Origin of the sequence: Kitasatospora sp. NPDC058406 (assembly GCF_042722765.1) — a bacterium.
GTDB lineage: Bacteria > Actinomycetota > Actinomycetes > Streptomycetales > Streptomycetaceae > Kitasatospora.
In genome coordinates, this window is the sequence record NZ_JBHXKE010000030.1 from 1 (window position 1) to 52,990 (window position 52,990).

34 protein-coding genes and 6 pseudogenes are annotated in these 52,990 nt (G+C 72.5%); 22 read left to right on the forward strand and 18 right to left on the reverse strand.

All coding sequences use genetic code 11. The features are described 5' to 3' along the window. Nucleotides 1–100, forward strand: a pseudogene (locus ACFWOG_RS08795) (IS481 family transposase); the annotation flags it as partial. Between the two features lie 106 nt (nucleotides 101–206). Continuing rightward, the gene (locus tag ACFWOG_RS08800) at nucleotides 207–614 is read left to right on the forward strand and encodes a helix-turn-helix transcriptional regulator (RefSeq protein ID WP_380356170.1); all 408 of its coding nucleotides are present in this window, start codon (nucleotides 207–209) and stop codon (nucleotides 612–614) included. Nucleotides 615–735: 121 nt separating this feature from the next. Here the strand turns inward: ACFWOG_RS08800 and ACFWOG_RS08805 are convergent, their stop codons facing one another. Then, the gene (locus ACFWOG_RS08805; protein ID WP_380356173.1) at nucleotides 736–1,182 is read right to left on the reverse strand and encodes an STAS domain-containing protein; all 447 of its coding nucleotides are present in this window, start codon (nucleotides 1,180–1,182) and stop codon (nucleotides 736–738) included. Nucleotides 1,183–1,432: 250 nt separating this feature from the next. Here ACFWOG_RS08805 and ACFWOG_RS08810 point away from each other — a divergent pair, with 250 nt between their 5' ends. From ACFWOG_RS08810 to ACFWOG_RS08855, 10 genes are all read left to right on the forward strand, one after another. Further along, nucleotides 1,433–2,944, forward strand: coding sequence for an FAD-dependent oxidoreductase (locus tag ACFWOG_RS08810; RefSeq protein ID WP_380356176.1), 1,512 nt, complete (start codon nucleotides 1,433–1,435; stop codon nucleotides 2,942–2,944). A 262-nt stretch (nucleotides 2,945–3,206) separates the two neighbouring features. After that, entirely contained in the window at nucleotides 3,207–3,572 is a 366-nt protein-coding gene (locus tag ACFWOG_RS08815) for a hypothetical protein (RefSeq protein ID WP_380356178.1), read from the forward strand. 439 nt (nucleotides 3,573–4,011) lie between these two features. After that, on the forward strand, nucleotides 4,012–4,251 hold the full coding sequence (locus tag ACFWOG_RS08820) for a hypothetical protein (protein WP_380356181.1): 240 nt from the start codon (nucleotides 4,012–4,014) through the stop codon (nucleotides 4,249–4,251). Then, nucleotides 4,248–5,783, forward strand: a complete 1,536-nt coding sequence (gene crtI / locus ACFWOG_RS08825) for a phytoene desaturase family protein (protein WP_380356182.1) — start codon at nucleotides 4,248–4,250, stop codon at nucleotides 5,781–5,783. Before ACFWOG_RS08820 ends, crtI begins: the two co-directional genes overlap by 4 nt. Then, nucleotides 5,780–6,739, forward strand: a complete 960-nt coding sequence (locus ACFWOG_RS08830) for a phytoene/squalene synthase family protein (RefSeq protein WP_380356185.1) — start codon at nucleotides 5,780–5,782, stop codon at nucleotides 6,737–6,739. Before crtI ends, ACFWOG_RS08830 begins: the two co-directional genes overlap by 4 nt. Before the next feature lie 101 nt (nucleotides 6,740–6,840). Continuing rightward, a complete protein-coding gene (locus ACFWOG_RS08835) occupies nucleotides 6,841–7,860 on the forward strand; it encodes a DUF5914 domain-containing protein (RefSeq protein ID WP_329948329.1) in 1,020 nt (339 codons plus the stop codon). After that, nucleotides 7,857–9,074, forward strand: coding sequence for a lycopene cyclase family protein (locus tag ACFWOG_RS08840; RefSeq protein WP_380356188.1), 1,218 nt, complete (start codon nucleotides 7,857–7,859; stop codon nucleotides 9,072–9,074). Before ACFWOG_RS08835 ends, ACFWOG_RS08840 begins: the two co-directional genes overlap by 4 nt. Next, nucleotides 9,071–9,790, forward strand: a complete 720-nt coding sequence (locus tag ACFWOG_RS08845) for a class I SAM-dependent methyltransferase (protein ID WP_380356191.1) — start codon at nucleotides 9,071–9,073, stop codon at nucleotides 9,788–9,790. Before ACFWOG_RS08840 ends, ACFWOG_RS08845 begins: the two co-directional genes overlap by 4 nt. Continuing rightward, nucleotides 9,787–11,337 (forward strand): FAD-dependent oxidoreductase, encoded by a 1,551-nt coding sequence (locus tag ACFWOG_RS08850; protein WP_380356194.1) that lies wholly within the window; start codon nucleotides 9,787–9,789, stop codon nucleotides 11,335–11,337. The genes ACFWOG_RS08845 and ACFWOG_RS08850 overlap by 4 nt, the downstream gene beginning before the upstream one ends. A gap of 711 nt (nucleotides 11,338–12,048) precedes the next feature. Next, complete coding sequence (locus ACFWOG_RS08855) at nucleotides 12,049–12,396, forward strand: beta/gamma crystallin domain-containing protein (RefSeq protein ID WP_380356196.1); 348 nt, start codon at nucleotides 12,049–12,051, stop codon at nucleotides 12,394–12,396. A 306-nt stretch (nucleotides 12,397–12,702) separates the two neighbouring features. Here the strand turns inward: ACFWOG_RS08855 and ACFWOG_RS08860 are convergent, their stop codons facing one another. Beyond that, the gene (locus tag ACFWOG_RS08860; RefSeq protein ID WP_380356199.1) at nucleotides 12,703–12,831 is read right to left on the reverse strand and encodes a hypothetical protein; all 129 of its coding nucleotides are present in this window, start codon (nucleotides 12,829–12,831) and stop codon (nucleotides 12,703–12,705) included. Nucleotides 12,832–12,970: 139 nt separating this feature from the next. Further along, on the reverse strand, nucleotides 12,971–13,462 hold the full coding sequence (locus tag ACFWOG_RS08865) for a DUF6326 family protein (RefSeq protein ID WP_380356202.1): 492 nt from the start codon (nucleotides 13,460–13,462) through the stop codon (nucleotides 12,971–12,973). A gap of 162 nt (nucleotides 13,463–13,624) precedes the next feature. Here ACFWOG_RS08865 and ACFWOG_RS08870 point away from each other — a divergent pair, with 162 nt between their 5' ends. Further along, nucleotides 13,625–14,764 carry a sensor histidine kinase gene (locus tag ACFWOG_RS08870; RefSeq protein ID WP_380356205.1) on the forward strand — a complete coding sequence of 380 codons (1,140 nt, stop codon included), beginning with the start codon at nucleotides 13,625–13,627 and terminating at the stop codon, nucleotides 14,762–14,764. After that, nucleotides 14,761–15,417, forward strand: a complete 657-nt coding sequence (locus tag ACFWOG_RS08875; protein ID WP_380356208.1) for a response regulator — start codon at nucleotides 14,761–14,763, stop codon at nucleotides 15,415–15,417. Before ACFWOG_RS08870 ends, ACFWOG_RS08875 begins: the two co-directional genes overlap by 4 nt. A gap of 18 nt (nucleotides 15,418–15,435) precedes the next feature. Here the strand turns inward: ACFWOG_RS08875 and ACFWOG_RS08880 are convergent. Then, nucleotides 15,436–16,188, reverse strand: a pseudogene (locus tag ACFWOG_RS08880) (transposase); the annotation flags it as partial. 710 nt (nucleotides 16,189–16,898) lie between these two features. On the opposite strand from ACFWOG_RS08880, the gene ACFWOG_RS08885 reads away from it, so the two are divergent. From ACFWOG_RS08885 to ACFWOG_RS08900, 4 genes and pseudogenes are all read left to right on the forward strand, one after another. Beyond that, complete coding sequence (locus tag ACFWOG_RS08885; protein ID WP_380356211.1) at nucleotides 16,899–17,930, forward strand: helix-turn-helix domain-containing protein; 1,032 nt, start codon at nucleotides 16,899–16,901, stop codon at nucleotides 17,928–17,930. A 79-nt stretch (nucleotides 17,931–18,009) separates the two neighbouring features. Beyond that, nucleotides 18,010–18,162: pseudogene (locus ACFWOG_RS08890) on the forward strand (NAD(P)-dependent dehydrogenase); the annotation flags it as partial. A 231-nt stretch (nucleotides 18,163–18,393) separates the two neighbouring features. Beyond that, nucleotides 18,394–19,449: a TerC family protein gene (locus ACFWOG_RS08895; RefSeq protein WP_380356213.1), complete on the forward strand. Its 1,056-nt coding sequence runs from the start codon at nucleotides 18,394–18,396 to the stop codon at nucleotides 19,447–19,449. A gap of 576 nt (nucleotides 19,450–20,025) precedes the next feature. Further along, a complete protein-coding gene (locus ACFWOG_RS08900; protein ID WP_380356216.1) occupies nucleotides 20,026–20,229 on the forward strand; it encodes a hypothetical protein in 204 nt (67 codons plus the stop codon). Nucleotides 20,230–20,359: 130 nt separating this feature from the next. On the opposite strand, the gene ACFWOG_RS08905 is transcribed toward ACFWOG_RS08900, so the two are convergent. From ACFWOG_RS08905 to ACFWOG_RS08950, 10 genes and pseudogenes are all read right to left on the reverse strand, one after another. After that, nucleotides 20,360–20,821 carry a hypothetical protein gene (locus ACFWOG_RS08905; RefSeq protein WP_329883894.1) on the reverse strand — a complete coding sequence of 154 codons (462 nt, stop codon included), beginning with the start codon at nucleotides 20,819–20,821 and terminating at the stop codon, nucleotides 20,360–20,362. Nucleotides 20,822–21,429: 608 nt separating this feature from the next. Then, complete coding sequence (locus ACFWOG_RS08910) at nucleotides 21,430–21,945, reverse strand: transposase (RefSeq protein ID WP_380356219.1); 516 nt, start codon at nucleotides 21,943–21,945, stop codon at nucleotides 21,430–21,432. Between the two features lie 64 nt (nucleotides 21,946–22,009). Continuing rightward, a pseudogene (locus ACFWOG_RS08915) lies at nucleotides 22,010–22,246 on the reverse strand (DUF6192 family protein); the annotation flags it as partial. Between the two features lie 368 nt (nucleotides 22,247–22,614). Continuing rightward, complete coding sequence (locus ACFWOG_RS08920; protein WP_380356222.1) at nucleotides 22,615–24,327, reverse strand: hypothetical protein; 1,713 nt, start codon at nucleotides 24,325–24,327, stop codon at nucleotides 22,615–22,617. Between the two features lie 27 nt (nucleotides 24,328–24,354). Next, complete coding sequence (locus tag ACFWOG_RS08925; protein ID WP_329883897.1) at nucleotides 24,355–24,843, reverse strand: hypothetical protein; 489 nt, start codon at nucleotides 24,841–24,843, stop codon at nucleotides 24,355–24,357. Further along, a complete protein-coding gene (locus tag ACFWOG_RS08930) occupies nucleotides 24,840–28,967 on the reverse strand; it encodes a discoidin domain-containing protein (RefSeq protein WP_380356225.1) in 4,128 nt (1,375 codons plus the stop codon). The genes ACFWOG_RS08925 and ACFWOG_RS08930 overlap by 4 nt, the downstream gene beginning before the upstream one ends. Next, complete coding sequence (locus ACFWOG_RS08935) at nucleotides 28,964–31,234, reverse strand: hypothetical protein (RefSeq protein ID WP_380356228.1); 2,271 nt, start codon at nucleotides 31,232–31,234, stop codon at nucleotides 28,964–28,966. Before ACFWOG_RS08935 ends, ACFWOG_RS08930 begins: the two co-directional genes overlap by 4 nt. A 7-nt stretch (nucleotides 31,235–31,241) precedes the next feature. Then, on the reverse strand, nucleotides 31,242–35,570 hold the full coding sequence (locus tag ACFWOG_RS08940; protein WP_380356231.1) for a DUF6603 domain-containing protein: 4,329 nt from the start codon (nucleotides 35,568–35,570) through the stop codon (nucleotides 31,242–31,244). A gap of 22 nt (nucleotides 35,571–35,592) precedes the next feature. Beyond that, entirely contained in the window at nucleotides 35,593–36,843 is a 1,251-nt protein-coding gene (locus tag ACFWOG_RS08945) for an MBL fold metallo-hydrolase (RefSeq protein ID WP_329883902.1), read from the reverse strand. A gap of 553 nt (nucleotides 36,844–37,396) precedes the next feature. After that, nucleotides 37,397–37,528, reverse strand: a pseudogene (locus ACFWOG_RS08950) (nucleotide sugar dehydrogenase); the annotation flags it as partial. A 31-nt stretch (nucleotides 37,529–37,559) separates the two neighbouring features. Between ACFWOG_RS08950 and ACFWOG_RS08955 the strand changes: the two are divergent. Further along, the gene (locus tag ACFWOG_RS08955) at nucleotides 37,560–38,333 is read left to right on the forward strand and encodes a glycosyltransferase family 2 protein (RefSeq protein ID WP_329883901.1); all 774 of its coding nucleotides are present in this window, start codon (nucleotides 37,560–37,562) and stop codon (nucleotides 38,331–38,333) included. A gap of 59 nt (nucleotides 38,334–38,392) precedes the next feature. Here ACFWOG_RS08955 and ACFWOG_RS08960 read toward each other — a convergent pair. Continuing rightward, nucleotides 38,393–38,745: pseudogene (locus ACFWOG_RS08960) on the reverse strand (transposase); the annotation flags it as partial. Between the two features lie 11 nt (nucleotides 38,746–38,756). Between ACFWOG_RS08960 and ACFWOG_RS08965 the strand changes: the two are divergent. Next, nucleotides 38,757–39,233, forward strand: coding sequence for a hypothetical protein (locus tag ACFWOG_RS08965; RefSeq protein ID WP_380356235.1), 477 nt, complete (start codon nucleotides 38,757–38,759; stop codon nucleotides 39,231–39,233). A gap of 466 nt (nucleotides 39,234–39,699) precedes the next feature. Beyond that, on the forward strand, nucleotides 39,700–40,749 hold the full coding sequence (locus tag ACFWOG_RS08970) for a lytic polysaccharide monooxygenase (protein WP_380356237.1): 1,050 nt from the start codon (nucleotides 39,700–39,702) through the stop codon (nucleotides 40,747–40,749). A 121-nt stretch (nucleotides 40,750–40,870) separates the two neighbouring features. On the opposite strand, the gene ACFWOG_RS08975 is transcribed toward ACFWOG_RS08970, so the two are convergent. The 3 genes from ACFWOG_RS08975 to ACFWOG_RS08985 all read right to left on the reverse strand — a co-directional run bounded on the left by ACFWOG_RS08975 (nucleotide 40,871) and on the right by ACFWOG_RS08985 (nucleotide 43,255). After that, a complete protein-coding gene (locus tag ACFWOG_RS08975; RefSeq protein ID WP_329877993.1) occupies nucleotides 40,871–41,020 on the reverse strand; it encodes a hypothetical protein in 150 nt (49 codons plus the stop codon). Nucleotides 41,021–41,180: 160 nt separating this feature from the next. Then, nucleotides 41,181–42,275, reverse strand: a complete 1,095-nt coding sequence (locus tag ACFWOG_RS08980) for an arylcarboxylate reductase (protein ID WP_380356250.1) — start codon at nucleotides 42,273–42,275, stop codon at nucleotides 41,181–41,183. Between the two features lie 20 nt (nucleotides 42,276–42,295). Next, nucleotides 42,296–43,255 (reverse strand): ACP S-malonyltransferase, encoded by a 960-nt coding sequence (locus ACFWOG_RS08985; protein WP_329877995.1) that lies wholly within the window; start codon nucleotides 43,253–43,255, stop codon nucleotides 42,296–42,298. Nucleotides 43,256–43,857: 602 nt separating this feature from the next. On the opposite strand from ACFWOG_RS08985, the gene ACFWOG_RS08990 reads away from it, so the two are divergent. Beyond that, nucleotides 43,858–52,990, forward strand: a 9,133-nt coding sequence (locus ACFWOG_RS08990; RefSeq protein ID WP_380356241.1) for a type I polyketide synthase, incomplete at its 3' end; no start/stop codon positions are given.

A 52,990-nucleotide genomic window follows, 5' to 3' on the forward strand; every position in this document is an offset into this window, starting at 1 on the left:
CGACTGGCTCCACACCTACAATCACCACCGCGGACACACCGCACTCGCAGGCAAGCCACCCGCCAGCCGCGTTCCCAACCTCATGGGTCAGAACAGCTAGGGCGAAGACACTTCCAGCGTGACCCGCATCACCGTTCACGTCAACAGATACGTGAACGAGGATTCGTGTGTGGTGACAGGTGAATCGATGCTCCTACGATGAAGGTATGGCCTTCGAGGAACCCACCAGGACCGGCTGGACGTTCGTGACGAACCACGCCCGCGTGCTGGCCGCGATAGCCCGCAACCCGGGAGTCCGGCTGCGGGACGTCGCACTGGAATCCCGCCTCACCGAGCGAGCCGTCCAGGGGATCGTGACCGATCTCGAACAGGCCGGATACCTCACCCGCACCCGCGTCGGACGCCGCAACCACTACCGCATCACCACGGGCACCTGGCTGCGCCACCCCGCGGAGGCCGGGCTCAGCGTGGAAGCGCTCCTCGGGCTTCTGGCCCCCTCCTACGACGGCGCCCCCGACGGCCGAGGCCCCGCGGCCGGCGGCACCGGGCCCGAACGCGGCCAGGGGCGAACCCGGCCCGCACCGCGACACCCCGACCGACGCACCCAACCCTGACCGCGCCAGCAGAGCGGTCTCCGGGTCAACGAGCCCCACAGCTCCCAGGCTCGCGACGGCTCCCCTGGCGGGCCTCGACGCCATCGGCGGACCCTCGACACAGGGACGCTGACGGCGGTGGCTACCGGCCCGCAGGGCCCGGCGCCGCCTCGGTGGGCACATCCGGGTCGACCGCGAAGACCCGGTCCGCGCCGGTCATCTCCAGGAGCCGGGCGACCTGGCGGGGCGGCCGGACCAGGCGCACCTCAGCGCCGGCGCCGGCGGCCAGGAGCCGGGCGCGCAGCAGGGCGTTGAGGCCGGAGGAGTCCATGAAGGTGACGGCGGCGAGGTCGACGATCAGGAGCGGCGGGGCAGGGCAGGACGCCAGGGCGCGGTGGAGCGCGGCGTCCAGGAGGGGGACCGTGCCGAGGTCCAGGTCGCCTGCGCATTCCAGGACGGGACCCTCGAACGCGGGGCAGACGGTGGCGGTGAACGTCGGCTCGTACTCGGGTGTGGTGATCGGGCGGCTCCTCCGGGATTCCCCGTGTGGTGGACATGCCCACCGTACGGTGTCGCGGTGCGCAGCCACTCCCCCTCCCACCCGTCAGCCTCCCCGTCCGGTCCGAGCCCGCGGTGCCAGGGGCCGTTCCACCGCTCACCGTGCCGGGCCGATCCACCTCAGACGCACTGAGAAAACGGGTCTCGGCCGCCGTGGGTGACCGCGCCGCACGCCCCGTTCCTCGCGGAGGACACGAAAGGCTGCGGTGCGGGTTGTGCGGGAGCTGCCTGGGCAGTCGCTGGGTATGAATCGACTTCCTGATGCGTACGGTTCCTACTGGATGCAGTCGGTCGACATGCCCGCCTACCCGTCCCTCACCGCGCCGACGGAGGCCGATGTCGTCGTGGTCGGTGCGGGCATCGCCGGTCTCAGCACCGCATGGGAACTCTCCCGTGCCGGCCTGAACGTCGTGGTGCTGGAGGCAGGACGGATCGCGGCAGGCGTCACCGGCCACACGACGGGCAAGGTCACGGCCCTGCACGCGAGCGTGTACAGCCGGCTGCGCTCCCGGCACGGGGAGGGCGCCGCCCGCCTCTACGCCGCCTCGCAGCGCGCCGCGCTGGAGCGGATCGTGGAGGTGGCCGAAGAACTCGCCGTCGACTGCGAAATCGAACGGCGTCCCGCCTTCACCTACGGCGAGGACCCCGCCTCGGTCGAGGCACTGCACGCCGAGGTGACGGCCGCCCGGGACGCGGGCCTGGACGCGGTCTTCGTCACGGACACCGGCCTGCCCTTCCCGGTGGCGGGCGCCGTCAGGGTCGAGGAGCAGGCGCAGTTCCACCCTCTGAAGTACCTGCGCGCACTCGCCGACGATCTCACCGCCCACGGCGGCCGGATCTACGAGAACACGCGCGTCACCGCACTCGACGGGGGCGGGCCCCGCCGGCTCACGACCGCCTCGGGGGCAACCGCCACGGCCCGGCACGTGGTCGTGGCCACCCACCACCCCGTCTTCGACCACGCCCTGCTGTCCGCACGCCTCACCCAGCACCGCGACCTCGTCATCGCCGGTCCCGTCCCCGCAGACCAGGACCCGCAGGGCATGTACATCACCAGCGAGAGCGGCAAACGGTCCGTCCGCACCGCTCCCGGCCCGGACGGAACGCGGCTGCTGATCGTCACCGGCGAGGCGTTCACCCCCGGCGACGGCGAGGACACCGAGGCCAGGTACGCGCGGCTCCGGTCCTGGACCGAGGAACGGTTCCCCGGCTTCAGGACCACCCACCGTTGGGCCGCACAGGACAACAGCTCCACCGACACCCTCCCCCTGATCGGACGCCTGCGCCCAGGAGCCGAGCACGTCTACACCGCCACCGGCTTCGCGGGATGGGGCATGACCGGCGGCGTCGTGGCCGGACAGCTCCTGGCCGGCCTCATCACCGCAACCCCGCACCCGGCATGGGCGCAGCTCTACGACCCCCACCGCCCGGGAGCGACCCTCCGCACCGCCCCCGAGATCCTCAAGGCCCAGTGGGACGCCGGCAAGCACTTCGTGAAGGACCGCCTGGAGACCCTCGGGGACGGCACGAACGGGCCGGTGGCCGCGCTGCGCCCCGGCGAGGGCACCGTGGTGCGCGCCGACGGCAGGCCCTGCGCCGTCCACCGCGACGACCAGGGCGCACTGCACGCGGTCTCCGCCGTCTGCACCCACCTCGGCTGCCTCGTCGCCTTCAACAACGCGGAGCGGACCTGGGAGTGCCCCTGCCACGGCTCCCGCTTCGCCGTCGACGGCGAGGTGCTCCAGGGGCCCGCCCTCCATCCGCTGGAACAACGGGACACGACCCGGCTCTGATCCACGACGACCGTCAGGGGCACGCCCCGGCGGGAGCCGTCGTGTCTTCGCCGCCGGGGCGCCGCACAGACCGCCGCAGGCGGGTCCCCGTCGTCCGGTTGCCGTGCCGCGGGTCGGGCACCCGCTCGGCATGGACAGCAGCGAGCGGGACCGCGGCCGCGGCACGGAACACGGGGGATTCGGAACGGGGCGGCCCGGGCGGCACGGAGCCGCCGGGCCCGGCACGGAGCAGGACCCTCCGCCCGAAATAGGCACAGCGACGGTGGAGGCGCTGGGGGTTCTGTCGAAGGCCCTGGAAGGCACGGAGCGGGCCCGGGGCCACCTCTACGGATTCCACCAGACGACCGGGGAGGCCGACCGGATGCTCGCCGAAGCGGTCCGGATGCTGCGCGAGGCCGGGCACGGCGGGCACGCGGACCTGGTGGAGCGTGAACTCGTCGGCCGGGACGTCCTGCCGGACATGTGGACGTACCAGGTCGTCGAGGCGTACGACCGCACCTACTACGAGGCGTTCGTCGGCGTCGAGGCGCAGGTCCGCGGCGACCTCGCCGCCGGCCGCCGCCACCTCGCCGAGGCGAGGATGCGCCGGGCCCGCCGCACCGTGCGGCACGAGAACGGGGAACGGTAGAAACGCCCCGCTGTCGCCACGGCCACGTGCGACACGTGCTCCCTCACCCCTTCCCGGGCCTTCCCGGGCCTTCCCGGGCCTTCCCGGGCCGACCTCAAGGACGGCCCCACCCGCACGCTCACCTCGCCACCCGGCCCGGATCTCCCCCGTCCGCCACACCGTCCGGTCCGGATGACGGGCTGCCCGACGCGCCGCGAGGCGGACGATCCAGACGCCCGGTCGCGGCCGCTGCCGCATGCCGCGTCGGTGAGGATCGTGCGGCCCGGCGGGCCGGCCGGATACACGGGTCGGTCCACCCGCCCGGCGGGGGCCGGACGGGTGGACCGGTGCGCGCGGTGCGTGTGGCGCCGGGGTGTGGCCGCCGAGCTCCGGAGACTGGCAGTCGAAGGCCGGGCTCTGACGTCCGGCCCCTCTCACGACGACGACGGAGAGCGACCGGGTGCGAGAGACGTACGGAGTCGCCCAGGCGATCCTGGCCGGGGGCCTGGCCCCGGCCGCGGCGGACGACCTGGCGCTGGGGATCTGCTGCCAGGACCCGGCGGCCGGCCGGCGGCTGCGCGGCCCGTGGCGGGAGATGCGTACGGAGACGGCGGCGGGCCGGCAACCGGAACCGCGTCGACAGGCGCAGGGTCCGGATTCCGCGGCGGATGCGCCGGCCGTGGTGGAGGAAGGGGCGTGACGGGCACCGTGACGGGCCGCACCGACCATGTCGTCGTCGTGGGCGCGGGACTGTCGGGACTGTCCGCGGCGCTGCACCTGCTCGGCGCCGGGCGGCGGGTGACCGTCGTCGAACGCGACGGCGGGCCGGGCGGGAGGGCCGGGCGGCTCGACGCGGGCGGCTACCGCATCGACACCGGCCCCACCGTGCTGACCATGCCCGCGATCCTGGACGAGGCGTTGTCGGCGGCGGGCGGCTCGTTGGCGGAACAGGTCGAGCTGGTGCCGCTCAGCCCCGCCTACCGGGCGGCGTTCGCGGACGGCTCCACCCTCGACGTCCACAGCGAACCGGAGTTGATGGAGGAGCAGGTACGGAGGTTCGCCGGCGAGCGGGAGGTCCTGGGGTACCGCCGGCTGCGCCGGTGGATGGAGGACCTCTACCGGGTGCAGATGCGCAGCTTCATCGACGCCAACTTCGACTCCCCGCTGGACCTGCTCGGCGCGGACCTGGCGCGCCTGGCGGCACTGGGCGGCTTCGGCCGACTCGGGCCGAAGGTCGCGTCGTTCCTGCACGACGAGCGGCTGCAGCGGGTGTTCTCCTTCCAGTCGCTGTACGCGGGGGTGGGACCGGGCCGCGCTCTCGCGGCGTACGCCGTCATCGCGTACATGGACACGGTGGCCGGGGTCCACTTCCCGCGCGGCGGCATGCACACCGTCGCGCGGGCCATGGCGGACACCGCGGCGGCGGCCGGCGCGCGACTGCGCTACGGGGCCGGGGTCGGCCTGCTGGAACGCGGCCCGTCGGGGCGGGTGACGGCGGTCAGGACCGACGCGGGCGAGCGGATCGGCTGCGACGCGCTGGTGCTCACGCTCGACCTGCCCGCCGCCTACCGCCTGCTGGGCCGCGCCCCGCGGCGGGTGGCCCGCCTGCGGTGGGCACCCTCGGCGTTCGTGCTGCACGCGGGGACCGACCGGCGGTGGGAGCAGTCGGCGCACCACACCCTGTCGTTCGGCCGGGCCTGGCGCTCGACGTTCACGGAACTGACCCGGACGGGACGGCTGATGAGCGACCCCTCGCTGCTGATCACCAACCCGACGGTGACGGATCCGTCGCTGGCTCCGCCCGGGCGCCACCTGCACTACGTGCTGGCGCCCTGCCCGAACCTGGAGCAGGGCCCGATGGACTGGCACCGGATCGCACCGCGCTACCGGGACCAGGTGGTCGCGGAGCTGGAGAGGCGTGGCATGGACGGCTTCGGGGACGCCATCGAGTACGAACGACTGGTGACGCCTGCGGACTGGCAGCGGTCGGGCCTCGCCGCCGGGACGCCCTTCTCAGCCGCGCACACCCTCCGTCAGACCGGGCCGTTCCGGCCGCGCAACCTCGTCGCGGGGGAGGAGAACGTGGTGCTGGCCGGCTGCGGGACCACACCGGGCGTGGGGGTACCGACGGTGCTGCTGTCCGGGAAGCTGGCCGCCGCCCGGGTCACGGGTGTTCCGCGCGGGCGCGCCGGCCTGTCCGCGCGCGCCGCGGCGACGGGCGGCGGCCGGTGAGCGCCCGGGAACTGGACAGGGCGGGGGTGTCGGACCGGGACCTGCGGCTGGCCTACGAGGAGTGCCGACGGTTGAACGCCCGTCACGGCAGGACCTACTTCCTGGCGACCCGGCTGCTGTCACCCGCGCAGCGGCCCGCCGTGCACGCCCTGTACGGGTTCGCCCGCTGGGCCGACGACATCGTCGACGATCCGGGAGTCCCCGGGGGCCTCACGGCGCGCGCCGCCGCGCTCGACGAACTGGAGCGCCGATTCGGCACGGCGTGGCAGGACGGCCGAGGGGGGCACCCCGTGGTCGACGCCGTGGTCGACACGGCCCGCCGCTACGGCATCGGGCGGCGGCACTTCACGGACTTCCTCGCCTCCATGCGGATGGACCTCCACGTCGAGGAGTACCCGACCTTCCAGGAACTGATGACGTACGTCCACGGATCGGCGGCCGTGATCGGTCTGCAGTGCCTGCCGGTCCTCCGCACGGTCGGCCCCCAGGAGCGGGCGGCGCCGCACGCCGCCGGGCTGGGGACGGCCTTCCAGATCACCAACTTCATCCGCGACGTCGGCGAGGACCTCGACCGCGGCCGGATCTACCTGCCCGCCGACCAACTGGCGTCGCACGGGGTCGACCGCGACCTGCTGATGTGGTGCCGACGGACCGGGCGCGGCAGCACACGGGTGGCCGCCGCCCTGCGCGAGCGCATCGCGCACACCCGGGGCCTCTACCGGTACGCCTCCCTGGGCGTGCCGATACTGGCCCCCGCCTCCCGCCCGTGTGTGGCGGCGGCCCTGGTGCTCTACCGCCGGATCCTCGACGAGGTCGAACGCCACGGGGTCGAGGTGGTCCTCCACCGGCGGGTCTGCGTGTCGCGCGGCCGCCGCGCGGCCGTGGCGGCCCGCGGTGCGGCCGGGGCCGCGGTCGCACGGTTCGGCGCAGCGGCCGCACGGCGCGGGGACCGCTGATGGGCGGGGACCGCGGGAACGGCCCCCTGGTACGCGGCCGCGGCCCGAGCCCCGGCACGGCGCCGAACACCGCACCACTCCCCCGGAGGAAAGACGACCCCGTGACCGAGCACCGCCCGCCCCCGACCGGCCTCCTCCCCGTGCGCAGGCGCCGACGCGAACGCTGGCTCGACCAGAGTCCCACCTGGGAGCAGGCCCGCCCTGCGGTCATCCAGGCGGCCGTCGTCCGCGCGAGCGCCCGCCCCACCGGCAACTGGTACGTCCTCGGGGCGAGCAGCACCCTTCGGCCGGGCCGGTCGGCGGCCCGGTACGTGGCCGGCCGCGAACTCGTCGTATGGCGCGCAACCGGCGGTGACGTCCACGCCGGGCCCGGCGCCTGCCCCCACCTCGGAGCACCCCTGTGCGGCGGCCCCGTGGACGGCGCCGACCTCGTCTGCCACTGGCACGGGATGCGGCTCGGACCGGCCGGCACACCGGCCTGGCGCACCCACCCCTGCCACGACGACGGCGCGCTCCTGTGGGTGCGCCTGGACGGCATCGGCGGGGAGGACCCCACACCCCTTCCGCCACGCACCCGCCGCCCCGACCCGCGGACGGCGCTCACCGCCGTCACCTGCGTCGCCGGCAGGTGCGAACCCCGCGACATCCTCGCCAACCGACTCGACCCCTGGCACGGCGCCTGGTTCCACCCCTACGCGTTCGGCGCCCTGCGGGTCAGCGAGAGCCCGCCCGCCGACCTGCCCCGCGACACCCCCGCCGACACGGACCGCTTCCTCGTCGAGGTGGAATTCCGTCTGGGCCGGCGCCTCGCCGTCCCCGTCACCGCCGCATTCACCGCCCCGGGACCGCGCACCGTCGTCATGGAGATCATCAGCGGCGAAGGAACCGGCAGCGTCGTGGAGACGCACGCCACTCCCCTGCGCGGCCCGGACCGACCGGCCCGCAGCATCGTCACCGAAGCCGTCGTGGCCGCCTCCGGCCGACGCGGATTCGCCCTCGCCCGCGCCCTCGCCCCCCTCGTCCGCCCGGCCGTCCGCCGCACCGCGGCCCGTCTGTGGCGCGACGACATCGCCTACGCCGAACGACGCCACCTGCTGCGCACCCGGACGGACCCCCGGTGAGCGGGCCGGACAACGTCGACATCGTCGTCATCGGTGCCGGAGCGGCCGGCCTCACCTTCGCCCACCGGCTCGCCACCGCAGGCCCGGCCGCACCCACCGTCGCACTCGTCGAACCCGCCGACGGGGACCGCCGTCGCCCGGCCCCGCGCACCTGGTGCTTCTGGGAACCGGCGGGCGGTCCCTACGACGACCTGCTGACCGCCAGTTGGGACAGCGCAGCCCTCTGCTCCACCGACGGCACGCTCACCCGGCACGCCCTGGGACGCCAGCGCTACAAGATGCTCGACTCCGAGACCTTCCGCCGAGCCGTCCACCGACGCCTGGACCGCTGCCCCAACTTCCGGCACGTCGCCGGGGTCGCCGGGGAGGTCTTCGACACGCCCGCCCACGTTCTCGTCCCCGTCGACACCGGCGCCGCCACCCGCACCCTGCGCGCCCGCTGGGTCCTCGACTCACGGCCCAGGCCACCGCGGCCGAATGCGCGGACCGCCCTGCTCCAGCACTTCCGGGGCTGGTTCGTCACCACCGACCGGCCCGCCTTCGACCCGCGTGTCCCCCTGCTGATGGACTTCCGCGTCCCCCAGCCGGCCGCGGGGCTCGCCTTCGGCTACATCCTGCCGCTGGACGAGTGCCGCGCCCTGGTCGAGTACACGGTCTTCAGCCGGCTCACCTGGCCCGAGCCCGCCTACGACCCGGCCCTGCGCGGCTACCTGCGCGACCGGATCGGCACCACCGGCTACCGGATCGACGCCGTCGAACACGGCGTCGTCCCGATGACGGACGCCACCTACCCCCGCCGCGAGAGCCCCCGCCACATCAGGATCGGCACCAGCGGCGGTGCCACCCGGCCCTCGACCGGATACAGCTTCGCCGCCAGCCGGCGCCAGGCGGACGCCGCGGCCCGGTACCTGCTCGACGGAAAGCCACCCGTACCACCGCGCCCCCACCCGCGCCGCCACCTGGCCCTGGACGCCGTGCTCCTCCGCGCCCTCGACCAGGGCCGCATCGGTCCCGACTTCTTCACCACGCTCTTCCGCGCCAACCCCGCCGAGACCGTGCTGCGCTTCCTCGACGGCGCCTCGACCGCCCGCCAGGAACTCGCCATCGGCCTGCACAGCCCGCTCGCACCGATGCTGCGCTCCTGCCTGGACATCGCGCTCCACCGCGCCCGCCGACGGCCCGCCGCCCCCGCCCACGCCCCGGAGCACCGATGACCGTCCTGCACGGCCCCGCGCTGAACGACGCCTTCAACCGCGCCTGCGGCGACTACGACCGCCTCACCGCCCTCAGCCCCGGCTACCACCGCCAACTCGCCTCGGCCGCAGCACTCCTGGGAGCGGGCAGCGCAACCCCCCGACGCATCCTGGACCTCGGCTGCGGCACCGGCGCCTCCACCCTGGCCGTCACCACAGCAGACCCAGGCGCCGTCGTCACCGCCGCGGACGCGTCCGCCGGCATGCTGGAGCACGCCCGCGCGAAACCCTGGCCCCCGCGGGTCGAGTTCGTCGAGGCCCGGGCCGAGGACCTCGGGCGGCCACCGGTGCAGGGCCCCTACGACGCCGTCCTCGCCGCCTACCTCCTGCGCAACACCGCCGACCCCGACCACGTGCTGGACCGCATCCGCCAGGTCCTGCGCCCCGGCGGCCCCCTCGTCGTCCACGACTACACCCTGCGCGGACGCACCGTCGACCGCGTCCTCTGGAACGCCCTGTGCTGGGGCATCGTCATCCCCCTCGGCACGGTGGGCGCGGGCGGACCGAGGCTCTACCGCCACCTGCGCCGCAGCGTGCTCGGGTTCGACACCGCGCACGCACTGGCTGCCCGGATCGAGCGCGCGGGATTCACCGACGTCCGGGTCCACCCGGCCACCGGGTGGCAGGCCGGCGTCGTCCACACCCTGACCGCCGTCCGGCCGCCGGAGCACCCGTGACCCGCAGACCCCTGCCGCCCGGCGCCCGCGACACCCGCGCCGTCCTGTGGCCCGCCCACCACGGCGCGGCCCGCGCGGGATCCCCGCCGCCGCGCGCCGCCGTCGTCGGAGGCGGCATCGCGGGCCTGACAGCCGCCGTCGCACTCGCCGAGCGCGGCATCGCCGTCAACCTCTACGAACGCGGCCCGCACCTCGGCGGCAGACTCGCAGGCTGGGACACCACCCTCGCCGACGGCACCACCGTCACGATGAACCGCGGGTTCCACGCCTTCTTCCGTCAGTACTACAACCTCCGTGCCCTCCTGCGCCGGATCGACCCCGCACTCGGCTTCCTCACCGCCCTACCCGACTACCCGCTGCGCAGCCGTACCGGGGGGACCGACCGCTTCGCCGGGCTCCCGCGCACACCGCCGTGGAACGCCCTCCTCTTCGCCCTGAGGAGCCCCACCTTCCGGCTGACCGACCTGGCGCGCATCGACGCCCGCCGGGCCCGCCCGCTGTTCGACGTCCGCGTCCCCGACGTCTACCACGCGCTCGACACCGCCAGCGCCGCCGAGTTCCTCGCGGCCGTCAACTTCCCGCCCAAGGCCCGCCACCTCGCCTTCGAGGTCTTCTCGCGCAGCTTCTTCAGCGCCCCCGAGGCTCTCTCGGCCGCCGAACTCGCCCTCATGTTCCACATCTACTTTCTCGGCTCCTCCGAGGGCCTCCTGTTCGACGTCGTCAACGAACCCTTCCCGCAAGCCCTGTGGAACCCGCTCGCCGACCGGCTGGCCGCACTGTCCGTCCGGGTGCACACCGCCACCGCCGTCCGCGCCGTCGCGCCGCGTCCCGACGGCGGCTTCGACCTCGACCTCGACGACGGCGCCGAGGCTTTCGACGCCGTCGTCCTCGCCACCGACCTCGCGGGCCTGCGGACCCTGGTGGAGCGATCCCCCCTGCTCGACGACCACGAGCTGCGGGCCTGCGCCGCCGCCGTGCGCCAGGCTCCGCCCTTCCTCGTCAGCCGCCACTGGATCGACCGGCCTGCCCGCCCCGACCGGGCCGGATTCCTCGGCACCTCCGGCTACGGCCCGCTGGACAACGTCAGCGTCGTCGAACGATGGGAGGGACAGGCCGCGCGCTGGACCGCCCGCACCGGCGGTTCGGTCCTCGAACTCCACGCCTACGCCGTGGACCCCTCGGCCGACCGCACCGCCGTACAGGATCAGGCCCTCGCCCAGAGCCGGCTGCTCTACCCCGAGACGGCGACCGCCCGCGTCGTCGACAGCCGCCACGCATGGCACTCCGACTGCCCGCTCTTCGCCGTCGGCTCACACGCGCAACGTCCACGGACCCGAACCCGGTATCCCCGACTCGTCCTCGCCGGCGACGCGGTCCGATGCCCCCTGCCCACCGCCCTCATGGAACGCGCAGCCACCACCGGCTTTGCCGCCGCGAACAGCCTCCTGCGCGCCTGGGGCCTGCGAGGACACGACCTGTGGTCGGTTCCGCCCCATGGCCGCAACCCCCTGCTACGAGCCTTCGCGTCGGGTTCGCATCATCCATGAGCGCGGCGAGGCCGTGGAGACCCAGGTGGAGAGGGCCACCGCATCCGACAGCCTCGTGACACTGCGGGCCTTCCACACCGCGAAACCCCGGCCGAGCGCCTGCGAACTCATCGCGGCCACGCGAGCTCACCGGTCAAGCCACCCCCGCGGGCCTGCGGTTCCACCGGTCGTCCATCGCCCGGACTTCGCCGCAGGTCGCGTAGCGGCGGCGGCAGGTCGGCATCTCGGCGGTCGTGATCGTGATGGCGTGGGCGCCCGGCGAGAGGACATCCTCGGCGGGGCGGTCGCCGACGTAGGCCGGGACAACCTCGGGGGCCAGGATGCCGATCCGGTGCCGGGCCGCGCGGCGCTTGGCGACCAGACACAGAGCGCTACCACGGACTACGGGACAGGGCCGTTCAACGGACCGGCTTCGTGCGGGTCCTCGCGCCACTTCTCGGCGCTGATGTTCCATCGAGGTGGCGCCGATGTTCAAGCGTCGGCAGCAGTGGTCCTCCTACGCTGGTCGGAGCTGACCATGGGAGTGGCGCCCGGGCAGCGGCGCGACGTGCGTCGGACCGAGGGGAGAGTGCTGAAATCCCCTTCGGCGAGCGCCCGGTGGTCCTGAAGCCGCGGCGCCCGAACCGCCGCGGCGCCACGCCAGAACCGCAGACACCGCTCCGTGGGACGCCATGACTGCTGCACGGGGCGCCGAGTCGAAGAGGAGAAGCAATGGCTTCCGGCAAGATGAGAATGGTGCGCCTTCTGACCTCGGCACTGGCCGCAGCAGGCGTGTTCACCCTGATGGGGCCGTCCGGCACTGCCTTCGCCGGCAACGTCGACTGCCAGAGCGGTAATGACTTTCTGAAGATCTGGTCGCACGGTAGCCGCTTCGGCGATGTGAACTGCTTTGCCAACGCCGGCGTTTACAAGATCGACGGATGGGTCGACCGGGTCTTCACCGGCAACAACGACATCAAGATGTACGACTACAACGGCGCCACGGTGAGCGTGAACCGGTGGTATGACGTCTCGTACCCGAACAGGCCGCTGCACATCTGGAAGGTTGAGATTCTGTAGCATGCGCGTCACTTGAGGACGCGACGCAAGGACACCCGTCGTAGTCGCCAGGGGCGATCGGAGGAAGCTCCGCACGCAGGTCAAGTCCCGTAGGGCGTCCGCCAGTAGGTGGTGACAGCAGGGCAGGCACGGCTCTCCCGATCATGGAGTCCTCTGCGCTTCATGATCACCGGGGGATCCGTGCCTGCCGTCCCCTCATGCATTCTCGACCCGATCCACGACCCATAGGGGAAGCTGGTGGTGTGCACGGCGGTCTTGTCGCCGTGGCGCTCGGTGAGCTGGTGTGCATGGATCATGACCGGGGACCTACGGGGTGTTCGGTGGGGACCGGCGGACCTGATACGTCGGCTCGTCGTCGCAGGTGCCAGTGCGGCGGACGACGACGTTGCCGCGCTTGGGGTCGGTGTCGACGATGCGGTGGGCCTGTGTGCGCATCCGAGACCTGACCTGCCGGTAGGGGCCTCGGAAGGCCCCTACGCGACGCCCCCGTGGTAGTTGGTGTTTCACCGCCGGGAGGCCCACACCGCGGCACCGAGGTGGATGGCTCCGAACCGGACGGGGACTGCTCCTGGGTTCACGCTTGCTGCTGGGCGCGAACGGTTTCACGGTCCGGGCTGGTCACCGTGGTCGCCGACGGTGTGGTGCGGGGCCAGGTCCAGGCGTACCGCAGGATGAGGGCGAGAACGATCACTTCCAGTGCGACGCCGAGGCCGTAGAAGTACGTCCAGGACTCGCCCACCGCGTTGAACGCCGCGAAGGGGACCTGTACCGAGGCCACGATGAGGTTCGTGATGCGGTTCGCCCGGGCGGGCAGCGTCATCGACAGCACGACCATGAGGATCGGGATCGCCATGACCGCGAGGAAGGTGGTCAACAACGTCTGGCTGACGTCGAACTCCCAGACGACGCCGGCCTCGATGTCATCGATGACGCCGGGCTTGAAGAAGGCGAGAATGTCCACGTAGACGTACAGGAACACGAAGCTTGTCCACGCTGCGGCGAGCTTGGCCCTCACCGGGATCCGCGGGTCTTCCAGTGCGGTGGTGGCGGGTTGACGAGTTCTCATCGCAGGCTCCGTTGTTGTGGTGAGGATCGGTAGGTCCACGATCGCTGAGCCCGGCGGCGGGCACATCGGTGTCGAGGCCGGACCCGCCTCGGCTGTTGGGAGGAGCGGCGTCTCGTTCTTTCGGTCGGTCCCCGACGCCTCGGCGGTCCCTACACTGGGTGTGTGACCACCAACACCCTGAGCTCGCTGTGGGCCGAGCCCCGCGCCACGGATGCTCCCGAACGGGTGTCGCGCGACTGGGTGCTGGTCGGGGTGCTGATGGTGACGGCGCTGCTCGAGGGAGTCCTCCGGGACGACGTCGCCTGGCGGCCGTTCGCGACGGTCGTGGCGGTCGGACTTGCGCCGGTGCTCCTGTGGCGGCGCACCCACCCGTTGGCCTGTGTCGTGGTGGCCTTCGGCACCGTGATGGCGTTGGGACTGGCGAGCCTGCTGGGCGGGGCCCCGAGCGTGGGCCTCGACACGATGATCTACATCCTGGTGCTCGTCTACGCGCTGGTCCGCTGGGGCTCGGGGCGCGAGATCGTGATCGGCCTGGCGGTGGTGGCGGTCGCCGCGGGAATCGGCACGGTCGCCGACTACACCGGGCCGGCCGACGTCATCGGCGGGTTCGCCATCCTGGCGGCGGCGGCGGACGGAGCGGCGTTCCGCTACCGCGCCGAGAGCTGGCGCCGGGCGTTGGACCAGAGCCGCAGCGAGGAGCGGGTCGGCCTCGCGCGCGAGCTGCACGACATGGTCGCCCACCACGTCTCGGCGATCGCTGTGCAGGCGCAGGCGGGCCGGGCGATGGCCGGGCAGCGACCTGAAGCGGCGCTCGAGGCACTGGTGGTCATCGAAGGGGAAGCGTCGCGGACGCTCGCGGAGATGCGGGCGATGGTCCGGGTGCTGCGCGACGGAGCCCCGGCGGAGTACGCCCCCCAGCCCGGCGTTGCCGACCTGGTGTCCCTCGCCCGACGCGCCCCGGTCCCGGTCGTCGACGTAGAGTTGCCAGACGACCTGGACGAACTTCCGCCCCAGGTCGACGCGGCGGTCTACCGGCTGGCGCAAGAGTCGCTGACCAACGCCCTGCGGCACGCCCGCAACGCCTCGCGTGTGGAGATCCGGGTCGTCGGGGGCGCGGGAAGGCTGCGACTACGCGTGACCGACGACGGACAGATCGACCCGGCACGGTCGGTGAAGCACGGCTTCGGGCTGCTGGGGATGACCGAGCGCGTACAGTTGCTCGGCGGCACGCTGCGTGCTGGGCCTGCTCCCGAGGGCGGGTGGACGGTCGACGCCGAACTGCCGACGAAGGCACGCCGATGACGGTGCGCGTACTGGTGGCCGACGACCAGGATCTCGTGCGCACCGGCCTGTCGATGATCCTTGACGCGCAGCCCGACATCGAGGTCGTCGGCCAGGCCGCCGACGGCCACACCGCCGTCGAGCTGGCGCATCGGCTCCGCCCCGACGTGTGCCTGGTCGACATCCAGATGCCCGGGCTCAACGGCATCGAGGTGACCGCGCTCCTCGCAGGGCGGGGCGTCCCGGACCCGATCGCGGTAGTGGTGATCACGACATTCGACCTCGACGAGTACGTCCACGGCGCGCTCCGGGCCGGCGCCCGAGGCTTTCTGCTCAAGGACGCCGGGCCGGCGCTGCTCGTCCAGGCCGTCCATGCCGCCGCCGCCGGCGATGCCCTGATCGCGCCGAACATCACCCGGCGGCTGCTGGCCACCCTCGCCGCCGGGGAACCGTCGAGCCGACGGTCCCAACCGATCGAGCCGCTCACCGAACGCGAGGAGGAGGTGCTGACGCTGGTCGCCCGTGGCCGCACGAACGCCGAGATCGCCGCCGAGCTATTCATCGGCTTGACGACCGCCAAGACCCACGTCGCCAGCCTGCTGACCAAAATCGGCGCCCGGAACAGGGTCGAGATCGCGATGTGGGCGTACGACACCGGCCGGGTGGGGGACTGAACCGCACCGCCATCACAGCTGCTGGGTTTCGGGGAAGACCTCGCTGAGCGCGTTCCAGAAGCCCAGCGCGCCGTCACCGACGGCGAGGACGGGGGCGCGCATGCCCCGGCGGGCGCAGTCCCGCAGCAGGCAGGCCCAGGAAGCGATCAGTTCCTTGGTGCCGTCGGCCCGCGCGCCCCTCAGCACCAGGACGGACGCCTTGGTCTGGTCGAGGCGGATGCGCAGGTGGATGCCGTCGGCCCACACGTAGACGTAGTCGGCGGTGGACAGGTCGCGCTCGCTGAAGGCGACGTGGTCGGCCTGCCACAGCTGCGTGAGCCGGGTGACGGTGGCCGGGGACAGGCCGGCGGGGAACTGCTCCGGGGAACTGCTCCTCCAGTACGGGCACGAAGCCACCCGAGGACAGGCCGTGCAGGTAGAGCGGCGGCAGCACCTCGCTGATCTTCGATGACTTGCGACACCAGGGCGGCAGGATCGCCGAGGAGAACCGCCTGCGCCCCCAGTGACTTCGTCGACGCGGCGGTCGTTGACGCGTGGGGCCCTGACCTTGACCGCGCCGGCGGATGTGGTGACCTTCCGCGGCTGGTGGTGCCCGTTGCGAACCACCGTGCTGCGCCCCTGCTCGTCCCGCTGACCGGCCGACTCGGCTGTGTGGGCGTTGACCTCGGCCTCCAGCGCGGCGACCGGCATCCGCCGCGCGCCTTCCCGGACGATCTCGTCGATCAGGAAGCCGTTTGGCGTGGTGCCGTCGGCGTTGACCACCGTGAGCACGGGCATGCCTTCCCGGCCGACGGTGCAACGTCGGCCTACTCGACGACCATCAATCGATCACTCGGGAAGGTACGCCTCCCGAGCCCGATCCACCGGTCTTGAGCATTGCTCGGCATCCAGGCACCTCCCGGACAGGCACTGAGCATGGGCATCATTCCGTTTCCGTCAATGAATCCATGCTGAAGCAGCCATTGCGGCAGCACTATGACCCTTTGCAGGATGGGATGCATAGAAGCACGGCCGACGAGGCCTTCGCGACAGTGATTACTGCGCCCGTCGGGAACACGGCCGTCACCCACTCCCCCGAATCATGGAGTCCGCCTCCGCAGCCAATGAGATGCTGCGCATGACCGCCCAGCAATCAGAGGAGGTTCAATGGTCAGGAAATCCGTGATCCCCTATGACAGGACCATAAAGTTGGCAATTTCGCCCCATCTGCGAGTCGGCCCGGAGCACCTGACGCAAAACGCCCCGTCCGACGCCGGCGGCGGACTCTGAAGCGACTCCCGAGCTGACACACGGTCACATTGGCGCCGTCACAACGAACAGCTCCGCCGGGCACCTGCCGCCAGTAAGGTTCGAACTGTTCGTCAGCAAAGCGAAAGCCGAGGCCCATCAGAAGGCCAAGGCCGTGGCGAAGAACTCCACAATTTCATGGATTAGCGCAGCACCCAAGATCCTGCTACGAGATCCGAGGAGAGCAAGGATTCATGACCGCGACCGACAAGCTCGAACACGCAGTGGATTTCGCTATTCACATCACCGCCCCGAAGATTCCGGAGGATGGATGTGACATCTTTCGGCGCGAATGGGTGGAGCAGACGGGTGCGGCATATCCGGCTCCTGCATTCGTTCCGGACCATAGCGGGGAATTTGAAATCAGCACTCGCGCCGTCACGGTGCTCGGCGCGGTCATCGCCGATGTGCTCCGGACGTCACCCCCGGGGACCTTACGCGGTGTGCCCTTTTGCGAGGAGAACCGGGTGATGATGCATGTGGTGCGGCGCAACGCCTGGTGGTTGGTCCAGCGCGGCGGCGGCCGGTTGAACATCTCAGCGGGGACGTTCCTGGTGCACCGCGGCGGCGCTCCCATCCACGAGGCCGTGCGCGACACCGCAGCAAGCGAGCTCGTCCTGCCGGCCTCGCCGGTCGGTCGGCTCAGGGGCCACCGGCTGATCACCGGGTCGGCCGACACCCCGGAGATGCGGATGCCCCTCACCCACGTCCGGATGACCGACGAGACGCTCACCGATCTGGCTCCGTCCGGGTCGCATGCCGGTCGCGACACGCTGATCGAGTTGGGCGGCGGAGTGGTGACCGGGCAACCCGACGACTCCAAGCCGCGGCTGACGTCCCTCCTGGTGCGCGCGGTGAAGGACATCATCGATCGCCGATTGACCGATCCCGACCTCTCCCCGGCGGCGCTGGCCCGTGCTCTCAACATCTCCGTACGCACCCTGCATCGGGCATTCGCGACCGCTGCAGCGGACCGTTCGGGCATCAGGGGCGGGACCGCTGTCGGTAGGGCGGAGACGGTCGCCGGGTATATCCGCGGGCGCCGGCTCGAACAGGCACGGTCCGCCCTGAGCGCCCGGGTCGGGCGGCCCAGCGTGGCAGAGGTCGCCGCTCGCTGGCAGTTCGCTGACAGTAGCCACTTCATCCGGGCCTTCAAGCGCCGGTACGGTCAGACTCCGGCCGCATACGCTCGCGACCGTGACCGCGCTGGGCATCCCGGGGAGTGACTGAGCCTCTTCAGAAGGGCCCCGATCGGGTGACGGCCGGGCAGGTCGAGCTTTGTGGACCGGGAAGGCAGTGGTCTCCGCGATCGTCGCGTTCGCCCAGGGCCTCGCTGCACAACTCGCGCCGAAGGCATCCGCGTCAACGCCGACGCCCCCGGACCGGTGTGGACGCCTCAGGACGTCTTTCATCACCGGTGAGATCGTCAACGCCACCGGCGGAACACCTCTGCCCTGAATCCCCATCCTGCGGGAGTTAATGGGCGTTCACCCCTGGCTCCGGGGTTTCATGTTCCGCGCTAGGTCGGGTTGGTATCTCAGGGCACCGACGGGTCATGAGGTCGATCGTCGCGACGTGGATCACGGCCTCGGAGCGGGAGCCTGCTCCGCGTGCTCCCGAGGACGCGATGCCGGACACTCCTGTATAGAGGCCGGCGTATCTCGCGCGGGCCATAGCGAGGTGTTCGGCGTGCTTGAGGTCCCGCTCTGGCTGTGGGGGGCGTTCGCCGCGACGGTGGTCGTGTCGCTGGCGGTGGACCTGCTGTCCCACCGCACCGAACACGTCATCCACTTCAAGGAGGCAGCCGCCTGGAGCTGCTTCTGGGTAGGCCTCGCCCTGATCTTCGGCGTGGTCGTCTTCCTCGTCCTCGGCACCACCGCCGGCACCGAGTACACGACGGCCTGGCTGCTGGAGAAGAGCCTGTCGGTCGACAACCTGTTCGTCTTCGCCGTGATCTTCGCGTACTTCAAAGTGCCCCGCGCCTACCAACACCGCGTGCTGTTCTTCGGCGTCATCGGCGCACTCGTCTTCCGCGGGATCTTCCTCGCCCTCGGCGTCGCCGTGGTCAGCCGTTTCACCGCGGTGCTGTTCGTCTTCGCGGCGGTGCTCTTCTACAGCGCCTACAAACTCCTCAAGGACGAGGAGGAGAGTTTCGACCCGGGCGACAGCTTCGCCGTCCGGATGCTCCGCAAGATCATCCCGGTCCGGGACGAGTACGCCGGGGCGAAGTTCTTCGTCAGGGAAGCCGGCAGGAGAGTGGCGACTCCGCTGCTCGCGGTGGTCGTGGCCATCGAGGCCGCGGACCTCATCTTCGCTGTCGACAGTGTTCCGGCCGTCCTCGCGGTCAGCGACGACGCCTTCATCGTCTACACCAGCAACGCGTTCGCCATCCTCGGCCTGAGGGCCCTCTACTTCATGCTCGCCGGCCTCCTGGACCGCTTCCACTACCTGAGCAAGGGCCTGGCGGTCATCCTCGCCTTCATCGGCGTCAAGCTCGTCCTTCAGGCGTCGCACAAGATGATCAGCTCCGACATCCCGGAAATCCCCTCACCGCTCAGTCTGGCAGTCATCGCCGTCGTCCTGGCGGGTTCCGTGGTGCTCAGTCTCAGAAGGCCCGCCCCGACAGGAGCTGTGGAGCAGACCGACGAACAGCGAGCCGCCGTCGCGGCCACCGAGCAGCCCGGCCCACCACCTGCGGTGGACGACCCTGAGCCCCCGACCGGTTCACCGGACCGGGACCCCTGACCCCGCCCGCGCCCCCGGCAAGGAGGCAGGGCACTTCCCCCTATCCCCATACGGGCATATCGTAAAGAAATGGTCAAAGGAAAGAGTGAGTCCGAAGCATACGTATGTCCGGCCTGCAGGAAATCCGTGCCGGTCGCAGTCCACCGCCGCGTGACCTGCGGCGTATTCGTTCCCGTGTGGGGCCCGGGTGCATGTCACAACCGCGACTGCCCCGACTTCCGGTTGAACCCCAGACGCAAGCACTCCCCGACCCGGTAGCGAAATCGACAGCGCGGCGACGGCCGGCCCGGCCCGGCCCGGCCCGGTGGAGGTTGCCCCCGCGTCACCTCAGGCAGACGCCGAGGAGCATGCCACGGTCGTGCTGCTCGGCGCGGGCGAGGACGTTCGACCGGTGGATGTCACGCGCCTGGTGCTCGATCGCAGCGTCCGGCCGGTCGCGCAGTGCGCGTGGGTTCAGGGCCTCGACCTCGACGGTGTTGTGCGGGTCCGGCTCTTCGCGAAGGCACTCGTCCAGGAGCCGTTTGAGGTTGCCGTCGTCGGCGCCGGCCTCGTGCGACGCGGGCCGCCCGCTGCCACGTGTTCGTGCTGCCCTGCCAGGACGATCGCCGCGCCGTTTGGAGGATCGAAAAGACCGACGACGGGGTCCTCATCTTCGACATGGACGGGCAGCCGCTGAGCGATGACGGCGATCTCCTGGCCGGGCAGACCGAAACCTCGACGAACATCCCATGGCGCTTCGAGCCCGTAACCGCCACCCCCGAGGAGCCCACCGAGGAGTAGGACGAGGGGGCTTGATGGTGGCGGCGGCGAGCATCCCGGCGTCAGCGGCCGACCGCATCCCCATCCGGGGCCCGGGAACACCGGGCTGCCGGGTGCGGATACGGCCGGCCGGGAGGTGGTCCTGGTGCGGCTAGAGCAGACGGGACAGGGTGCCCTCCACGATGGTCCCCGCCGTACCGGTGTTGACGAAGTCGCCGTACCTGTAGTGGGCCCGGAACACCTTTGACGAGCCGGTCCTGCACTCGGGGCTGTCGAGACGCAGGCTGCTGTTCCCGTACCCGTTGTTGTAGCTCCACGTGAATGAACCCGGTGTGAACGTGGTGTTCGTGAACACCTTGAGGCCCGGGGTGGCCTGGGTCACGGTAGTGCCGGTCACGACGACCGTGGCCAGCCCGTTCTGCACGGACCCGCCGTACATTCCCATGCTCGTCAGTTTCGCGTCGCCGGTGAAGGCGCTGACGAGGCCGACGGCTTCCCAGTCCGAGATTGTGCCGCCGCAGGTGGCAGCCGCTGCCGGGCCGGCCGTAACCAGACCCAGGCCGGCTGTCGCGACGGCCAAGGCAACCGCGGAAACACGCGCACGAAGGTTCACTGATCCTCCATCTTCATCTTTTGAATTGGGCGTCCTATGGTGGCCCGTCAGGTTTAAGGCTGAGTCAGGGCCTCAAGAGACGGTGCGGAAAATGTAGAACACCCCGGCGGGTGTCGTGTGAAAGTCGCCCTCATCTGGCTTGATAGGTCCGGCCGCGACCGACCGGGCTCCCTAACCACGAGCACTCGATCACCTCGATCGCCGAGCTCCTCGGCGCCAGCCCCGGCACCCTCGACAACCACATCCCCGACCTGCAAGAACTACGCGCCAGCCGTATCCCGGCCCAACTCGGCGGGGGCGCGCGGTGATCCCCGGCCTGCACCGGATCAAGGGCGGCGCGGACCAGGGCCGGGCGGTGGTCGGGCATCAGCTCGGGCCAGGGCCGGCCGTGCAGGCCGGGGCCGCTGATGATCTCCATGAACGGCCCCTTCCCCCGGTCCGGATCGGACCACTCCACCGCCGGGCGAACAACATCTTCGGCCAGCCGCATGGTGCTGCGGGCGCGAATCGCCTGACAGGCGGCTCGGGACCGTGGGAGAGTCGGAGGTGACCCCGGATCAGTTTCCCGCTGGTCAGGGCCTCCCTGGTCCGAACCGCCGCGAGAAGGATCAGTGCCCGATCGGGGGCCGGGGCTCGGCCTGGCCGGCCCGGCGGGACTGCCGTCGGGTGGTGCGCCTGCTCATGAGAGTGATCGCCGCCCAGGTGATCAGCGACTCGGAGTGCTGGACGAGGCGTTCGTAGTCGCGGGCGTGACGGCGGGCGTTCACGATCCAGGCGATCGACCCCTCCACCACCCGACGCCGCTTGATCACCACGAAGCCCTTCGCGCCCTTCGGCCGGCCGACCGTGCTCAGGGTCAGGTTCAAGTACTTCTTCGCCCAGCCGCCGAGCTTGGGGGCCGCGTAACCGGAGTCGGCCCAGACGATCGTGATCTCCGGGCGCATCAGACGGAGCCGGAACAGCACCTCCTTCGCGGCGTCACGGTCGGTCATGTCGGCCGGGGTGACCATGACGAACAGCGGCAGGCCGTGGGTGTCGACCACCAGGTGGCGCTTGCGGCCGTTGATCTTCTTCGCGCCGTCGTAGCCGCGCGAGTCGCGGCCGACAGTGTCGGCGGCCTTCACCGACTGCGTCGACCTGCCGGCCGGTCCGCCGCTTGGCCGCCTCCGCCGTCCACCGGGCCTTGCCCTCCGGCGGGGTGAGGACCGCCGCGAACCGCTCGGCCTCGTCCGGTATCGACGCCAGGATCCGGTGGACCGTGAACGACACCCCGTCCGCCCGGCGCTCCTTCGGCCACTTCGAGGACGTCCAGCGGGAGTCCTTGATCGCGGAGTAGTTCAGGCCGATGTCCTCGGCCAGGCGGAACAGCGAGTCCTTGACCGTGAACAGCTCCTCCGCCGGCGCCGACCCGCCCGGCTCGCGCATCGGCTCCACCTCCAGCGCGTAGTCGCCGATCGTGAACTGCGCGCGGCTGGCCTCCTCGACCAGCTTCCGCAGCACGGCCCCCTCGGCCGCCACCCGCCAGTCGCGGCCCGGCCGGCCGAGACCCGAGTCCGAGCCTCGGCCGGCCTGTCACATCACTGGCTCACACGATCCTTCGGAGGGAGTGCCATGAATTCGGTGGACACCCTGATCAAGGAGGACGCTGATGACCTCGCTGACGGATCACCAGATTGGGTCGGCTCCTGACGGAACTGTTTCGCCGGAGGCGGGATCGGCCGATGCCTTGGAATAGCAGGGCCGGGCGATCAGCGCCAGGCTCACGTGGTCACCGGGACTTTGTCACGTCCCTGCTATTCCAGGGCCTCGGCGTCCTCGGCCTCCTCGTCGACCACGGCGGCAGGCGAATATCCGGAGATGTCCAAATACCACATGAAGCGACCGTTGCTCATGTCGGGGGACGGTGTCCGGGTGACCTTCTGTTCCTTGTCGTTGGGGTCGGCCTTGAGATAGCTGTTCTGCCAGTGAGACTTGAGGTAGACCAGGTCACCGGTTCGCAGGACGCGCCTCCCCTTGTGGGTGAAGGAGGTGGCAACGCCCGTCGGCCCCACCTCCACCTTGGGATACGTGTAGCCCGGATGATGGGACTTCGCGACGAACGCGTCGGCCACCACAAGCGAGCCACCGCCCTGGGGGACGGTGATGTTCTTGCCTGCGCCCATGTTCAGGCCCCCGTTGGCGTTGAGGCCGCCGTGGAGGTTCACCGTGGCCTGCGCCGCGGTGTCGAAGCGGCCCGTCTTGAGCCAGAGATACCCGGTCGCCCCGGGGTCGAGAGTGACATTGCCGCCGGCGGTGACGTCACCGGTAGCAGCGAGGGTACCGTTGACCGTGACACTGCCGTTGAGGCCGAGCACGCCGGCCCCGCGTCCGTTGATCTGGCTGGCCGCGATGCTGATCGTACTGATGGCGCCGCTGTAGGTTCCGTCGCCGGTGACCGAGAGAACGCCGTCGGCGAAAGTGACTTTCACCTTCTTGGCGATATTCACGGCACTTGGCATGTTCTCGATAGTGAGCGCAGCGTTTTCGGGCGACTTGATGGCCTTCGCGGTGATGGCATTGCTGAATTCGGTGCTGCTGTTCGAGACGGTCAAGGCTCCGCCTGCGATGGTCAGGGGCCTCTCATTGGGCGCTGTGGCGCTGTAGGGACCACGGATTTCCCCGACGCGGAGGACCTTGCCGGCCGCCTGGGTGACATGCCCGTTGAACACGCTGTCGCTGGCGGCAGTCACCGTGGTCACGGCGATGTCGGGGTCGTTGACCTTGATGTAGGTGGTGAGATAGCGAACTTCGTTCCCCATCTTCGCTTCGAGGGTGAAGCTCGAGTCGTCGACCAGCTCCACCGGGGAGGTCCAGCTGCCGCCGCCGGCCGTGGACGATCCCTGGGTGCCGTCCGGCTTGCGGTAGTACATGGTGTACGTCGCGTGGGGGGTGCCTTCCCAGTGGAGGGTGGCCTTGGTGTTTCGGCCGATGGCCACGGCGGCCGGGCGGAAGCTGTGCAGGTAGAACGAGTCGTCGCGCTTGCTGACCTCGCCCCGGCCGGTGCGGTCCTCGAATCGGCCGGTTGCCCCTGCGGCCGAGGTGGACTCCTCCCAGACGATCGCGACCGGGCCGACGCCGCCGTTGACCTCGATGCCCCACAACTCCAGCTCGACGCTCCAGGTTCCGTCGAACGCGGCGGGCTCGCCCGGCGGCGGTGAGCAGGTGAAGACGACCTGGTTGGGGTCCCGGGTGTCGCGCTCGACGGTCCACTGCCGTTTGCCCTCCGGCACGGTCAACTCGTGCCGGATCAGGGATGGTTCGCTGGTCAGGGCGGATGCCTGGCGGCCGGTCGGGATGCGGACCTTGAACCACTTGCAGTGCACGGGCCAGTTGCCGCCGGACTTCACCTTGCCGTAGGTGAAGGTGAGTTTGGCGTACTCCGGTTTCGCGAAGGTCGAGACATTCAGCGTGCCGGGCTCCGGAACCATGGCGGGCGGGAGCAGCATGGGGAGGTCAGCGGTGGTCACGGCTGTGGAACTCCTCTGTGCAGGGGGTCAGTTGGGCAGGGGTGTGCCGGTGAAGGCGGCGGTGCCGGCGCGGCGCTGCGGGCTGCTGTCGCCGAGCGCGGTGTTCTCGGTGATGCGGCACCGGGTGCCGAGCGGGGTGCTGATGTCGAGGGTGAGGGTGAGGGTCCAGGTTCCGTCGAAACGGGCGGGTTCGGCGGGGACCAGAGTGAGGGTGGTGACGGCCGGGTCGGTGGTGGTGGTCTCGACCAGCCACTGCCGGCCGTGGCCGGTGCCGCGGTCGAGTTCCAGTCGGGTGCGCAGGATGACGGGTTCTCCGGACGGCACGGATGCGTGCTCGGCGAGCGGGAGGCCGACGGAGATCCGCGCGCACCGCACCGGCCAGGCACTGCGGCCGTCCGGGTCGTCGCCGATGGTGAGGCGGACGCGGTCGAGGGCCACCTCTCCGGGCTGTGTGGCCGTCGCCGGGGTGTGCTCCAGGCGGTACGGGAGGAGGAGGGCCGGGTTGGGGCTGGTCACGACGCGGTTCCTTCCGGGGCCTGGGCAGGGGCGGGGGCCGGGGTGGTGCGGGTCCGTCCCGGGGCCGGCGGCTGGAGTTGGAGGTAGCCGGAGCGGGCGACGGGAAGGGGTGCGTCGGGGTGGGAGAGCTGGTCGGCGTTGTCAATGAGGTGCTCGTCCCAGTCGGGCAGCGGCAGGCCGGTCGCGGTGCCGTCCACGGGGATCGGTTCGGCCCAGGTCCAGTCGCCGTGCCAGGCTGCGGGGCGGGGCATGACGAGGAATTTGTCCGGCGGTTCGGCTTGCACGCCGAACTCGCGGACGGCGCAGGGTTCGGCGGCGGAGCTGGTGTGTCGCAGCCGCAGGAAGCGGGCGGTGAGCGGTGGTTCGGGAGTGTGGTGGATCTCGGTCACCCGGGTGTAGCCGCGCAGGACGGTCCACTGCTCGCCGTCGGTGGAGGCTTCCAGCTCGGTGGCTGTGGGGGTGCCGCTGCCGTCCGGGCGGCCGAGGAGGATGTCGACGGCTTCCACTCGCCGTTCGGTGTGCAGGTCGAGCCGGACCCAGTCACCTGCCGCCGGCGGTTCGCCGCTCTCGTGGGAGGTGGTCGGGTCGCCGTCCGTCATCGCCGAGACGGGGTGGCCGGGCCGGGCCTTGAGGGAGGCGGCCGCCACCGGGGGGCCGAACCGGTCGGGTGCGAGCAGGGGGTTGAGGCGGAAGGAGGCGCGGATGCGGGCCAGGGCCCGGTGGGTGGTGTCCGCGTCCACGGTGACGTCGGCGACGGGGAGGATGTCGGTGGTGGCGTGGACGGCGGTGTGCGGGCAGGCGAGCAGGGTGAGGTGGTGGGTGGCGGGGCGGTCGGCGGGCCGGGCGGGAAGGGTGAGGTGGGCGCCGGTGTCGATGGCCGTCACGTAGCCGTTCGACGGGCCGTTCGGGTCGACGGCGTGGAAGCGGTGGTAGCGGGTGCGCTGGTCGTGGTCGTCGGCGGCGAAGTAGCCGATGAGGCCGTCGGACAGCCGGTCGGGGTCGCCGAGGCGCACGGTCCAGCGGTAGTCGGGGTAGTTCCGGTGGTCGGGATAGTCACTCGGGTCGGGGTAGTCCTCGTCCGGCCGGACGAGCGCGCGCTTCCAGCTGGGGTCGGTCAGCGGCTCGCCCATCAGGTCCAGGTTGAGGCGGGTGCGGATGAGGGCGATGGGGCGGCCGATCAGCCGTGCCGGGGAGCGGTCCTCGTCGGGTGAGGGTTCGAGGATGTGGTCGAGCGCGGTGTCGATCGTCTTGGCCAGTGCCTCGAAGGCTTCCGGCTCGTGGCCGAGCAGGCCGCGGGCGAAGGCTGCGACATGCGGGTAGGCGGCGGCGAAGTCGTCGTCCTCCGGGTGGCGGTAGGGAGCGTGCGGGAGCGTGTTCCAGGCTGTCGTGCGGGTGTTCCGGACGTCGCGGACCACGCGCAGTTCGCCGAGGGGTTCTCCGTCGGGGCCGTAGACCAGCAGTGTCCGGTCGAGATGATTGACCAGCAGCCAGCCGGCCACGGGTGCGTCGGCGCCCGGGAGTTGTGTGGTGTCAACGGTTTCGGCCGCCTCGGCGGGTGGCTGGTCGGCGCGCAGTGGCACGGCGTCCAGGCGTACCCGGGCCGGTTGGACGAGCCGGGGCGGTAGCTGTACGAAGCGCTGCGGGCCGGGCGGGTTCGGGAACAGGTCGTGGTCCGGTACGACGCTGTCCGCGCGGATCAGGGGGAACTGGACGGGTTGGGTGTCGACCGGCTGCACCAGCGAGCACACGCGTCCGAAGCGGTCGATGATGATCAGCTCGATGAAGTGGAACTGGCCGGCCCGCACGGGCTGGAAGCGTTGCGTGCCGTGGCCTTCCGCGCCGTCGGGGACGTGGTTGGTCTCGCCCGCCAGGGCCAGGATCGAGTGGTCGGTAACGGCCTGGGCGGCGCCGTCCTGCTGGATGAGCCAATCGTGGAAGCCGTCGAGGGTCTGGGAGAGCACGTCGATGCCCTCCAGTTCCTCGCGCATGGCGCGCAGTTGACGGGCGAGCTGCGGCGGGGCGTGCTCGGCGAGCCTGCGGGCCTGCTCGCGCAGCACGAAGCGGGTGGAGGGCGTGACGAAGGCACGCCCACCGAACGCGTTCCACCGCCGTCCGCCGTCACCGTCGCCAGAGGCCGCACCCCTGCCCGTCCAGCGGTAGCGGTAGCGGTCGGGTTCGGGATCGCCGTCCTCACCGAGGCCGTATTCCCAGTTGGGGGCGGCGTCCTGGCTCTGGTACGGGGTGGCGCAGTGTTTGATCTCCCACTGGAGGTAGAGCGGGAGCCAGGGCTGGCGCCATACCTGGCTGTACTCGGGCCACGGACCTTGGGAGTTGGCGGCCGGGTCGGCGACGACGGCGTGCAGCGCGGTGTCGGCGCCGACGGCGGCCGGGGTGCGCACGGCCTGGTCGAGCAGGGCGAACTCGGCGACCACCGCCTCGATGATGCCCGGGACTTCGGGCGTGTTGGCGGGCAGCTGCGGGTTGGCCGGGACGCCGACCCAGCCATTGTTGATCTTCACCCGGGTGAGCAGCGCGGAGGGCAGGCGGCAAGGCAGCGGGTCGTCCTCGTCGCGGCCGAGCGGCTGCGAGGTGCCCGAGCCGGTCAGGGCGAGGACGGGGTCGGCGGGGCGGTGGTAGCTCTGCCGGGGCGTGCGCTTCAGCTCCAGCTCGTCGGCCAGCTCCAGCTTGTTGTCCGCGGGGTAGCGGTCGATCGCGGCCTGGACCTCTTCGGGGGTGAGACCGTGCGGGACCTTCCCGCTCAGCCGTTCGACCTCCGCTTCGAGTTCTGTCACCCGCGTGCCGGCCTCGTGGATCCGCTGGTCCCAGGCTTGCTCGTCGAAGGTGTAGTCGAGGGGGCGGCGGTTTTCGGGGAGGCGGCGCAGCCACCACAGCGTCCACAGCCGCCATTGTGCGGAGGCGAGCCGGTGCTTGGCCTGGTCGTGGTCGTCCTGGTCGCGGTTGAGGGCGGTGATCCAGTCCGGCCGGTCGGGTGGTGGGGCCTGGGTGTCGGCCTGGTCGCTCGGCCGGTTGACGACCCGCCAGGTGGCACCGCCGTCGTGGCCGCTGAACCAGGACCGGCGGGTGATCTCGTCGAGGGAGACCTGCCAGTCGGGGCCGTCGAGCTCGTCGGGGTTGCCGTGGAACAGGGCGCGGACCTGGTCGGCAAGGTCGGTGCCGCCGGTCTGGTGGTCGGCGAGGGCGGCGACGGCGTCGGCGGTGCTGTGGCCGATCGCGACCTTGACGTCCTGGGTCTCGGGGCGGTCGGAGGCGTGGTGTCCGCCGTCGCGGTTCCACGGGATGCCGAGGGCGGTGCCGACGTACCGGGTCCGGGTGATCGTGTTCGGCATGTCGTCGGGGGCGGCCCAGCCCAGGGCCCGCAGCACGTCGGCCGGACTGTCGGGGTCGGCGTCGGGGGGCAGCAGGCCCTCGATGTCGCGCGCGGTGGTGAGGATGTCGGCATCGTCCCGGCTGTACCAGCCGATCACGCAGTAGCTGACGGTGCACGGCGGCGGGTAGTTGTCGTTGGCCTTGAGGTCGGCGAGGGTGTCGTGGAAGAGGAAGACGTTCTCGTGGTAGGGGGCGAAGGCGGCGAAGGCGGGAAGTCCGCTGCCGATCGCGGTGAGAAACAGCTGCGGGCGGGCGGGCGGCTCGCGCCAGGGACCGTCACTCAGCTTGTGGACGCGGCCGATGTAGTCGTGGCGCGGCGCTTCCTTGGGGGAGGCCGGGTCGACGAACGGGGTGAAGGCCGACTCTTCGGGCCCGCCGTCGGCCTTCTCCAGGTAGTCGCTGTGGATCAGGAACCCGGCGGCCTTCAGCTCGCCGCGCACCTGGGCGTAGCGCACCACGAGCCAGCGGTTGGGCACCCACGGGAAGGTGCTGACGCCGGTGGCGGGGTCGATCGCTCCGGTGGTCAGGGCTTCGGGCAGCTGCCACTGCACGTGGATGCCCTCGCCGGGGTTGCCCTCGGAGTGCTGGATGGGCGGTTCGGCGTTGCTGCGGTGGTCCTTGGAGAACGTCCACGGGTACTTGGGGGTCCAGCGTCGGAAGTCGTCGTACGCGGCCACGTCGCGGGTGGCCAGCAGCGCGTGGACCTCGACGGGGACGATCAGGTCGGTGTCGGTCATCGGGCGCTCTCCTGGCCGGGCGTCGCATCGAGGGTCAGGCGTTGTTCGACGGGGGCGTTGACGAGTTGCAGGGCGAATTCGCCGGGTGCGAGGTCGTCGAGGTCCGGGTCGAGGTCGGCGGCGAGCGCGGGGACGAGGCCCCGGTCGCCGCGCAGGGCGAGAACGTCCGGCGCACCGCCCCCGTCGGGCAGCCGCAGGTGGCGGGTGAGCAGGCCGCCCGCGGCGGGGTAGTCGCGGCGCAGCGGGTGGCCGAGGTCGGGCCCGGGCCGGTGCTCACGCAGGTTGATGACGCTGTTGTCGCCTGCGGCGTCGTTGCTGTCGATGCCGAAGTGGATGCCTTGGCCGGGCTCGCGGATGACGATCTCGTCGGGCAGGGCGTCCAGGAGCAGCAGCAGCGTGTCGGGGGCGAGGTGGTCGCGGCGCAGTTCGGCGACGTTCGCTCCGCCGGTGGTGGTGAGGATGTCGAACACCGGCCAGGCCTCGACGAGTTCGGAGCGGATCAGCAGCCCGGCCCGGCCGGTTTCCGCTGTGCGGACGCGGGTGCGGCGGCGGTCGACGGCGGCGGTGAGCGCCGTGTCGACGAGTGCGTCCAGCGAGGTGTGGACGCCGACGTCGCGGGCTCCGGCGAGCAGTGCCTCGATCCAGTTCTCGTCGATGCGGAACAGCCGGATCGACTCCGGGGGGAGCATCGCGGGGTTGGGCACCAGGTAGTTGAACGGCACCCGGCGGAGCAGCGTCAGTTCGTCCAGCCAGGCCGGCAGGGTCCGGGTGTGTCGTTCGGCGGTGGCCTGTAGGGCCGCGGCCTTGGGTCCGGTCGCGAGTACGGCGCGGGCGCTCTGCCGGGTGACGCGGGTGCGGCGGGCCGATGCCGGGGCCCGGTCGTGCGGGGCGAGGGGGCGGGTGAACGCGTCGAGGAGACCCGACGCGAAACCGGGAGCGGCCAACTCCCGTAGAGTCCGCCCGTCCAGGTCGGCGGGGTCGGCGGCGGCGAGCGCCGGGCCGGCGGTGGCCAGGGCCATCATCGTCGCCGCGGTGTTGGCCAGTTCGCGCCGCGCGCGGGTGATCTCCTCGCTGTAGTCGGGGTCACTCAGCGCCAGGGTGCGGCCGAGTGTCCAGGCGGCGGCGTAGGAGACGTCGAACAGTCCGTGCTCCGGCTCGTAGATCAGGGCGTGGTCAGCCGTGCTCTTCGGGGTGTCGCGGGCGAAGTCACGGGTCTCGGCGGCGATCACGGGGACGAACGGGCCGCGGTACCAGCCGTAGGTGGTCTCCCCCGACAGCAGCCGGTACGGCAGCGGGGTGTAGCCCAGGTGCAGGCGGCGCTCGGCATACCGCTCGGCGTCCGGCGTGGACCGGGCCGCGGTGTCCGTGCTGGGGCGCAGGCGAAGTGCCAGGTTCTCCCGCCCCCCTTCCTCGCGGGCCGGTGCGACGAGGTCGCTCAGCAGGGCTGCGGCGTCGCGGGTGCCGGCCGGGTCACTGGTGAACGTCCAGGAGTGCAGCACGCACAGCCGCACGGACCTTACGCTCGCGCCCAGTTGGCCGGGGTCGAGCTTGCCGTTGAAGCCTTCCAGGGAGACCAGGTGCGCGGTGTAGGTGCCGGGCTGTCGGGGGAGGCGGTTGGCCGCCAGGACGGCGTACTGGCCCTCGGTCAGGATCTCGCCGTCGTCGCGCCGTTGCGGTCGGGTGGAGACGTCCCGGACGTGGGCGAGGTAGTTCAGTTCCTCCTCACGCGGCACCAGCGCGGTGAACAGCCCGGCCGGGACGTCGATGCTCTGGCAGCGGCTTGCCTCGATGGCCGGGGTGATGCCTTCGTTGCTGAGGTCGGGCCCGAGGATGCCGCCGCCGGGGCGGCGCAGTTCGGCGACGGTGCGGGTGGTGGTCCGGCCCAAACCCTCCGGGTCGTCGGGCAGTTCACCCGCACGGAACACCATCAGCGCCAGCCACGGGGCCTGTTCGGGCACCGCGCGGGCTTTCAGCAGCCGCTCCCAGGGCAGGATGGAGCGGTCCAGGGTGATGTGCGGCAGGGTGCGGCCGAAGTCGCCGGCGGCGCCCTCGGCCGGGTAGTGGGCGTGCACGGACGAGGGGTCGAGGACGAACCGGACCGCGCGGATCTCGAACTGCTGTGTGGTGGCGGGGATGGCCGGGTTCACGTCGACCCGGTTGCCGTCCTTGGTCAGGTGGTGCTCCGCCGTGAGCGTGTAGACGCCGGCGGCGGCAAGCGGGCGACGGTAGTCGTGGAAGGCGACGCGGAGGTCTTCGGTACCGCTCAACGTCGGTTCACCTCTCGGCTGTGGTGGTCATGGGCGCGTTGGTGAACGTGGTCTTCGCGAGGTCCGCGTAGCGGGTCAGCGGCTCGTCGGTGCCGGGGGCGAGGCCGAGGCCGGCCAGGGCGGCGTGCACCGAGGCGCGGCGGGCGGCGGTGGTCCGCGCGGCGATGCCGCGGTCGGGGTCGACGATGGCGCCGATGCTGCCCTCGCCCTCGTCGTCCGGGACGGACGGCGGCCCCTCCGGCGCCGAGCCCAGCAACGGGATCGGCGCATCCGGCAGCCCGTCGGCCTCCAGCGCCTCCGCGTCCACCCAGCCGACCGCGGGAGCCAGTTCGGGCTTAGGGATCTCGAAGGTGATGCCGGCCAGGCAGCCGCTGAGGAGCCCGTCACCGTCCAGCACGTCGCCGGGCTTTCCCAGCGGCGCACCCCACATCGCCTTGGGCATGTCCTGCCGGTGGACGGCCACGCCCCATCCGGTGGGGGTGTAGACGCTGTCGAACCGCTTCAGGGTGACGTGGTGATCGGAGACCACGCCCTGTCCCTTCGGCCCCATCGGCCGGATGTCGATGGTGTCGTCCTCGGTCCCGGCGAACGGCCGGCCGTTGAGGAGGATGCGGCCGGCGGGGACGGCGGCCTCGGTGCGCACGGCGAATCCGTCCATGGAGACCAGCAGGGGCTCCCCCGCTGCGGACCGGATCGCGGTCTCCTCGGGGTCGACGTCGACCAGCAGCCCGCGCAGTGGGGCGATCGACAGCGGGGCGGGCAGCTGGACGCTGAACTCCCCCCACTCGATCGGCGGTACGCCGTCCCGGCCGGTGCCGAACTCGACGGTGAAGCTGATGAACCAGACCTTGATCCTGGCCCGGCCGCCGATCGGCGGCCCCCACAGGTCCAGCGACACCCCGACTTCCAGGGAGACCCGGACCCGGATGAACAGCACCTTGACGGTGGCCGCAACCCCGATGCTCAGGCCCATCGACAGGTCGAAGTAGAACGGCTTCCACTGCACCAGCGCGTCCAGCCAGGCAGTGAACCACGCCTGGAGCTGGATGCCGTGTCCCTTGTCGTAGTTCGCGGACAGCTCGCCGCCGGCCATGAACGCGCCGTCGGTGAGCGCCGCGTACACCTGGCCGCGGATCGCCACCGGGCCGATCGCCCACCGCCACCCCACGCGCGGCGGGTCGGGGTAGTACGCGGGCCGCCTGAAACGGGGGTGGTAGCCGCCCAGGGTGAACACGAAGCCCTTGCCGCCCCCGACGGCGGTGCGGTCCTGGCCCCAGACGTAGAAGGACAGGCCACCGGTCAGCTCGGCCGCCGGGTCGATGACGTACGAGCCGGGCGCGATGACCGCGTCCATCGAGAACAGGCCCTGGTCGTGGTGGTAGCCGATGGCCAGGTCGATGACGAGCCGGGCGATCGGCTTCCTGGCGGCCTTGCTGCGCGGCAGGTCGACGGTGGTGCGGCCGATCAGCAGAACCTTCCAGGACTGGCCGCCCTCGACCAGCAGCAGCGCGCGGGAGCGGATGAATTCGAACGAGCTGAACTCGATCCCGCCCGCGCCCCAGTACTGGCCCTCGCGCGGGGTGATCCAGCCGCCGGGGCCGGCGAGCTTCTCCAGCACCTTCTCCGGGGTGTCGCCGCTGCCGCTGCCGTCCAGCCGGTTCACCAGCGGGAACTCGCCGACCTGGTCGATCCGGGGTGTGCGGACCGTGCTGTTGACACCGAAGCCGAGCGAGAGGGCGATCACCCGGAACGGGGGCGGGCCGAACAGCCCGCGCTCGCCGCCGGAGATCTCGCCGAAGAGGAACATCGACGACCAGCCGTCCACGGCCTTGGCGTACGACCCGGCGGCGTTCAGGGCGAAGAACCCGGTCTCCACCGAGGCGAGCCCGACGAACTGCTCCTTGAGCCCCGGGGCGACCTCCGAGCCGGTACGGCGCTCGACCATGCCGCTGATCCTCAGTGGCGGCCTGTCCACCTGTACGCCCGCCCCGCGCAATCGGGGCGAGACGCTCAACTCCCCGTCGATTCCGAGCCCGAGACCCATCAGGACCAGCCGGACCGGGCCCACCGACAGGACCGCGTCCAGCGCGACGAAGATCTGCCCGTCCGCGAGGCCGACGCCGATCCGCGAGATTCGCAGCGCCCCGAAGGTCAGGCCGAGGTCACGTGACGACGTGTCGTCCGAAGCAGCGTGCACGGTGACCTGGCCCCGGGAGGCGGCCACGAGTGTGCCGCCGGACCCTGTGGTGATCGGCAGGAGCAGCGGCTCCTGCGGCACCCCGCCGATACCCAGCTCGATCTGGACGGCGAGGCCGGGCCCGGCCGTCGTACCGGCGGCGAAGCGCGGCAGCCGGCGCCCCGCCACGGAGTCGATCCGGTTCAGCGCGTCGTTGACCGCGACGGCCTGGGCCGCGGTCCACCCGGTCGGCGTCGAGGTGAAGGCGACACCGTCGATGACGAGGTCCGCACCGGGCGGAATCGCCTCGCCGACCAACGGCAGATCCGAGACGCGCGCCCCGAGCCGGGCCCGCACCGCGGCCGCGTCGACCCGGGGGGCACCGGCGCCGGTACCGGGACGGCTGACGTAGGCCCATCCGGTGCGCTCGGTCGAAGCCGTCAGCAGCACCTGACCCGTCACGGAGTCGTACCGCACCGACAGCGCGGTGAGCACCGGCCGCAACACCTCGGGCAGCTCGGGCAGCTCGACGCCGAGCGCGGCCACCAGGTCGGTCAGCGCGATGCCTTCGTCCGCGTTCCACATCGCGGTGATCGTCGACCCGGTGGCATCCTCGCGATAGTCGACGCCGAAGTCCAGCGCGCGCAAGCCACCGTGCCCGTCCGGGACCTGCACCGTGAGCGTCCCCGAGACTGTCCTGTCGTAGCCGCCCGATGCCCTGTGCGACAGACGGACGGCCAGGGCGAGCACGGCGTCGGCGTCGCCGAGCGGGAATTCACAGGAGCAGACCAGGTCGAACTCCCGGCCGCCGCTGTCGAACGACACCCTGGTCTCGCGGACGGTCAGGTCGGCGAGCAGTGCGGGCGGTGCCACGCCGAACAGGTCGAACAGGTCGGCGGGGACCACGTCCCTGGCGATGCCGGTGAACTGCCACCCTCCGTCGTCGTAGCCGGCCTCGACGCTCAGCACGGACCGGCCCAGAGCGGCCTCCGCGAACAGCCGGGCGGCCGGGCGGCCGGTTCCGGTGCTCCGGACGGACAGGGTGATACCGGTGAGGGCGAAGACGTCCCCGATGCTCCAGGGGCCCGCGAGGTCCAACTCGGCGCTGTAGTCCTTGGACCTCGCGTTGACCCACGCGCTGAAGGCCTCGACCTCCCCGAGGGGGACCTCGACACCGGGCAGGAACACGGCGAGGGCGTCGGTGAGCGGGAGCGGCCGGAGCAGCTCGGCCGTGAGATCGAGTTCCGGCACGGAGACCGACACCCCCACGAAGGCCTCGCCGATGCGCAGGACGCCGCCGAGCCGGGCACGCACGCTCGCCCCGGCGGTGCGCGGGGACCCGACGCCGAACTCGACGTCGATCTCCTCGATCTCGAACACACCGGGGATCAGCGGCCAGCGGGCGGGGATGTTCACCCGCGCCGAGGCGGCCAGCACGGGGTCCAGCCCTGCCGCCGCGCGATGGACGTCGGGGGTGAAGACGACGCTCAGACCGGCGAGTTCGACCGTGGCCGGGAGCGGGAGGCCGGGCAGGGCGGGCAACGAGAAGCGCTCGGAGGATGCTCCCGGCACGAGTTGGCCGAGGTCGCCCAGGGCGGAGAAGGTCACTCCGGAGAATTCGCCGTTCAGGGTGTACGTGCTGGCGGCCGGCCCCTCCTGGACCAGGGTCCGAAGCCTCAGCGCCACTCCCCCGGCGGCGAACGGCAGATCGCCGCCCACGGTCGCGACCGTGGACACCACGTCGCCGGCGCCGGGTTCGGCCGACAGCACCAGCAGCAGCCGTTCGAACCCGTACTCGCGCAGGAAGCCGGCTTCGAGCCGCAGGTACGGCAGGTCGACCTTCCACTCGCCCGGGTCCGGGGCGGTGGTCAGGGTGACGTCGAGGGTCAGGCCGGTCACGACCGGGGGTGACGCCGTCGCGTTCGCCGAGAAGGTGACCGTCACCGCGGCTCCCGGAGAAAGACCGGGGACCGCGACCGCTCCGGAGAGCGTGAGGTGTTCCGGGTCGGCGGCGGTCACCCCGGTCACGGAGAGGGGGCCGCCCAGGTGGGTGCCGAAGAGCTCCTCCGTCCCCGGCACGGCCAGTTCCTCCGCCGTCAGCCGGAACTCGCCTCCGACCACGGGGAACCTGCGCCGGAGTTCCTCTGTTGTCAGCGCCATGATGTGTCCCCTCGCTGGTCCGTCAGTAGTCGATCAGGACGTTGCCGGCGGCATCGAGCGTCAGGTGCCAGGTACCGCAGATGAAGCGCTCGTCGTCCGGCATCGTGTCCGTCCAGAGCGGGTTCACCATCAACTGCGAGGTGAAGATCGACTGGTCGGTGAAGTCGGGGACGAACGACTTGTACGCGGGGCGGTCGTCGAAGTAGGTGTACTCGTGGGAGTCGGCCGGCTGGACGGCACCGGACCACAGCTTGACCTGTTCCAGGTGGCTGATCTTGGGGATGCCCGAGCCGTTGAACGCCTTGGTGCCCGAACTGACCGTGAGTCGCTGCGGTTTGAGCAGCCTGACCCACTTCTCGCGGGAGGAGGTGTCGCTGCCGTGATGCCCCATCTTGAGCGTGATGTTGGCCGAGGGGAGCTGGGGCGCCCAGGCGCCGAGAATGAACTCCTCGGTGAGTACCGTCGCGTCCCCCATGAGCATCATGACCGCCTTCTTGTAGACCAGCGCCAGCACCGCGCTGTCCGGGTTCGGGTCATAGCGGCCCAGCTCCTTCTGCAGCCGCACCTTCTCGTGCGGATCCGTCGACGCGGCCAGGACCTGCTGCCACTTGGCGTGCCGCGTCGCGTAGGAGCCGGAGGCATTGGCGGCCACGACGTAGAGCCCGTCGTCGCCGCCGAGTGGAACGACCGGCCGCCCGTACTGCCACGGGGTGCTCGCACCACCACCGGCCGCAGGACCGCTGAAGGCCAGGGAGTTGGCCAGCGGCTTCGCCCCCTTGGCCTTCAACCAGGCGTAGGTCGCATCGGCCTTGACCGCACCGAAGGAGTCCCGACCGTTCTTGTAGTCCTCCAGCACCCCGGTGAAGTAGCTGTCCTTGACCGTGAACCCGTCGAGCGCCCGCACCAGGAGGTTGTAGTGGTCCTCGTCGGCGTGTGTGATGAACAGGTAGTCGATCGTCTTCTTCGGCACGTACGTGGTGAGGAGGTGCTTGACGTTGGTGAGCGCGTCCACGACCCGCTCCGGCGGTCCGGGAATCAGGCACTTCGCACCCTTGGTGGAGCCGCAGTCGATCAGCACCACCTCGCCGGTGCCGTGTGGCGGGTCCGGAAAGACGATCAAGGTACAGTCCCCCTGGCCGACGCCGACGAAGATCACCCTCGCGTGGGGAACGGGCGGAACAGGAATTGCCATCGCAGACTCCAGGTCTCGGGTGTGCAGGGCAGGGCAGTACCGCGTACCGGTCGAGTGGCGGGTCTCATTCGCCCGCCGCATCCGCGACGAACTCAGCGTCGGCCGAGCCGTCCGCCCACCCCGCGACAGCCCGGCCGGCCGGCGCCAGCCCGTCCCGCCGAACCCAGGCCCCCTGGAGAACCAGCTCCTTGCCGGACCCCAACAGCGCGCACAGCCAAGGAAGTTCGAACAGATCTGGGGCCAGCACGAAGGGTCCTCCGAGCCGGAAGGCCGACGAACGGATCCGCAACGGACACGGACATGAGACACACTCCCTCGCTACCGACACGAGTGACGCTGCTGGAAGCACCCGGCCGACGGAGCAGACCGGGCCAGGACTCACCACACCGGGCACCGAGCAGCAGGCATCGACCCGTCGCCATCGGGACCGCCCGCCTGACAGGAACCGATCACATCACAGCCAGTGATCAAATGGTGCCTCAATGCGATATTTCGCCACCCGTGTGGCCAAATTCGGCATGGCCCGCCCCAGGGCCGACGGCGCCGCAGCCCGACCCGGAGCACCGAACCGGGGCAGCGAGCGTCCAGAGCCGACCGCCTGGCGACCGCAGCAGAACCGAGCACGGAACCCGTCGGACTCACCGGTGGCGAGCTGCTTGATACGGTGCTGGTCCACGTCGTGGCCGACGACGCGGTGGCCCACCTCGGCGGCGCGCACCGCGAGCGGCCGCCCGACGCAGCCCCGACCGGCGACGACAACGTCCATGACGACTCCGATTCGAGTGAGGAGCACTGCCGTGCCCCTGGTTTCCGTGGTGATGCCGGTCCACAACTCGGCGGCCACCCTCGGCGCGTCGGTGCGCTCGGTGCTCGCCCAGAGCCACGCCGACGTGGAACTGCTGGTCACCGACGATGCCTCCGGCGACGGCTCCATGGACCTGCTGCGGGACCTGGCCCGCGAGGACGAACGGGTGCTCCCCGAGGCGGCGCCCGAGCAGGGCGGCGCCGCCCGTGCCCGCAACCTCGCCCTGGCGCGGGCACGCGGGGAGTTCGTGGCCTTCCTCGACAGCGACGACATGTGGCTGCCACGGAAGCTTGAGCGGCAGATCGAGTTCGCCGCCGCCGGTGACGCGCCGTTGACGTTCACCTCGTACTTCAAGGTCGACGGCGACTACGAGGGCGAGGCCCGGGACTTCGTTCCGAACGGCCGGGTCATCAAGGCGCGCGAGCGCGTGACGTACCGGGACATGCTGGTGCAGGACCACATCGGGGCCCTGACCGCCATGTACTCCCGCACCGTGCTCGGCACGAGGCTGATGCCGGACATGCCCAAGCGGCAGGACTACGCGCTGTGGCTGGACATCATGCGGGACGGACACCACGCCCGGGGCCTGCAGGAGCCGCTGGCGGTATACCGGGCCGGGCGGGCGGGGTCGCTGTCCTCCAACAAGCTCGACCTGGTCGAGCACAACTGGCGGCTGTACCGGGAGCACGAAGGGCTGGGGCTGGTCCGGTCGACCCGGGCTCTGGCCGGCGCGGCATGGCACTCGGTGCGGAAGTCCCACATCTGAAGCCCGTCCCGTAAGTGATCCTGGGGGCAGTGTGGACGCGGGTGCCGCGGGCGCGGCTGTCCGGTGGGGGCGAGGTTGTGCAGGCGGGCGACGCCGAGCACGGCGTAGTGGACGCCGTCGCCTTTCAGGCGGAAGTCGCGGAGGACCTCCAGCTCTTCGTACGGGCGAAGGCGTGTTCGACGCGAGCCCGAACTCGCTTGTGTGAGCGGTTGTGTTCCTCCTTCCAGGCCGGGAGTCCCTTGCCTCTGGCGCGGCGGTGCGGGATGACGAGTCCGGTACCCTGGCAGCCGCCGTCGGCAATGGTCGTGGTGTGACCGACGGTGGCCTTGGCGCCGGACTCCTCCCGGCCACGGGAGTCATGACGGTTACCCGGCCCGGGCCGGCCGACGATCACGACCGCCCGGGTGTCTAACTCGTCAAGCAGTGGCGGCGAGCGGCTGTGTAGCCTGTCGTCAGTTCGAACTGATCGGGGGCCGGGAATTGGGCGCTGAACAAGGGCATGCGGGGGTCGAGCTCCCCGAGGGGTCCTGGTGGGACTGGGACGTTGTCGCCTGGGACCACGGGCAGTTCCGGCTCGCTGCGGATTACGACCTCACCTATCACCACGGTCTGGAACTGGTCTTCGGCGATCCGCTCTTCGTCAGCTGCCCGGCGACATTCCAAGATCCTCTCTTTCGCGCCCCCACGTCCGAGGAACTGGCGGCAGTCACCGGTCTGCTTGGTGGAAGACCGCCCGTCCTCGTTGCCTTCGAGGCGGACGCCGGCGGGCCGGACCCGGTCTCGTGCCTCGTCGCTGCGAATCGCCTGGACATCGTGCAGGAGACCGTTCTGAGGTACTGGCGCGAGGACACGGCTCCCGGCCAGCGATTCGCTTCATGGGTTCGCCATCCCGGTCCGTGAAGGTCAGGCGGCCATGGGGTTCAACTCGCCCTGCGGGGCGGGGAAGGCCAGGGCCTCCTCGTAGTAACCGAGAGGGTTGTGGCTGCGGATGGTGCCGTCAGGCAGCACCCATTCCCGATTCTAGGACTGATGAGATACTCAGCTTTCAGTGGTTCATTCTTATCGGGCGTGGCGGTCGAGCAGAGATAGATGCCGCTCATTGGTCTTCAGAGTGCCAAGTGGCGGCTCACCCTGGAAGGCATAGAATTTCCCGTCCTCTTTCGACCCGCTCTCGAATGCCGGAGTCAACCTCAGCCCGCCGTGACCGCGGGTGCCGCCGGCCCTCCGTACGCTTCCCGCGCCCGTGCCTCAAAGGCTCCTTAAGCGGCCCCTAACCGAGCTGGTCAACCCCCGGCAGGGCCGTCGACAGCGGCTAGCGTGAGCGGCACCCTCACCTGCCGGCTCCCTCCGAAGGGGTTCCCCCACCATGCCCGTGCGCAACCGCCGTCTCTCCACAGCAGCCCTCGTCCTCGCCACCGCCGGACTGACCGGTGTCCTCGGAGGCGGCACCGCCGCCGCGCACGGCTCGATGCAAAACCCGCTCAGCCGGGTCGAGGGCTGCTTCCTGGAAGGTGCCGAGAACCCGAAGTCGGCCGCCTGCAAGGCCGCCGTCGCGACCGGTGGCAAGGCCGCGCTGTACGACTGGATGAGCCTGCGGATCGGCGACGCGGCAGGCCGTCACCGTCAGCTGATCGCGGACGGCAAGCTGTGCAGCGCCGGCGACCCGGTCTACCAGGGCCTGGACCTGCCGCGCACCGACTGGCCCGCCACCAACCTGGTGTCCGGCACCGACTTCACCTTCCGCTACCGGGCCACCGCCCCGCACAAGGGCACCTTCCAGCTCTTCCTCACCAACGCGGGCTACGACCCGGCGAAGCCGCTGGCCTGGTCGAACCTGGAGGCGCAGCCCTTCCTCACGGTCACCGACCCCAAGCTGGTCGACGGCTCGTACATCCTGCCCGGCACGATCCCCGCCGGCCGCAGCGGCCGGCAGCTGATCTACGCGATCTGGCAGCGCTCGGACAGCCCGGAGGCGTTCTACTCCTGCTCGGACGTGGTCTTCGACGGCAGCGGCAACGCCCCCGGCATCGCGCCGGTGCCGACCGCGAACGGCACCAGCGGCGCCGACGCCCACCAGGGCGACCACGCCCACCCCGCCACCACCGCCCCTGCCCCGAAGACCTCGGCCCCGGCCGCCACCACCGCCCCGGCGGCTCCGACCACCCCGACCCCCGCCGCCCCGGTGTCCGCGACCACGGCCGGTTCCACTCCCACCGCGGTGGCGGCCGCTGTGCCGCCCACCACCGCCGCCGACGGGTCCGCGCCGGTCGCCGCCCCGGAGAGGCTCGCCCAGACCGGCTCCGACCGTTCGGCCGGCATCCTCGCCTCGATCGGCTCCGCCTTCCTGCTGGCCGGCGCAGTCGTCGTCGTCATCCGTTCCAAGCGTCGCCCCGGGGGTGCCCACGCCGCCCGCTGACCGCCGCAGTGCCCGGCGCGCGGCGTGGGCGCCCCGGGGGCAGCCCTCGTGATTGAGCGGGGCGTACGAGCCACGTGTCGCGTCCCTCCTCGCGTGCCCCGTTCCGCGTCGGCCTGATCGGCTACGGCCTGGTCGGCTCCGCCTTCCACGCCCGCTGATCGCCACCACCCCAGGGCTGCGGCTGGACGCGGTGGTCACCGCCGACCCCGATCGTCGTGCCCAGCCGGCCCGGGAGCACCCCGATGCCCGCGCCCTGGACAGTTTCGAGCACCGCGCCGGGGTGCTCAGCCTGTTCGGCCCCGTCGAGACCGTCTACGCCGAGATCGACGTCCGCCGGGACGGCGCCGTGGTGGACGACGACGAGTCCGACCTGCTGGCCGGGCCCGGGACCGGGACGGCGGCCGTCCCGGTCACGGCTGTGCGGCGGCCGGTCAGTAGAGCCCTTCCGGGGCGGTGTTGGTCACCTGCAGCGGCCGGACGTTGGCCACGCCGTCGCTGGGCCACAGCCCCGCGCAGTCGTAGCGCAGCGCCTGGTCGCGCTCCAGGATGTTCGGCAGGAGGAGGTCCTCGTGCAGCACGGTCAGCCGCACCTGCCCCGACGCCCCGTACGCCACCGGGGCCGACCAGTCCTCCCGGTCCACCACCGCCATCGTCACCTGCGGGTAGTTCGGCACGTACGGCAGCAGGTCTCCCGTCTGCCGCTCGGCCAGCCCGGCCGCGTTGCCGAAGGTGTTGCCGTAACTGATGCCGCAGATACCGCCGTTGAGCGCGGCCGTGAAGTCCTGGTGGGTGTCCGGCGAGATCTGGGTCCCGCTGAGCCGGACCCCGTCGAGCGCGGCGACCAGCTCGGGGTGGCGCTGCCGGAGCGCCTGGAAGACCGCCGGCGTGGTGGTGGCGTAGTGCACCCCGCCGCGCCCGAGGACGTCGGCGATCTGTTCCAGCAGGTGGGTGGTGTACTCGCGGGCGTCGGCCAGCCGGCCGCCCCGGATCAGCCGCTTCACCCAGCGCGGGTCCATGTCGATCGCATACACCCGGCCCGCGTACAGCTCGCTCGACTCCCAGACGCCGTTGCCGATCAGGTGGGGCCCGGTCGGGGTGGCCTGCAACCAGCTCCGGCCGGGCTCGAAGCCCTCGCTGACGAAGGACCAGCGCCGCCACGCCCCGCGGTGCAGCAGCATGTCCGGGGTGTAGAACACCCGGCACGGCGCGCCGGTGGTGCCGCCGGTGTCCCACACCCGCCCGGTCAGCGGGCGCGGCACCGCGAGCGGGACCAGGTCCGCCGGGTCACCGGACCGCAGGTCCTCCAACGGGAACGGGCCGAAGGCGGTGAGCTCCTCGTAGCGGGTGATGTCCAGGGGATCGAAGTCCAGCCCGGCCGCCCGGCGCAGCCAGTACGGACTGCCGGCCTCGGGGTCGAAGTGCCGCCGCAGGATGCGGCGGGTCCACTCGTCGAGGTCGGTGTCGAGCCACCCCTCGACCAGCGCGTCGCAGGCGGCACCCGGCCGCACCGCCCCCGCTCCGGTCACCGTGGCGGCCGCCGTGGCGGTCACCGCGCGGACCGCCCCTCGGTGATCTCGATGCCGAGCTCGTAGACGGTGGTCAGCACCTGCTCGACGTGCTCGGGCCGGTCCACGTGCACCACCGGGAACGGGAACCGCAGGATGCCGTCGGGGATGGACCCGCCCATCACCAGCCCGAGCCGCACCCCCTGCTCCTTCATGCCGGTGTACACGTCGACCACGCTGATCGGGTCGGTGGCGTTGCGGTGGAAGAGGTCACGGACGTCCTCGCCGGTGACGAGGAGCTTGCGGTCCAGGCAGGACGCCAGCGGCAGCCCGGGGGCCTCGAAGGACATCGCGTCGATGTACGGGGCCATGAACGTGCGGAAGTACCCGCGCAGCGGCGAGTGCGCGGCGATCGGACGGTCCGGGAGCGGGGTGACCAGGCCGGGCGGCAACCCGGCGGCGAGCGCCTCCAGAGCCTCCCGATCCCCGGAGAGCATCATGATGGCCGCGGCGCCGTCCGCCGTCGGCCCGAAATCCCCCGACAGGTGGACGCCGGGCCGGTCCCCGGTCAGCGCGGTGATCTCGGTGCCGGCCGGGACGAAGGCCAGCGCCATGCCCTGGACAGGCGCGTCGGCGGGCGGCGGGGTGACGGCGCGGGAGTGCGCCAGCATCTCGATCAGCGCGCGCCGCTCCAGTGCCCCGGACAGCGCGCTCGCCGTCATCGCGCCCAGGCTCAGGCCGCCGAGCACCGCCGGGTGCAGGTCGTGCTCGGCGAGGATGTCGTGGACGGCCAGCGCCAGCGCGGCCTCCCGGATGCTGCCGACGCTCTGGCGCTCCTCGACCTCCTTGGGCAGTTCCTCGTCGAGCAGTTGGCCCGTGGTCAGCCCGCTCCATTCGGCTATGCGGGCATAGAGGTCCCGCATCACGGGATATGCCTGATACAGCTCGATGCCGTGCGGCTCGGTTCCGACACCGCCGCCGAAAAGATATCCCAGTGCCATGTGCGACTCCTTCGGGAATTCCTTGAAAATGAAAGGGGAAGGGTGTCGGCGTGGAGCGCGAGTCCCACCGGAGGGCGGCCGACCGACCGCTCAACTGCCGCTCCAGCACCGTAGCAGGGGCGGCCCGGAGAAAAAACCGGAAACAGTCGAAACCGGCTTCCGGAAGTGCCCCGGGCGCCCCGAACGAGCAGTGTCGCGGTTCCCGCTATTGAAATGATATTTGCGGCTGGCAGCATATGCCCCGAGCATTCAGCAATTCCCGTTCCGGTCGGCTCCCTCATCGGATCCCGGTCGAAATCGCCGGGGCGGGAATGCGGAGGAGGCGGTCCGGGCTACCGGTGCGCCGCCGCCGGCCGGCCCCTCGGAGGGGGAGACACCGCCGGGTCGCTCCCGTGCGCCGGGGAAGTTCCGGGCGCTCGTCACGTCGGCCGTCCGTAGGGCCGACAGCCCTCCGGGGCCCGGTGGCCGCCCCGGGACCTCCGCTCCCGGCAGGGCCCCTCCCGGGCTCCGCACGGAACCAGCTCGTACCGCTCCGCCGGGTGGACTCCCCGGCGGAGCGCCCACGTCCGACCGTCCGGCTCGTCGCGAAGGAGTGCAGCACGATGACTCACGGATCCGACACCGGTGTGCCCTTCCTGTATCCACTGTCCGGTGACACCGCGGGCCAACTGGCCGCCCGGGCAGGGCTGCTGCACGGCACACTGGCCGGCCGGCCGGAGCTCGGCGCCGCCGACGTGGCGGCCGCCCTCGCCGGCCGGCCGGCCACCGGGCGGCACCGGGCCGCGCTCGCGGCGACCGACCGGGACGGCCTGCTGGCGCAACTCACCGCGCTGGCCGCGGGAACGGCGGGCACAGCTGGGACGGGGCCGGCCGGACCGGGCGCGGACGGAGCACCGGTGTCGCTGACCGGGACCGCCGGGGACGGCACCGTGGCCTTCGTCTTCCCCGGCCAGGGGTCCCAGTGGCCCGGCATGGCCGTGGAACTGCTGGACCTGGCACCGGCCTTCGCGGCCCGGCTCGACGACTGCGCGCAGGCGCTGGAGCCGTTCACCGGCTGGGCGGTGCAGGACGTGCTGCGCGGCGCGGCGGGCGCACCCGCGCTGGAGGGCGCCGCGGTGGTGCAGCCGGCGCTGTTCGCCGTGACGCTCGCGCTGGTCGCGCTCTGGGAGAGCCACGGGGTACGACCCTCCGCCGTGCTGGGGCACAGCATGGGCGAGATCAGCTCCGCCGTGGTCAGTGGAGCGCTCGACCTGGAGGACGCGGCCCGGGTGGTCGCGCACTGGAGCCGTTTGCAGGCCACGCTGACCGGACGCGGCGAGATGGTCTCCGTGATGGCCCCCGCCGACCGCGTCCGCCCGCTGCTGGAGCGCTGGCGCGGACGGCTGGCGGTGGCCGCGATCAACGGCCCCGGCTCGGTGGTCGTCTCGGGTGACGCCGACGCCGCCGCCGACCTGGTCGCCCGCTCCGGCGAACTCGGCCTGCACGCGCGACTGGTCGCGGTCGGGCTGGCCGCGCACTCCGCGCACATCGACTCGATCCTGCCCGAGCTGCGCGCCGCGCTCGCCCCGCTGCGGCCCCGGCCCGCACGGCTGCCGTTCTACTCGGGCCTGACCGGCGGGCGGCTGGCCGACCCGGTGCTGGACGCCGACCACTGGTGCCGCAACCTGCGCGGCACCGTGCGGTTCGCGGAGGCCGCCACGGCGCTGCTGGCCGACGGCCACCGGCTGCTGCTGGAGGTCAGCCCGCACCCGGTGCTGACCTCGGCGCTCCAGGAGACCGCCCTCGCCGCCGGTCTGGACGCCCGGGTGCGCGGCTCGCTGCGGCGCGGCCAGGGCGGGCCGCTGCGGGTGCGGACGGCCCTCGGCGAACTGTTCGTGGACGGGTACGCCCCGGACCTCGCCGCGCTCGCGGCCGAGGCGGGCGGGCGGGCCGTCGAGCCGTCCTGGGAGGCCGACGAGGCGTGGCGGTCCGCCGGCCCGGCGGCCGACGGGCAGCAGGAACCGGCCGCGGACGGCGCCGACGGCTCCGTCGGGCTGGCGCACCGGCTCGCCGGGCTGGCCGAGGACCGGCAGCGCGCGCTGCTGCTCGACCTGGTCGGCGGGGCGGTCAACGAGGCGCTGGGGCGCGGCGGGCCGGTGCCCGCCGACCACAGCTTCGTGGAGCTCGGGCTCGACTCGGTCAGCGCGCTGGCCACCCGCAACCGGATCGGCGCGGTGACGGGGCTGAACCTCCCCGCCACCCTGGTCTTCGACCGGCCGACCCCGCGCGCGGTCGCGGAGTTCCTGCGGGCCGAGCTGACCGGGTCCGGGCCCGCCGACGACGCCTGGGCAGCGGCTGCGCCCGTCCCCGCCGACCGGGACGACCCGGTGGTGATCGTCGCGATGGGCTGCCGCTACCCGGGCGGGGTGAACTCGCCCGAGCGGCTGTGGGAGCTGGTGGCGGCGGGCGGCGACGCGGTCGGGGAGTTCCCGACCGGACGCGGCTGGGACCTCGCCGCCGGCTACGCGCCCGAGGGCCGCGAGCCGGGCCGCTACTACCAGCGCGAGGCCGGGTTCCTGGCCGAGGCCGACCTCTTCGACGCCGGGTTCTTCGGTATCTCGCCGCGCGAGGCGGAGGCGATGGACCCGCAGCAGCGGCTGCTCCTGGAGACGTCCTGGGAGGCGTTCGAGCGGGCCGGGATCGAGCCCGGATCGCTGCGCGGCAGCCGAACGGGGGTCTTCGTCGGCGCGATGGCGATGGACTACGGCCCGGGCCTCACCTCCGGCTCGGAGCTCTCCGGCCACCTGCTGACGGGCACCGCCGGCAGTGTGGCGTCGGGCCGCGTGGCGTACGTCTTCGGCCTGGAGGGCCCCGCCGTCACGGTGGACACCGCCTGCTCCTCCTCGCTGGTCGCCCTCCACCTGGCCGCCCGGTCCCTGCGGCACGGGGAGTGCGACCTGGCGCTGGCGGGCGGCGTGACCGTGATGAGCACGCCGGGCATGTTCATGGAGTTCAGCCGGCAGGGCGGGCTCGCGCCGGACGGGCGGTGCAAGGCCTTCGCAGCCGCCGCCGACGGTTTCGGCCTGGCCGAGGGCGCGGGCGTGCTGGTGCTGGAACGCCTCTCCGACGCCCGCCGCAACGGCCACCCGGTGCTGGCGGTACTGCGCGGCTCGGCGGTCAACCAGGACGGTGCGAGCAACGGCCTGACCGCCCCCAACGGCCCCTCCCAGCAGCGGGTCATCCAGGCCGCGCTGGCCGACGCCGGCCTGACCGGCGCCGAGGTCGACGCGGTCGAGGCGCACGGCACCGGCACCACGCTCGGCGACCCCATCGAGGCCGGGGCCCTGCTCGCCACCTACGGCCGGCAGCGGCCCGCCGAACAGCCCCTGCTCCTGGGGTCGTTGAAGTCCAACATCGGACACACCCAGGCCGCGGCGGGTGTGGCGGGCGTCATGAAGATGGTGCTGGCGATGCGGCACGGCGTGCTGCCCAGGACCCTGCACGTGGACAGTCCGTCGCCGCATATCGACTGGTCGGCGGGGGCGGTGGAGCTGTTGAAGGAGGCCCGTGCCTGGGAGACCGAGGACGGGCGGCCGCGCCGGGCCGGCGTCTCCTCCTTCGGCGTGAGCGGCACCAACGCCCACGTCGTCCTCGAACAGGCCCACGAGAACGAGCCTGCGGACCCGGAGCCCGCGGACCCGGAGCACGACGCGGACACGGTCGTCCCCTGGCTGCTGTCCGCCCGCTCCCCCGAAGCGCTGCGCGACCAGGCCGCACAACTGCTGACCCTCGACGGGCACCCGACCGACATCGCCCACTCACTCGCCACCGGCCGCGCCGCCTTCGACCACCGCGCCGTCACCATCGGCACCCACCACCGACTCCGCGACGCCCTCACCGCACTCAGCGAGGACACCCCCCACCCCGACCTCGTCCAGGGCACCCCCCACCACCCCGGCCGCACCGTCTTCGTCTTCCCCGGCCAGGGCTCCCAGTGGCCCGGCATGGCCGCCGCACTCCTCGACACCGAACCCGTCTTCGCCGAGAAGATCACCCAGTGCGAGAAGGCCCTCGCCCCACACGTCGACTGGTCACTCACCCGGCTGCTGCGCGACGCCGAGCCGCTGGAGCGGGTCGACGTCGTCCAGCCCGCCCTGTGGGCCGTGATGGTCTCCCTCGCCGCCCTCTGGCAGCACCACGGCATCCGCCCCGACGCCGTCCTCGGCCACTCCCAGGGCGAGATCGCCGCCGCCGTCGTCGCCGGCGCCCTCACTATCGAAGACGGCGCCGCCGTCGTCGCCCTCCGCAGCCGGGCCCTCGACGCCATCGCCGGTGACGGCGGCATGGTCTCCGTCCGGCTCTCCGCCGAGCGGACCACCGAACTGCTCGCCCCCTGGGCCGACCGGATCTCCGTCGCCGCCTACAACTCCCCCACCACCACCGTCGTCGCGGGCGAGAGCACCGCCCTGACGGAACTGCTGGCGGTGTGCGAGCGGGAGGGCGTCCGCGCCAGGAGCATCCCGGTCGACTACGCCTCGCACTCCCCGCACGTCGAGAAGATCCGCACCCGGCTGCTCGACGTCCTGGCCGGCATCAGCCCGCAGGCACCGCACATCCCGATGTTCTCCACCGTCACCGGCGACTGGCTCACCACCCCGCCCGACACCGCCTACTGGTACACCAACCTGCGCCAACCCGTCCTCCTCGCCCCGGCCCTCAAGACCCTCCACGAAACCGGCCACACCCACTACATCGAGACCAGCCCCCACCCCGTCCTCGTCCCCACCATCGAGGAGACCCTCGACACCGCCGTCACCCTCCCCACCCTGCGCCGCGACGAAGGCGACCGACGACGCCTCCTCACCTCCCTCGCCCACGCCTGGACCACCGGCCTCACCGTCGACTGGACCACCGCGACCCCCCGCGGCCGACGCGTCGAACTGCCCACCTACCCGTTCCAGCGGGAGCGGTTCTGGCTCGCCCCGAGCACGACCACGCCCCCGGGGGCGGGCCCGTCCGCCGACGGTCTGTGGGACATCCTGGAGCGCCAGGAGCCGACCGAACTGTCCGCCGAGCTCCAGGTGAGTCCGGCCGCGCTCGGCGAGGTGCTGCCCGCGCTGGCGGGCTGGCGGGCCGAACGGACCGCGACCGCCGAGGCCGACTCCTGGCGCTACCGGATCGGCTGGCAGCCGCTGGGCCTGAAGCCCGCCGAGGCGCCGGCGGGCCGCTGGCTGGCCGTGCTGCCGGAGAGCGACACCGCCCGCCGGGTGGTCGAGGCGCTCGCCGCGGTGGGCCTCGACGTGGTCCCGTTCACCGTGAGCGGTCCCGGAACGGGACGCGAGGCGTTGGCGAAGCGGGTGACCGAGGCGCTCGGCGACGGGGAGGCGCCGGCCGGCGTGCTCTCGCTGCTGGCCCACGAGGAGCGCCCGCACCCGGAGTTCGCCGACCTGCCGGGCGCGGTCGCGCTGACCCTGGCCCTCGTACAGGCACTGGGCGACGCGGGCGTGGAAGCGCCGCTGTGGTGCCTGGTCAGCGGGACGGCGGTGCTCGGCGCGGGTGAGCGGCCGGGCGGCCCGGTGCAGGGTGCCGTGGCCGGGCTGGCACGCACGGTGGCGCTGGAGCACCCCGAGCGCTGGGGCGGGCTGGTGGACCTCCCGCCCGCCGACGGCGCGGGACTGGACGAGCGGGCGGCGCGGCGGCTGTGCGCGGTGCTCGCGGCCGCGCGGGACGAGGAGCAGGTGGCGGTGCGGTCCACCGGCGTGCACGGGCGCCGGCTGCTGGCCGCCCCCGTCCGGACGGCCGGGGACTCCGGGCCGGGCCCGGCGGTGTGGCGACCGGCCGGGGCGGTGCTGGTGACCGGCGGCACCGGCGCGGTCGGGGCGCACCTGGCGCGCCGGCTGGTGGCGCAGGGTGCCGAACAGGTGGTGCTGCTCAGCCGCCGGGGTGCGGCGGCGCCCGGGGCGGCGGCGCTGCGGGCGGAGCTGGGCCCGGCCGTGGAGCCGTTGGCCTGCGACGTGACGGACCGGCAGCAGCTCGCCGCGGCCGTCGCCGCGTACCGGCCGGACGCGGTGGTGCATGCCGCCGGGGCGCTGGACGACGGGGTGCTGGACGCGCTGACGCCCGAGCGGATGGCGTTCTCGCTGCGCGCCAAGCTGACCGCGGCCCTGCTGCTGGAGGAGCTGACGGCCGACCTGGAGCTGTCCGCCTTCGTGGTGTTCAGCTCGGTGATGGGCGTGGTCGGCAACGCCGGTCAGGGCAACTACGCGACGGCCAACGCCGCTCTGGACGCGCTGGTCGCGCGGCGCCGGGCCGCCGGCCTGCCGGGAACCGCGATCGCCTGGGGTGCCTGGGGCACCGAGGGGGCCGACCGGGGCACCGGCGGCGCGGGCGCCGGAATGCTGGCCGACGAGGTGGCCCGGCGGCTGGGCGACCGCGGTCTGCCGACCATGGCACCGCGCAGCGCGATCACCGCGGTGGCCCGCGCGCTGGGCGAGGACGACGAGCTGGTGGTGGTCGCGGACGTGGACTGGCGGCGGCTGGCCGAGTCGTCCGGTCTGCGTTCGGCGCTGCTGGGACGGCTGCCGGTGCCCGCCGCCGCGGCGCCGGCCGAGGAACGGCCCGCAGCCGCGGAGCGGCCCGGCGAGCTGGCCGGCCGGCTGGCCCCGCTGGCCCCGGGCGAGCGGATGCACCTGCTGACCGACCTGGTGCGTGCGAACGCCGCGGCCGTGCTGCGGCACGCCGACAGCGGCGCCGTGCTGCCCGCGCGGGCGTTCGCGGAGCTCGGCTTCGACTCGCTGACCGCCGTCGAGCTGCGCAACCGGCTGGGTACGGCGACCGGTCTGCGGCTGCCCGCGACCGTGCTCTTCGACCACCCGACGCCGCACGCGGTGGCGGTGCGGCTGCTGGCCGAGCTGGGCCTGGCGCGGGAGTCGGCCGAGCCGGGCCCCGCCGGTGCGCCCGGAGGCGGCGCGGCCACCGGGCCGGACGGCGGCGAGCCGCTGGCCGTGGTCGGCATGGCCTGCCGCTTCCCGGGCGGGGTGGGCTCGCCGCAGGAGCTGTGGGAGCTGCTGGCCGAGGGCCGGGACGCCGTCGGTGACTGGCCGGCCGACCGCGGGTGGGACGTCGAGCGGCTGTTCGACCCGGACCCGGACCGCCCCGGCACCACGTACAGCCGCAGCGGCGCGTTCCTGGCGGACGCCGGCGGCTTCGACGCCGAGTTCTTCGGGGTGAGCCCGCGCGAGGCGCTGGCCATGGACCCGCAGCAGCGCCTGCTGCTGGAGACCGCCTGGCAGGCGGTCGAGGACTCCGGGCAGGACCCGTCGGCGCTGCGCGGCGGCCGGGTCGGCGTCTTCGTCGGCACCAACGGCCAGGACTACGTGGACGCGCTGGCGGCCGCCGAGGGGATCTCCGAGGGCCACCTGCTGACCGGCAACACGGCCAGTGTGCTCTCCGGCCGGATCTCCTACGCCCTGGGGCTGGAGGGTCCGGCGCTGACCGTGGACACCGCCTGCTCGTCCTCGCTGGTCGCCCTCCACCTGGCGGCCCAGTCGCTGCGGCGCGGGGAGTGCGAGCTGGCGCTGGCCGGCGGGGTCACGGTGATGAGCACGCCCAAGCTGTTCGTGGAGTTCAGCCGTCAGCGCGGGCTGGCCCCGGACGGGCGGTGCAAGGCCTTCTCTGCGGACGCGGACGGCACCGGCTGGGGCGAGGGCGTGGGCGTGCTGGTGCTGGAGCGGCTCTCCGACGCCGTGGCCCGCGGCCACCGGGTGCTGGCCGTGGTCCGGGGCTCGGCGGTCAACCAGGACGGTGCGAGCAACGGCCTGACCGCCCCCAACGGCCCCTCCCAGCAGCGGGTCATCCAGGCCGCGCTGACCGACGCAGGGCTGACCGCCGACCAGGTCGACGCGGTCGAGGCGCACGGCACCGGCACCCGGCTCGGCGACCCGATCGAGGCCCAGGCGCTGCAGGCCGTGTACGGGCGCGGCCGGGCCGCGGACCGGCCGCTGCTGCTCGGTTCCGTCAAGTCCAACCTCGGCCACACCCAGGCCGCCGCCGGGGTCGCCGGGGTGATCAAGACGGTCCTGGCGATGCGGCACGGCCTGCTGCCCCGGAGCCTGCACATCGCGGAGCCCAACCCGCACGTGGACTGGTCCTCGGGCACGGTACGGCTGCTGGCCGAGGCCGTCGCCTGGCCGGACACCGGCCGGCCGCGACGCGCGGGCGTCTCCTCGTTCGGGATCAGCGGCACCAACGCCCATGTGATCGTGGAGCAGGCGCCCGACGCCCCCGTGCGGGCGCCGCTGCCCGCGCGCCGTGCGCCCCTGCTGCTGTCCGCCCGGGGCCCGGCCGCCCTGCGGGCCCGGGCCGAGCAGCTGGCCGGCCACCTGGACGGGCGGCAGGAGGTCGACCTCGCGGAGCTGGGCCGGGCCCTCGCGGTGAGCCGGGCCGGTCTGGAGCACCGGGCCGCCGTGCACGGCGCGGACCGGGCGGCGCTGCGCGAGGGCCTGCGGGCGCTGGCCGACGGCGCCCGCTCGGCGGCGGTGACCACCGGCGTGGTGCGGGCGGACGGGCGGACGGCGTTCCTCCTGCCGGGCCAGGGCAGCCAGCGGGCCGGGGCCGGGGCCGGGCTGTACCGTGCCGAGCCGGTCTTCGCCGACGCGCTGGACGAGGTGCTGGCGGCGCTGGACCCGCACCTGGACCGGCCGCTGCGCGAGGTGATGTTCGCCGCGCCGGGCAGTACGGAGGCCGCGCTGCTGGACCGCACCCGCTACACCCAGCCGGCCCTGTTCGCCCTGCAGACGGCGCTGCTGCGCCTGCTGGACCACCACGGTGTGCGGCCCGACCTGCTGCTGGGGCACTCGATCGGCGAGCTGTCCGCCGCGCACGCGGCCGGGGTGCTGGACCTGGCGGACGCGAGCGCGCTGGTGGCCGCGCGCGGCCGGCTGATGGACGAGCTGCCCGAGGGCGGCGCGATGGTGGCCGTCGAGGCGACCGAGGAGGAGCTCGCGGCGGTGCCGGCCGCGCCGGGGGTCGACCTGGCCGCGGTGAACGGACCGCGCTCCTGCGTGCTCTCCGGTGACCGCACGGCGGTGCTGGCCGTGGCGGAGGAGTTCCGGGCGCGCGGACGGCGTACCAAGCGGCTGGCGGTGGGCACCGCCTTCCACTCCGCGCGGCTGGAGCCGATGCTGGCGGCCTTCCGGGAGGTCGCGGCGGGCCTGGCGTACCGGCCGCCGACGCTGCCGGTGATCTCCGACCTCACCGGTGAGCCGGCCGGCGCCGAGCAGCTGTGCTCCCCCGACTACTGGGTGCGGCACGCGCGCGGCACCGTCCGGTTCCTGGACGGCGTGCGGCGGCTCCGGGCCGAGGGTGCCGACCGCTTCGTGGAGCTGGGCGCCGGCGGGGTGCTCTCCGCGCTGGTGCAGGAGTGCCTGCCGGACACCCCCGAGGGCGCGGCGGTGGCGCTGCTGCGCGAGGGGCGGCCGGAGGACGAGTCGGTGACGGCCGCCCTGGCCCGGCTGTACGTGCACGGCACGGCGGTGGACTGGAGTCCCGGCGGCACCGGCGGCGGCCGGGTCGAGCTGCCCGGCTATCCGTTCCAGCACCGCCGGTTCTGGCCGGCGCCCGCCGTCACCGCACCGGCCACCGGGCGGCTGCGCTACCGGATCGACTGGCAGCCGCTGGAGCCGGGGCCCGCGGCCCGGCTCACCGGCCGCTGGCTGCTGGTGCTGCCCGAGGGCGCCGACGCGGACGGCCCGGCCG

Bases quoted from the DNA above. Each gene is read 5' to 3' on its own strand.
- ACFWOG_RS08800 (WP_380356170.1), top strand. From the start codon at position 207: ATGGCCTTCGAGGAACCCACCAGGACCGGCTGGACGTTCGTGACGAAC.
- ACFWOG_RS08810 (WP_380356176.1), top strand. From the start codon at position 1,433: ATGCAGTCGGTCGACATGCCCGCCTACCCGTCCCTCACCGCGCCGACG.
- ACFWOG_RS08845 (WP_380356191.1), top strand. From the start codon at position 9,071: ATGACCGTCCTGCACGGCCCCGCGCTGAACGACGCCTTCAACCGCGCC.
- ACFWOG_RS08855 (WP_380356196.1), top strand. From the start codon at position 12,049: ATGGCTTCCGGCAAGATGAGAATGGTGCGCCTTCTGACCTCGGCACTG.
- ACFWOG_RS08860 (WP_380356199.1), bottom strand. From the start codon at position 12,831: ATGCGCACACAGGCCCACCGCATCGTCGACACCGACCCCAAGCGCGGC.
- ACFWOG_RS08865 (WP_380356202.1), bottom strand. From the start codon at position 13,462: ATGAGAACTCGTCAACCCGCCACCACCGCACTGGAAGACCCGCGGATC.
- ACFWOG_RS08875 (WP_380356208.1), top strand. From the start codon at position 14,761: ATGACGGTGCGCGTACTGGTGGCCGACGACCAGGATCTCGTGCGCACC.
- ACFWOG_RS08885 (WP_380356211.1), top strand. From the start codon at position 16,899: ATGACCGCGACCGACAAGCTCGAACACGCAGTGGATTTCGCTATTCAC.
- ACFWOG_RS08930 (WP_380356225.1), bottom strand. From the start codon at position 28,967: ATGACCGACACCGACCTGATCGTCCCCGTCGAGGTCCACGCGCTGCTG.
- ACFWOG_RS08940 (WP_380356231.1), bottom strand. From the start codon at position 35,570: ATGGCGCTGACAACAGAGGAACTCCGGCGCAGGTTCCCCGTGGTCGGA.
- ACFWOG_RS08945 (WP_329883902.1), bottom strand. From the start codon at position 36,843: ATGCGGCGGGCGAATGAGACCCGCCACTCGACCGGTACGCGGTACTGC.
- ACFWOG_RS08970 (WP_380356237.1), top strand. From the start codon at position 39,700: ATGCCCGTGCGCAACCGCCGTCTCTCCACAGCAGCCCTCGTCCTCGCC.
- ACFWOG_RS08985 (WP_329877995.1), bottom strand. From the start codon at position 43,255: ATGGCACTGGGATATCTTTTCGGCGGCGGTGTCGGAACCGAGCCGCAC.